A 55,782-nucleotide genomic window follows, 5' to 3' on the forward strand; every position below is an offset into this window, starting at 1 on the left:
GCTCTGAAGGTTTTCTGACACGCTCGTTACACCTGAGCGCCTTGTGTTCTCAGACCACTGCCGGTGTGCCTGGCAGGCTGTGGTATCGGCGGCCGAAATAAACCAGTGCCTCGGTTTCGCTCTGGTGCCGGATATCCACGACTTCGCAAAACAGAATGTCATGCGTGCCGACGCTCACGGACCGGGTCATCTGACAGTCGAGGGCCAGTTTTGCGCCGTCCAGTATGGGCGAGCCGGTGACACCGCTGAGCCACTGGCCTGCAGCAAAACGCTCCTGCTGTGTGGTCTTGCCGCCGAACAGGTTGGACAGGGCCTGTTGACTGTTATCCAGCGTGTTGACGCACAGCGTGCCATTGCCGATGAAGGTGTCGTAAACCGACGCCGAGCGGTTGATGCAGACCAGTAAGGTGGGGGGTTGATCCGTCACGCTGCACACGGCGGTGGCGGTAAACCCGGCGCGTCCGCCGGGGCCATCGGTGGTGATGACGTTGACCGCTGCCGCCAGGCTGGACATCGCATCGCGAAAGGCCAGTTGGCTGACCGCTGCACTGTCGGCGGGCAAAATGGGGCTGTTCGGGTTTAAGGGTTGAGTCTGGGTGCGCATGGCAAGAGTCCTTTCAGGAATAGGCATTCAGGAGCGAGCGTCGAGAAAATCGAGCACCGCGCGCCGAAACGGCGGTGGGTCGCTGATGCTGGAGGCATGGCCGCCGTAGTCCAGCAATTCCAGCCTGGCATTCGGCAACGTTTCGGCCAGATGCAGCGATTGCTGCCAGGGCACCAGCATGTCATCGCGGTTGGCAATCAACAGCGTCGGTGTGTCGATCTGGCTCAGTTGCGCTTCGATGTCGAAGCTTTCCAGCGCATTGATACGCCGCAGGAGGTTGTCGGTGTCCGGGAAATGCGCCAGCGCATGGGCTTCATCATCGGCCAGGCGGGCGCTGTTGGCGGCGATCCAGTCAGCGGGATAAAGAAACAGCGCCTGTGCTTGCACATAAGCCTGCGGCCCGCTGTTCAACAGCAGGTGCTTGCGAATGGAAAAACAGCGCGCGCTGTGCGGGTTCGGGCTGCTCCAGGCGTTAATCAGGATCTGGCGTTGCAGCAAGTCAGGACGCAGCAGCGCCAGCTCCAGGCCGACCAGCCCGCCCAGTGCATGGCCCATGAAATCACAACGCTGGATGCCTAGCGTGTCGAGCAGGGTCAGCAGTTCGACGGCCATGTGGCGGATCGAGTAATCCGGCGGCAGCACTGCAGGGCTGCGCCGGGTCCCTGCGTGATCGTAGACCAGTACGTCATGGTCGCGGGTCAGCACGGCCAGGTCATCGGCCCAGTAACGGCTGGACCCGCCCAACCCGGAACTGAGCACCAGCAGCGGCGCATCGGCATGCTGACAGCGATGGATTTCATGGAACATGCGCGTTCTCCGAAACGGTTTGAGATCAGTGCTCAGCCGATATGGGCGATGCTGGCGATTTCGATCAGGGCTTCGGGTTTCACCAGGCCGCACTGGATGCAATAACGGGCCGGTTTCTCGCCCGCGAAATACTCGGCGTACACCTCGTTGACCTTGGCGTAGTCAGCCCAGTCGCGAATCATGATCATGTTGAACGTCACATCGTCCAACGTACCGCCAGCGGTTTCGACCACGCTTTTGATGGTCTCCAGTACGTGGCGGGTCTGTGCGCTGGCGTCACCGACGTGCACCACGTTGTTGTCCTTGTCGAACGGCAGGGTGCCTGAGACGTAGAGCACGCCGTCGGCCATGGAGCCCGGCACGAACGGGGCGATGGGCTTGGTGGTGCCGGCAGGAATGATCGCTTTCTTGGTCATGCTGATGTCCTCACGAAGTGTGCCCGACAGGGGCGAAAGTGGTGCAGAAGTCATCGACGCTGGAGACCCAGCCGAAGAAGGTTTCGATGTTGAACAACGCGGCTTGCTGCGCGAATTCCGGGCCTGCCTGATGGGTGGCATCGGCCAGCACCACGCCGAAATATTCCAGGTGGAAGCCGTCGCGCAAGGTCGACTCGACGCAGACGTTGGTGGCAATGCCGGTGAACACCAGATTGCGAATGCCGCGGCTGCGCAGCACGCTGTCGAAGCTGGAATTGAAGAAACCGCTGTAGCGTGTTTTCGGTACCACGATGTCGCCGGGCTCGGGCTTCAGTTCGTCGACCAGTTGATAGTCCCAGCCGCCCTTGGCGAGTAACTGGCCTTCGAGTTCCGGGCGCTTGCGCATGGTTTTCAGGGCGTTGGACTTGTGCCAGTTAGGCGAGCCGGGGCCACCGGCTTCGACATAGGCCGGGTCCCAGCCGTTCTGGAAAAAATCACCGGAATACCCGCCGCGCGCGCCGCAGCGCAGGCCTTCTTGATGTTGGCGATGACCGGCCCGGTGCTGCTGACATCGAACCCGGCCAGGTCCAGATAGCCACCCGGCGATGCGTAGGCATTCTGCATGTCGACCACCACCAGCGCCGTTTCGCCGAGCTTCATGCGCAGCGCTTCCGGACGCGCAGGCAACTCGCGTGCAGGTTGCTGATCGAGCGGCAGGTCGACGCCTGCAACGGTTGTCGGAGCATTCATCACACCGCCTCCTTGAGCTGGGTGATGTGCGCGCGGCTGGTCATCAGCGGCTGGATTTTCTGCCCGAAATCTTCGACGCCTTTCACGAAATCATCGAAGGTCAGCATCACGCCTTGCGTGCCCGGCACGCTGGCGACTTCGTCGAGCATCTTCGCCACGTTGGCCCAGGAGCCCACCAGCGTGCCCATGTTGATGTTGACCGCCGAGGTCGGGTCGGCCATCTGTCGCAGGTTCGAGCCTGCGCTCTTGTCGGCTGCGCCTTTTTCGCTCAGCCAGGCGATGGCCTCCTCGTCGGCGCCTGCCTTGATGTGTTCCCAGCGTGCCCGTGCGGCTTCATCGGTGTCGTCGGCAATGATCATGAACAGTACGCAGGAGGTGACGTTGCGCCCGGTCTTTTCGTTGGCTTCGATCAGTTTCTGTGCGGTCGGTGCGAAAGCGATGGGGGTGTTCACGCCCTTGCCGAAGCAGAAGTTGTAATCGGCATATTGCGCTGAAAACGCCATGCCGGCTTCGCTCTGACCGGCGCAGATCAGTTTCATGTCGGCTTGCGGGCGCGGGCTGACGCGGCAGTCCTGCATGCTGAAATGCTCGCCCTTGAAGTCACTGCTGCCAGTGGCCCACAGGTCGCGAAGTACCTGCGCGTATTCGGCCAGGTATTCGTAGCGCGTATGGAAAAACTCGTCGCCGGGCCACAGGCCCATCTGCTCGTATTCGGGCTTCTGCCAGCCGGTCACCAGATTGATCCCGAAGCGTCCGTTGGAGATCGAGTCGATAGTCGAGGCCATGCGCGCTGCGATGGCGGGCGGGATGGTCAGGGTCGCGACAGTGGCGAACAGCTGGATCTTGCTGGTGACTGCCGCGAGGCCCGCCATCAGCGTGAAGGATTCCAGGTTGTGCTCCCAGAATTCGGTTTTGCCGCCGAAGCCGCGCAGTTTGATCATCGATAATGCAAAGTCGAAGCCGTAGCCTTCGGCTTTCTGCACGATCTGCTTGTTCAGCTCGAAAGTCGGCATGTATTGCGGCGCGTTGCTGGAAATCAGCCAGCCGTTATTGCCAATGGGGATGAAGATACCGATGTCCATATAAGGCCTCTTTGCGTGAGTCGATGCGAGCCAATGCCGCGGGCGGCACGTGAATCCTTACCTGCATCGAATGGATTGCATTTAGCGGGCCATATTTTTTTGTTGTTTTTATTCAATGGGTTAAGAGTTTATTCCGTCTGTTCCAGACCAATTGGTCCGAATAAGAGCACTTGGTTTGTGCAGCGCGCACGCTGATAGGGCAGGCCGGGCACGGCGCCTGATCCGTATCGACAAAACAGCTGCGCCCGTTAAGATGCCCTCTCATTTCGGCATCACTGGATGGATGTGCGTGAACAAGAAACTTCCTGCGGCTGAGCCTGCGAGCAAGCGTGTACGCAAGGTCAAACCGGAAACCGTGGCCAAGACCACCCGCGAGCCCAGCGCCGACTCGTTGAAACGACGCATGCGTCTGATGGAAGGCAAGCGCACATTGATTCTCGATGCGGCGCTGGAGATATTTTCCCGCTACGGCGTGCATGGCAGCAGTCTGGATCAGGTGGCGAGCCTGGCGGACGTTTCCAAGACCAACCTGCTGTATTACTTCAGCAGCAAGGACGATCTGTACCTGAATGTGCTGCGTCAACTGCTTGAAGTCTGGCTAAGCCCGCTGGTGCATTTCACTGCCGACAAAGAGCCGGTGCAGGCCATCGGCGCGTACCTCAAGGCCAAGCTGGAAATGTCCCGCGACCATCCGGCCGAGTCGCGCCTGTTCTGTATGGAGGTGATGCAGGGCGCGCCGTTGATTCATGGCGAGTTGCAGCATCCGTTGCGCGATACCGTGGAAGCCAAGGTGGCCGTGATCCAGCACTGGATCGACAGCGGACAGCTGGCGCCGATCAACCCGCACCATCTGATTTTCTCGCTGTGGGCGACCACCCAGCATTACGCGGACTTCCGCACCCAGGTCGAGGCCGTCACCGGCAAGACACTGGACGACCCGGCGTTTTTCGAAGAAGTGCTGGCCAGCCTGCGCAGCATGATTCTGGACGGCATCCTGCCGCGTAATGGCTGAACCCCATGCCTGTTTTTGACTGGCGCACTCAGGAGGCGCAGCGCCGCAGAAGGATGCACAAACCAAGTGCTCTGATTCAGACCATTTGATCTGTTCTCGGCTGTGCTATCGAGTCAGGTCATTGTTCCATAGCGTTTTCCTGCTAGTGGCATGGATGCTGCTAAAGCCGTTGTGTCGGCCAAGCACTGTCCTCATCGGCCATTACCCTCAGGAAAACGTCTATGTACAAGAAACTGTTGCCCGGGACATTGTGTGCGGCCGTCGCGTTCGGGACCGTCGGCCTCGCTCAGGCTGAGGGGTTGACCCTCAAGGGCCCCGCGAAAATCGCCATGGTCTACATCAGCCCGCGCAATGATGGCGGCTGGACTCAGGCGTTCGATGAGGCACGGTTGAAGCTGGAAAAGGATCTGGACACCAAAATCCAGTTCGTCGAAAGCGTTCCCGAAAACGCGGCGGCCATCACGCCAGTGGTCGACCGGCTCATCGCACGCGGCGCCAACGTTATTATCGGCACTGCTTTCGGCTACTCCGACACGTTCCTCACGCTGGCGAAAAAATACCCTGATGTCGCGTTCCTCAACGGTTCCGGCACCACCAATGCGGCCAACCTCGAATCGTTTTACGGCCGCACCTATGAAAGCCAGTACTTGTGCGGCATGGCGGCGGGTGCTGCTTCGAAGACCGGCAAACTGGGCTTCGTCGCGGCCAACCCGTTTGGCCAGGTCAACTGGACCATTAACGCCTACGAACTGGGCGCTCGGCAGATCAACCCGAAAGCCACGGTCAACGTGATCTACACCGGCGCATGGAATGATCCGGTCAAGGAACGCGCCGCAACCATGGCGCTGATCGACAATGGCGTGGATGTGGTCGGTCAGCATGTCGACAGCCCGACGCCGCAAATTGTCGCCCAGGAGCGCGGCATTCACGGCACCGGTCACCACCGCGACCTGAGCGAGTTCGCACCAAAAGCGACCGTCTGTTCTTCGTTGTGGGTCTGGTACCGTTTCCTCGGGCCGGAGCTCAAGAAAATCATGGCCGGCAACTGGACGCCTCCGGCCAACGGCGCGTTGCTGTCAATGCAGCAGGGCGGCACCGATATCAAGCTGACCAGCGACCCGATCATCTCCTCCGAAGATCGCCAGAAAATCGAGGCTGAGCGGGCCGAACTGCTGGCCGGCAAGAAAATTATCTATAGCGGCCCGCTGGCGGACCGCGATGGCAAGGAGCGTATCGCGGCGGGTCAGCAACTGTCTGATCCCGAGCTGTGGAAAATGGACTGGTTCGTCGAAGGCGTGAAGACTCAGCAATGAGTCAGGTCAATGCGCTGCAACTCACGGGCATCAGCAAATCGTTCGATGGCTTCAAAGCGCTGATCGACGCCGACTTCACTGCGTATTGGGGTGAAGTGCATGCGCTGCTGGGCGAAAACGGCGCGGGCAAGTCTTCACTGATGAACATCGCGGCCGGGCTTTATGCGCCGGAAACCGGCACGTTGCTGGTCGATGACAACCCGGTGCAGCTCAGCGGCCCGAAGGACGCCAGCCGCTACCGGATCGGCATGGTTCATCAGCATTTCAAGCTGGTGAAACCGTTCACGTTGGCGCAGAACATTCTGTTGGCGCTGCCTGAGCAGCCCGGCGAAGGCAGCTACCGCAAACGCCTTCGTGCGCTGGAGCAGGAGATCGTCGGCAAGGCCGCTGAACTGGGGTTTGTGCTCGATCCAAGACGGATCGTCGACAGCCTGTCGGTTGCCGAACAGCAGCGTGTCGAAATTCTCAAGGTGCTGCTGGCCGGTGCACGGATTCTGATTCTCGACGAACCGACCGCCGTGCTCACCGATCAGGAAGCCGAGCGTCTGTTGCTCACGGTGCAAGCCTTTGCCCGGCAAGGCGCGGCGGTGATCCTGGTGACGCACAAGATGGCTGACGTCAAACGCTATACCGACCGCGTGACTGTTATGCGCGGCGGGCGCACCGTGCAGACCCTTGACCCGACCAGCGTCAGCGTCGCACAACTGGTGCAGTTGACTGTCGGTGAGTCGGTGTCGGTCAGTGAGCGTCAGCCCGCAACACCCGGTGAGGTGCGTTTGCAGGTGCGGGATTTGCGCAGCGTGGCAGGCAGCGGCGCGCTCAGCGGGGTGAATATGACCCTGCGCGCCGGGCAGATTTACGGCATCGCCGGGGTCGGCGGCAACGGTCAGGCAGAACTGGCCAATGCGCTGATGGGCTTGCCGCAACCGACCGAGGGCGAGATTCATCTGACGCCGTTCGGTGATCTGCGCACTGCGTCGGCCGAGCAGCGTCGCCAGTTGCGCATTGCGTCAATCCCCGCAGACCGCTATGGCGCAGCGCTGGCGGGCTCGCTGTCGGTGGCGGAAAACTTCGCCATCGGCAATATCCACAGCGGCCAGTACGGCTCGTTCTGGCGGCTCGGTTATCAACGTTTGAAGCAGGACGCGCAGCGCGCGGTCGAGGCGTTCGATGTGCAGGGCGTGCGTTCTCTCGATCAGAAAGCCGCGCTGTTGTCGGGCGGCAACGCGCAAAAGCTGGTGATTGCCCGTGAATTCAGCCGCGACCCGCAACTGGTGCTGGTTCACAGCCCGAGCCGCGGCCTGGACGTGCGCGCTACACAAGCGGTGCACGGCCGGCTTCGCGCCGCGCGGGACGCAGGCGCTGCGGTGCTGGTGATCAGCGAAGACCTCGATGAAGTATTGGCCCTGGCTGACCGTATCGGCGTGATGAACGGCGGGCGTATCGTCGCCGAGTTCGATCATCCCGCCGACCGTCAGGCGATCGGCAAAGCGATGGTGAGCCATGACTGAATTACTGCAACACGCTGTTGCTACGCGCCAGCCCTTACTGACGCGGCGCTACACCCTAGAGCTTCGCCAGCAGACTGGCTGGCCTTTGCAGGCGATGATCATTGCGCTGGCGTTGCTGGTCGGTCTGGCCATCTGCACGGCGATTCTGATTGCCGCAGGTGTGCCCGCGGGTGAGCTGCTCAACGAGTTCGTCCTGCAGACGGTCTTCGATGCGCAGAACTTCAAGGCGGTGCTGTTTCAAGCCTCGCCGATGATCATGGTCGGTCTGGCCGGTTGCATGGCGTTTCGTGCGCGTTTCTGGAACCTGGGGCTGGAAGGCCAGATGATCTGGGGCGCGATTGGCGCCACGGCCATTTCGCTGTTCCAGGTGGGGCCGGAGTTTCTGCGCCTGCCGCTGATGATGGCAGCAGCGATGGTCTGCGGGATGTTGTGGAGCCTGGGGCCGGTGCTGTTGAAGCTCAAGTGGCAGGTCAACGAAATCATCTCGACCCTGATGCTCAACTACGTCGCCGCCAACTTCCTGCTGCATCTGGTCTACGGAAGCTGGAAGGACCCGCGAGACAACTTCCCCTATTCGCCGGCGTTTCAGGCCTTTGAGCGTCTGCCAGACCTGTTTGCCGGTTATAACGCGGCGATTCTGCTGGCACTGCTGGTCACGGCGCTGACCTTGTGGTTCATCGGGATTTCCCGCGCGGGCCTGTATTTGCGCTTCGTCGATGCCAACCCTCGGGTAGCCGAAGCCGTGTGCGTGCCGGTGCGCAAGATGATCATCGGCACCGTGCTGCTGTCTGGCGCGCTGGCCGGGCTGGCGGGTTTCGTCGTGACCTCGGGGCAGGAGGGACGGCTGACCCAGTCGTTCTATCAGGGCTACGGGTTCTCCGGAATTCTCATTGCCTTTCTGGCCCGCAATAACCCGGTCGCCGCGACCATCGTTGCATTGTTGATTGCCATGCTCTTCGTGGCAGGGCGCAATTTGCAGGTCTTTTATCAGATTCCGTTTTCGATGGTGCAACTGATCCAGGCGATTCTGGTGATCTGTGTGGCGTCGTCCGACTTTTTCATCCGCCATCGCCTGCGACGCATTCAGGCAGGAGAACGTTGATGGAGCTGATTTCCCACTGGCTGGGCAGTGCGCCGGATTTCGCTGTGCCATTCGCGCTGGCTGCGCTGGGCCTGATCCTGATCGAGCGCAGCGGTGTGCTGGCGCTGGGGGTGGAAGGGCTGATGCTGGTCGGTGCGCTGGCCGGCATCGGCATGCAGTTGAGCGTCGGGTCGCCGGGGTTATCCCTGCTGGCGTCGATGGCAGCGGCTGGCGTGGTGTCGTTGTTGTTCGCGCTGATGGTGCTGGTGTTGCGGATCAATCAGGTGATTGCCGGGCTGGCGCTGGTGTTCTTTTGTCAGGGGCTGACCGGGCTGCTCGGCACGTTGCTGGGCTGGACCAATCGCCCGGTCAGCGGCCTGTCGGCGGTCGAGTTGTGGCCGTTGTCCGAGCTGCCAGTGATCGGCAAGGTGTTCGTGCAGAATCCGATTGTGTACCTGACGGTGGTGATCTTCATCGCGGTGGTCTGGCTGCTGAAGCGCACGCGCACCGGGTTGCGTCTGCGCGCGGTGGGCGAAAATCCGCAGGCCGCAGACGCCGCAGGTATTTCCGTGCCGGGTTATCGGCTGGCAGCAATTGTCGCGGGGTCGGCGTTGATGGGGCTGGCAGGTGGTTTCATCGCCGTGCTGAGCACCAAAATGTGGATTGCGGACATGACCGGCGGACGCGGCTGGATCGCGGTGTCGCTGGTGATCTTTGCGCGCTGGTCACCCTGGCGTGCATTGGCCGGTGCCTTGTTGTTCGGCGGCATCGAAGCGCTGATCCCGCAACTGGCGGCGACCGGTGTGCGTCTGCCTCAGTACTTCGTGCTGATGACACCCTATGCCGTCACGCTGTTGGTGATGGTCTGGGTAGCCAGTGGCAAGCGCCAGTCTACGAGCCAGCCGGGTGCGCTGGGTGAGCCTTATATTCGCGAGGAACGACGCTGAGCGGCTGCACGAATGCTATCGAGAGCGCCGTACTACGGGCGGTTCAGCCGGGGTTAAGGAATTTTTGACACGGGCCATGCTCTAATCGGCTTATTAGCGTTCGTCCAAGCCAGGAGCTCTTGAATGTTTACCTCGCGTCGTTTGATCCTTGTCGCCACTGCCGTAGCCATGCTGTCGGGCTGCGCGACTCCCAACCCTTATGACAATCAAGGCCAGGCGCAGAGCTCCGGTGGCATGAGCAAAACAGCCAAATACGGCGGGCTCGGCGCATTGGCCGGCGCGGTCGCGGGTGCGGCCATCGACCACAATAACCGGGGCAAGGGCGCATTGATCGGTGCCGCAGTGGCGGGTGCTGCGTCGGCGGGCTATGGCTACTATGCGGATAAGCAGGAAGCCGCGCTGCGTGCGAGCATGGCCAACACCGGTGTCGAGGTGCAGCGCCAGGGCGACCAGATCAAACTAATCATGCCGGGCAATATCACCTTCGCCACCGACTCTTCGGCGATTGCCAGCAGCTTCTATTCGCCGCTGAACAACCTGGCGAACTCGCTCAAGCAGTTCAACCAGAACAACATTGAAATCGTCGGCTACACCGACAGCACCGGCAGCCGCCAGCACAACATGGACCTGTCGCAACAACGCGCGCAGAGCGTCGCGACCTACCTGACCTCTCAGGGTGTCGATCAGTCGCACCTGTCAGTCCGTGGCGCAGGCCCTGATCAGCCGATTGCCAGCAACGCCGACGTCAACGGCCGTGCCCAGAACCGCCGCGTAGAGGTCAACCTCAAGCCGATTCCGGGTCAGCAGTACTGATCAACACGTCTGCGTCGGCACGATAGTCGAGATTATCGTGCCTCACGCTCCTGTGGGAATGCAGTGTGCGACGCTCTGCGTCGCACGATAGTTGAAACAGGACCTTTTTTGTGGGAGCGGACTCGTCCGCGAAGACGGTGTTTCAGACTACGCATTTTCGGAGAATGTATCGGCCCTTTCGTGGACAAGCGAGGCGTCGCCCGGTCCGCTCCCGCGGCTTCCGGCCATAATCAAAGCCGGACTTTGCTTCGCACTACAGTTGAGATTATCGTGCCTCACGCTCGCCGCGGCGGATACTGCTCATGCATCCTGTCCAGCAGCTTGTCTTTCTCTTCCCATAGCCCATTGATCCACTGCTGGAATTCCAGACGGTATTCGCCGTCTTGATCGTAGTTCTTGCCGAGGAACTGCTGCGGGATCTTTATTTCTTCGAAGTGGGCGACCACTTCCTTGACGTTGCCGCACAGCAGGTCCCAATAGCCGGGTTGTCCGCCCGGGTAATGGATGGTCACGTTGATGATCGATTCCAGCTGTTCACCCATCGCATCGAGCACGAAGGCAATGCCGCCAGCTTTGGGTTTGAGCAAGTGGCGGAAGGGTGACTGCTGTTGCGCGTGTTTGCCGGCAGTAAAGCGCGTGCCCTCGGCAAAGTTGAAAATCCCCACCGGGTTGTGGCGAAACTTCGCGCAGGTACGACGGGTGGTTTCCAGGTCTTTGCCCTTCTTTTCCGGGTGTTTCGCCAGATACGCCTTGGAATAGCGCTTCATGAACGGAAATCCAAGCGCCCACCACGCCAGCCCAATTACCGGGACCCAGATCAGCTCCTGCTTGAGGAAAAACTTCAGCGGGCGAATGCGCCGGTTGAGCACATACTGCAACACCATGATGTCGACCCAGCTCTGATGATTGCTGGTCACCAGATACGAGTGTTTGTAGTCCAGCCCTTCAAGACCGCTCAGGTGCCAGCGGGTGTTGCAGAGCAGCTTTATCCAGGCATTGTTGTTGCCGATCCAGGTTTCATGGATGTGGCTCATCAGCCAGTCGGTGAAGCGTTGCGCGGCGGAGAAGGGCAGGCAAATCTTGAGGATCGTGACGGCGAACAGCACCGTGCAACAGACAAGGGTATTCAGCGCCAACAGCAGTGAAGCAATGACGCCACGCAAAGGGGCAGGCAGAAAATCCATGAAGGAGATGGCTCCGGAAGTGGTCGGACGCCGCAAGCTGACCTGCGGCACGCTAGGTTTGCGTCAGGGCAAACAGGTATCAGGGCAATGTGTCGGCCTGAATGGCGGTGAGAGCGATTGTGTAGACGATGTCATCGACCTGAGCGCCACGCGGCAGGTCATTTACCGGCTTGCGCAGGCCTTGCAGCATCGGGCCCAGGCTTACACAGTCGGCACTGCGTTGCACCGCCTTGTACGTCGTGTTGCCGGTGTTCAGGTCCGGGAACACGAATACGTTCGCGCGTCCGGCCACCGGGCTGTCCGGGGCCAGTTGCCGGGCTACCTGCTCGTTGGCGGCTGCATCATACTGCAGCGGCCCATCGATCAATAGATCGCGCCGCGCTTCACGCGCCAGTTGCGTGGCTTCGCGGACTTTCTCGACCTCTTCGCCACTCGCCGAATTGCCACTGGAATAGCTGATCATCGCCACCCGAGGCGAAATACCGAACGCTGTTGCCGAATCGGCACTTTGCAGGGCGATTTCGGACAGCTCTCCGGCGCTCGGGTGCGGGTTGATGATGCAGTCGCCGTACATCAACACCTGTTCGGGAAACAGCATGAAAAACACCGATGACACCAGCGTGCAGCCCGGCGCGGTCTTGATCAGTTGCAGGGCCGGGCGGATGGTATTGGCCGTGGAGTGAACAACGCCCGAAACCAGCCCGTCGACCTCGTCCAGTGCCAGCATCATTGTGCCGATCACCACCGGGTCTTCGAGCTGCTGCTCGGCCATCGGCGCATTCAGACTCTTGTTTTTGCGCAGCTCGACCATCGGTGTGACGTAACGCTCGCGAATCACTTCCGGGTCAAGAATCTCGAGCCCCGGCGGCAGCTCGATATCGTGCGCCTTGGCGACCGCCAGCACTTCCTCCGGCCGCGCCAGCAGAACGCAACGGGCGATGCCGCGGGCCTGACAAATCGCCGCGGCCTGAATGGTCAGCGGTTCATTGCCCTCAGGCAGAACGATGCGTTTATTGGCCGCTTGGGCGCGCTGGATCAACTGGTAACGGAATACCGCAGGCGACAGGCGCAGCTCGCGCGGGGTGCCGCAGCGTTGGTGCAGCCAGCTGGCATCCAGATGGCTGGCGACGAAGTCGGTGATGAGCTCCGCGCGTTCGCGGTCATCGATGGGGATTTCCTTGTTGAGTTGATTGAGGCGTTTGGCGGTATCGTAAGAACCGCTGCTGACCGACAGCACCGGCAGACCGGCCTGCAAGGCGCCTCGGCACAGTTCCATGATGCGTGGATCAGGCACGCTGTCGCTGGTCAGCAACAGACCCGCCAGTGGCACGCCGTTTATCGCCGCCAGGCTCACCGCGAGAATGATGTCGTCGCGGTCGCCCGGTGTGACCACCAATACGCCGGGTTTGAGCAACGGCACAGTATTGAGAACGGTGCGTGCACAAATGATGATTCTGGACATGCGTCGCTGGTCGTAGTCGCCCGCATTCAGTACCTGTGCGCCCAGCAATTCGGCCACGTCCCGGGTGCGTGGCGCATTCAGTTCGGCGCGATAGGGAATGCAGCCCAGCAGGCGGAAATCGCCATTGCGCAACAGCGGCGAATGCTCTTTAAGGCGCGCAGCGAAAACTTCCATGCTTTCGTCGGTACGCACCTTGTTGAGGATCACGCCCAGCACTTTCGGGTCTTTTGGCCCGCCAAATAGCTGCGCCTGCAACTCGACCCTGCCCGACAGCTCGGTCAGCACTTCGTTTTCCGGGGCCGAGACCAGAATGACCTCGGCATCCAGGCTTTTGGCCAGATGCAGATTGACCCGCGCGGCATAGCTCGCGCTGCGGGTCGGCACCATGCCTTCGACCACCAGCACATCCTTGCCGACGGCCGCTTGCTGATAGAGGTTGATGATTTCTTCGAGCAGTTCATCCAGCTGACCGTCGCCCAGCATCCGCTCGACATGCGCCAGGCCCAGCGGTTTGGGCGGTCTGAGGCCATGGGTGCGGGCCATCAGCTCGGTCGAACGCTCCGGGCCTAGATCACCGGGATGCGGCTGGGCAATCGGCTTGAAAAAGCCCACTTTCAAGCCCGCGCGCTCCAGAGTGCGCACCAGGCCCAGGCTGATGGAAGTCAACCCCACGCCAAAATCCGTGGGGGCGATAAAAAACGTCTGCATTCGGGCTTCTCGATTGGGCAGTGCAAGGGTCGCAGCGCATATGGAACAGCGTCTGACCAAAAAAGTCTGGAAATCGTCTAGCGCGAATTCTCTTCGGCAAGATTATCGTTATCTGCGCCATTCGCACACCAGCCGCAACAAAAGGGCTGATCTGCCATCTGGCTGCGTTGCAGTGGGTCCAGCACCCAGGGGCGTGACTGTCACGGCGGATCATGGCGCACGTGTTGAGTGTGGCCGCAGGACAGCAGCGCGAACCAGTGTCCGTGCTCATCCTGTCGCAAATCGACAACGGTTGAACCTTTCATTCCGGGCCGTCCGTCAGAGTTGCGTTCGCTTTCGCGCGATGGCTTGGTTAGACTTGCTCGTTCTTCAATCTTAAGCAAAGGTCTTGTCCCCATGCCGATCGCCGCCAATAAGGCTGTCTCCATTGACTATACCCTGACCAACGACGCTGGTGAGGTCATCGACAGTTCTGCCGGTGGTGCGCCGCTGGTTTACCTGCAAGGTGCAGGCAACATCATCCCGGGCCTGGAAAAGGCACTGGAAGGCAAAGACGTCGGTGACGCGCTGAAAGTTGCCGTCGAGCCGGAAGATGCCTACGGTGAATACTCCGCCGAGCTGGTCAGCACCCTGAGCAGTAGCATGTTCGAAGGTGTCGACAAACTCGAAGTCGGCATGCAGTTTCACGCCTCGGGTCCCGACGGCAGTATGCAGATCGTGACGATCCGCGATCTGGACGGCGATGACGTCACTGTTGACGGCAACCACCCGCTTGCGGGTCAGCGCCTGAACTTCGATGTAAAAGTCGTTGCCATCCGCGACGCCAGTGAAGAAGAATTGGCTCATGGCCATATTCACGGCGAAGGCGGTCACCAACACTGATCAGTGCTGACAGGCTCAGGTCACTGACAAAGGCGCCCTGACCGTTTCGCGATGACGATCTCGTTACGCGTTCGGCAAGGGTGCCTTTTCAGGTTATGACTCAGGGCTATTTGCAACAAACTGGGGGTTTCATGAGTGCTTTTCATACCATCACACTGAAAGCGCTGGATGGTCAGGAGCTGCCGCTGGCGGCTTATAAGGACAAAGTCGTTCTGGTGGTCAATGTCGCCTCCAAATGCGGGCTGACGCCGCAATACGCTGCGCTCGAAAATCTTTATCAGCTGTACAAGGACAAAGGGCTGGTTGTGCTGGGTCTGCCTTGCAATCAGTTTGCCGGGCAAGAGCCGGGCAGCGAAAAAGAGATCGCCGAGTTTTGCGAACTCAATTACGGCGTGACCTTCCCTCTGGGCGAAAAGCTCGATGTCAACGGCCCGAACCGGCATTCGCTGTATCGCCTGCTGGCGGGCGAAGGGGCCGAGTATCCGGGGGACATCACTTGGAATTTCGAAAAGTTTCTGGTGGGCAAGAACGGCGGCGTAAGCGCCCGTTTCTCAACGCGCACCGCACCGGACGACCCTGCCGTCATCCTGGCGATTGAAAAGGCGTTGGCGCAAAGCTGACTGCCCTGCCGGGACAGCCATCGCTTGCCCGGCTGACCGCCGCATTCGCGGCTTTTGCCCTTAGATCAGTCAAATCAATAGTACTGGGCCATTGCTGACGCCCGGCGATACTCTGCGCCCTTGATCTGGTGCCTTTGACCACTATTCCCCGGAGTTCCTCGCATGTCGGCAGAAGCCTTGTTCACGCCCTTTCATCTGGGCAGTCTGAAATTGTCGTCGCGAGTGGTCATGGCGCCCATGACCCGGTCTTTCTCTCCGGGGCATGTGCCCGGCGCCCAAGTCGTCGAATACTACCGGCGTCGCGCTGCCGCAGGTGTCGGACTGATCGTGACCGAAGGCACGACGGTCAACCACCAGGCGTCCAACGGCTACCCGAACGTTCCGCAGTTTTTCGGCGAAGCGCCGCTGGCTGGCTGGAAGAACGTGGTCGATGCAGTCCATGCCGAGGGTGGCAAGATCGTGCCGCAACTGTGGCACGTGGGTGCGGTACGACGCCTGGGCACCGAGCCGGACGGCAGCGTGCCGGCCTATGGGCCGATGGAGAAGGTCAAGGACGGTCAAGTGCTGGTGCATGGCATGAGCAAGCAGGACATCGACGACGTCGTACAGGCCTTCGCTCAGGCGGCAGTCGACGCCAAGGCGATTGGCATGGACGGCGTCGAGATCCACGGCGCGCACGGCTACCTGATCGACCAGTTCTTCTGGGAAGGCAGCAATCAGCGTAATGACGAGTATGGCGGCAGTCTCGCCAATCGCTCACGGTTCGCCATCGAACTAATCAGTGCAGTGCGTGCTGCAGTGGGTGCGGACTACCCGATCATCTTCCGTTTCTCACAATGGAAGCAGCAGGATTACAGCGCACGTCTGGTGCTCACACCGGACGCGCTGGGCGAATTCCTGCAGCCGCTGTCTGACGCGGGCGTGGATATTTTTCACTGCTCTACGCGGCGTTTCTGGGAGCCTGAGTTCGAAGGCTCCGACCTGAACCTGGCGGGCTGGACCCGCAAGCTGACTGGCAAGCCAACCATTACCGTCGGCAGCGTCGGGCTGGATGGTGAGTTCTTGCAATTCATGGTCAACACCGACAAGGTCGCGCAGCCCGCAAGCCTGGAGAATCTGCTGGAGCGTCTGGGCAACGACGAGTTCGACCTGGTTGCGGTAGGCCGCGCGTTGCTGGTCGACCCGGACTGGGTGTTGAAAGTGCGCGACGGCCGCGAGCAGGACATACTGCCGTTCAGTCGAGAGGCACTGACGACACTGGTCTGATGTTCTTGTTGCGGGCTGGCCTGATCTCTTGAATATTGCCGCTGGGGCTGGCTTCCCGCAACTGCCGTTCAAACTGATCGATAATCGCCTCCCAGCCCTGGCGGCTGGCGTGCTGTCTGGCGTTCAAACGCACCCGACGCAACGTCTCGCTGTCTTCCAGCAACCAGCGGGCCGCGTCGATAAACGCTTCTTCATCCCCCGGCATCGCCAGCGCACCATTGTGGCCATGGCGGATATGCTGCCCGGCGGCTGCTTCGTCGTAGGCCACCACGCCCAGGCCTGAAGCCAGCGCTTCCAGCACCACATTGCCGAAGGTTTCGGTCAGGCTCGGGAACAGAAACATATCGCCCGAGGCGTAGTGTGTTGCCAGGTCTTCGCCCCTTTGTGTCCCGCAGAAAATCGCATCCGGGATCTGTCGCTCCAGCTCGGCGCGTTGCGGTCCGTCGCCGACCACGATCAGCTTCAGTGTGCGCTGGGGATAATTCTCTTTGAGGGCCTCGAAGCTCGCTTTGAGCAACCCCAGGTTCTTTTCAGGTGCCAGCCTGCCGACATGAATAATGCCAATATCCGCCGCTTGCAGGCCCCAGCTCTCGCGCAGTGAATGTGACCGTCTGGACGGGCTGAACAATTGGCTGTCGACACCGCGCGACAACAGCTCTATCCGCTCGAAGCCGCGCCGCTCCAGCTCTACTTTCTGGCTGATACTCGGCACAAGCGTGAGGCGCGAGCGGTTATGGAACCAGCGCAGATAATGCGTGAGCAGGCGCGTGATGAAACCCATTCCGTACTGCTGGGTGTATTGCGGGAAGTTGGTGTGAAAACCGCTGATCACGGCAATGCCCAGCCGCCTGGCCGCGCGCAACGCCGACAGCCCCAGCGGCCCCTCGGTGGCGATATACAGCACATCTGGCCGACGCCGCTGCCAACGGCGCAACAGCTTGTGCATAGACGATTGCCCCCACTGCAGCCCCGGATAGCCCGGTATCGGCCAGCCCCGGCACAACAGCAGATCGTCGACCGCCCCCGAATGGGTTTCATCACTCTGCCGTGGCCGGACCAGCTCGACCCGATGCCCGCGCAACCGCAACCCGTCACAAAGCCGACCCAAAGTATTGGCCACGCCGTTGATCTCGGGAGTGAATGTTTCAGTGATAAGGGTGACATGCAGGATCTGGCTCATGAGATCAGTGTCGGCCGGATAGATTTCGGTTATGTGGCGGTTGTGTGATGGATTAATGATAGATGTAGAAAATTCATGCGTGGGCAGGTCAACGCTTTCGCGCAATAGTTAATAGCGGAGCATGTTAGTTGTAAAGTTTTCTTGTGAGTTATTTGGTTTTGGTTTTTTTAACGTCCTACAGTTTTCTGGATAGGTTCTTAAGGTTGTGTAGTTCGAGCTAAATGGGTTGAGGTTATTTTGTTTTTTAGTAAGGTCTGGTTATCGAATTTATTGATTCGTTAATTAAGGGCTGGCGAATAGGGGGTGCCTCATGTTCTCGGCTCAAACCTATGCTAAGGAAAGTAATATGAAATTGGACTGCAAAAAGCTGAAGTGGATTTCTTCGGCCCCAGGAATTGCGCTGGTGTTATTGGCTAGTCTGGATGTTGCCATGGCCGGTAGTTATCAGTCATCGGCCGCTTTGCCAGTGATTCATTCAAAAGGCTATCTTCACACGATTGAACTCCCCGTCAGCAGGCATGTGCCTCCTGCAGCGATGATAAAAAATACGAGTTGGAGCTGGAACGTTGCGGGCTGGCCGCAAGGGTTGGAGGTTTATTTATGCCAAGGCACTGGTTTGTGTCTTGACATAACGCGTCAACGAACTGGCTCCACGACATTTTTTGATAATCGGTTTGCAGATCGCAAATTTCATTACGCGATCAGGGTAGGTGCAGCGGGACGGGTGCCGGTAGCGGGTCAACAAGGGCGAGTGACCGTCAACTGGTAATGCGGCCGGCGCCCTCCCTTGACGTGGGGAGGGCGCTTGCATTACCAGTTCGCTATGTCTCGGAATCTTTCAGGAAGAGCGTCATTGAAATTCAGTATTTTTTCAAGAATCTCGGCGGGAGGCGTACCTTTCAAATGTTCTAACTCATACAGTCTTACTCTTTCTATTTTTATGTTGCCCCACGTTTTCTGAAAGTAAGCGCTTGACTCGGATGTTACGATCTCCCCAGTGGCGCAGTAACGTATGATGGGGTAGTCAGACAGGTCTACACCCTCACCGTTTAATGAATTGTAAGCATAGTTTTTTGCCAAAGCGGCTGCTTCTTCTGGGGCATTTTTAGCGTGTTCGATCAGCTTCGGTTTTAGCTCCCCTCCTCGAGGGCTTTTTTTCGCACACTGAGAACTGCCGTATTCGTGGGTAGCGTGTTTCAGCGCCTGAGCGAATGTTTCGGCGTGTGCGGTGGGGGCGGATGGTGCATTTTTTTGCCGAATCCCGAAAGGGGTAACGTTTACGAATGGCGTAGGATCAAAAGATGTCACTTCGCAGCCCTCCTCATGCTTTCCATTGCCGCAGGCCTAGGGAGGCGCTGCAAAAATAGCCAACTGTCCCCACCCTTGGCACACTAAGTTCCTTCAACAGCCTCCCTCTCCGTGAGCGTTACGCGCGTGCAGAAGACCTTCTCCGAACTCGAATATACCGGCAAGAAAAAGCAGACTCGCCGAGATCGCTTCCTGGCTGACCTTGAACAGTTGGTGCCCTGGGCCCTGCTGGAGGCGCAAGTGGCGCCGTTTTATAGCAACACCGCAGGCAAGCGCGGACGCCCTGCGATAGGGGTGTCGCGCATGTTGCGCATGTACGTCGTGCAGCAGTGTTTCGGTTTCTCCGATGAAGGTTGCGAAGATGCCGTCTACGACAGCCAGGCCATCCGCGGTTTTATGGGTATCGACCTGGGTCGCGAGTCTGCACCGGATGCCACCACCTTGCTGCGTTTTCGCCGCTTGCTGGAAGTCCATCAGCTAACCCGGCTGCTGTTTGAAACGATTAACCAGCATCTGGCCAGCCGGGGGCTGCTGCTCAAGGAAGGCACTATCGTCGACGCTACTCTGATCGCCGCGCCGCCCTCGGTCAAGAACCGAGAAGGCAAGCGTGATCCTGAGATGCATCAGGCCAGGAAAGGCAATCAATGGCACTTTGGGATGAAGGCCCACATTGGTGTAGACGCCACGTCGGGGCTGGTGCACAGCGTAGTAGGGACGGCCGCTAACGTGGCGGATGTCACCCAGGTTGGCCAGTTGCTTCACGGTGACGAAACCTATGTTTCGGGTGACGCTGGATACACCGGTGCGGCCAAGCGACCGGAGCATGCTGAACGGGACGTTATCTGGTCGATTGCAGAACGGCCAAGCAGTTACAAGTAGCACGGCGAAGGCAGCGTGCTGTATCGGGTCAAGCGCAAAATTGAATATGCCAAGGCGCAACTGCGTGCCAAGGTCGAGCACCCCTTCCAGGTAATCAAGGTGCGCTTCAATCATCGCAAGGTTCGCTACCGTGGGCTGGAAAAGAATACAGCGCAGTTGTTCAGTTTGTTTGGGTTGGCCAATCTGATGCTGGCCAAGCGGTATTTACAACAGACGGCAGGATAAATCCGTCTGAAAGGCGGGACTGGCCCGCCTTTCAGCAAAATGAGGGCAGAAATCTGCTCGAGAAACGTAAAATAAGGCCGGCAGGTTGAAAAAAACCGGCTTGGAAATGGGGACGGTGCGAACGGGTTAATTGTTCAGCGTCTCCCTAGGGGAGAATTTTTTGTCCTCCACTGCTGATTTGCGCTGTTCAAGGCTCATGTTATCCATGAAAAAGGTCGAGCGTGGCGGGGGTGCGCTGCCCAGCATGGCGGAGTTGACCTGCGCAGGTTCGTCGGTCTTCTGTGTGATGACGTTACTGAGTATCTGGCCGAAACGAGCCGAGCGGGATTCCGGGACTTTTTCGAGTGCGGCGGGCCGGTGGCGGGTGTTTGTTTCGAGAAGTGCGGATTTTTTAATGTTTTCCATTGTTGTGCAGCTCCTGTTGTTTAGTGACAACAGAGCAAGTGCAATGCCAATCTGAAAAATTAGTTGAAGTCCTACATGAATGCACTGACAGGCAGGGCGGTGGTTTTGTAATTCCTACAGACACATCCTACAGAGGTGTTTTTAAGCAGTCGGCAAACTTTGTTCTTGAGCGGCAATAACTTGCCAGTTGCGTTTTTTGGCGTGCCGGGTTTCGTTTGTAAGTTCAAGGATTTTCTATTGTAGGGTTATTCTGTATTTGTTTTTTCAGTGTTGTTATTACGCCAAGTGCCGAATGGATGCTCGTCATCCGTCCGGCACTCTTTCAGCTGAAGCGATTAGCCCAGGTCGCGAACCAGTTGGCCGATCACTTCACCCACCTTGGCCAGATCCGGCGCGCCCAGGCGATGCTTATCCGCGTACGAATACGCTACGGTAAACAGACCTGCGGTGCGGGTGGAGTAGGAGGGGGCGTCTTTTTCGAAAACGCGGGTCGACGCTTCGGCAGTCAGCGATGCGGAACTGATCACCACGCCTTCTGCAGGATCGTTAACGCCGTTGATATAAACATTGTCCGGGTCGATAGACCATTCGGCCAGTTCACTGACCAGGAACGCACGGATTTTTTCCTGAAGTGTTGCGGTATCATTCTGGATGGCAAGTGCAGCCGGGTTTACTGGGGTGTTCATGATTTAACTTCCTTGTTAAGTTCATGCGTCGTCATGTTTGATTGCAGTGGGCTTCACATGAACGGGTTGGTTGAGGCCCTATTAAATGCCTGTCGACAGGGCCAGGTGCGGTACATATATATGGCGTGTAATTTTTCGCGCTTTGGATATGTCGGGCGCATCTTGCGTGCGCCCGGCATTTCAGCATTCAGCCACGCGCATGCGTGACGGGCAGTGCATCTGCGCCGCGTTCGCGAACCCAGAACAAGGTTGCGCCCGCAACGGCGGCAGGCATCATCAGCAGGTTGACCACCGGGATCAACAAGGCCGCGTAGACGATGCCGCCGAAGCTCAGGCTTTGCCAACGTTTGCTTTTCAGCCAGCCGAGCATCTCGTTCCAGCCCAGTTTATGGTTGTCGGCCGGGTAGTCGATGTACTGGATCGCCATCATCCAGACGCCAAACAGCAGCCACAGCGGCGCGGCGATGATATTGGCCACCGGAATGAAAGACAGAACGAACAGCCCGAGCATGCGCGGCAGCATATAGCCCAGCTTGCGTGCCTCGCGGGCCAGTGTGCGCGGCACCATGGCGATCAGTTCGGCCCAGCTGAAAGCCGGTGAATCGTCTACGCCACGAATCACCGCTTCGACTTTCTCGGAAAGAAACCCGTTGAACGGCGCCGCGATGATGTTGGCAACCACGGTGAAAGTAAAAAACACCATCAGCAGCACCAGCGCTACAAACAGCGGCCACAGGATATAGCTGAGGAAGCTCAGCCAGTGGGGAAGCGTGGGCATGAACGTATCGACCCACAGTTCGAATTGGTGGATCGCCAGGTAGATGAGGCCGCAGAAGAGGATCAGGTTGATGCTCAGGGGCAGCAGAACAAACAGGCGCAGGCCGGGGCTGAGGATCAGTTTGAGGCCTTCGCCGAGGTATTGCGGGCCGGTCAGGGCAGGAGCGGGCATGGCAGCCTCCGAGTGCTTGAAAGGCGTGACATTACCGGCTTTGCGATAGCCATGAAAGAGCGGGGCGAAGACGACTTTGTGAGCGGGCGGACTTTCGGCGTATTCTTGAGCGCGGACGAAATCTCCAGGTCGCTTGTAACGAATGATGCTGCTTTCAGGCGTCTGCTCTATAGAAGTGACCTATAGGGTGGATTGTGAAACGATATTTCCTTAACCTCTGCCATCCCGATAGGCTTGTCCGCAATTTGAAGACCTGTCCTTTGGGTCAGAATTTTCAGGATCTGCCGAACCAAACGACGCTTCCCCAAGCGTTTCGGTGGTCCTTTTTATCCAGCCGTCCCGACCGCGGCGTAAAAAACGGTTGGTCGATAGGAGTGTGTCATGTCAGACGTACGTCATTCCCGAGTGATCATTCTCGGTTCCGGCCCTGCCGGTTACAGCGCTGCGGTCTACGCCGCACGCGCTAACCTCAAGCCTCTGCTGATTACCGGCATGCAGGCTGGCGGGCAATTGACCACGACTACAGAAGTTGATAACTGGCCAGGCGACCCGCACGGTCTGACCGGCCCGGCACTGATGGAGCGCATGCGTGAGCACGCCGAGCGCTTCGAGACTGAAATCGTTTTCGATCACATCAATTCTGTCGATCTGGCTGGTAAGCCGTTCAGCCTGCAGGGCGACAGTGCGACCTACACCTGTGATGCACTGATCATCGCCACTGGCGCCAGTGCCCGCTATCTGGGTCTGCCTTCGGAAGAAGCGTTCATGGGCAAGGGCGTTTCAGCCTGCGCGACCTGCGACGGTTTCTTCTATCGCAGCCGCGAAGTCGCCGTCGTGGGCGGTGGCAACACGGCTGTGGAGGAGGCGCTTTATCTGGCCAATATCGCCAGCAAGGTGACGCTGGTTCACCGCCGTGAGACCTTCCGTGCCGAGAAGATTCTGATCGACAAACTGCATGCCCGCGTTGCTGAAGGCAAGATCGAGCTCAAGCTCAATGCCACGCTGGACGAGGTGCTGGGTGACAACATGGGCGTGACCGGTGCACGTTTGAAGAACAACGACGGCAGCAGCAGTGAGCTGAAAGTCGACGGTGTGTTCATCGCGATTGGCCACACCCCGAACACTTCTTTGTTCGAAGGTCAGTTGGCGCTGAAAGACGGCTACATGGTTGTACAAGGTGGCCGCGAAGGCAACGCGACAGCGACCAGTGTTGAAGGCGTATTCGCGGCCGGCGACGTGGCTGACCACGTTTACCGTCAGGCCATTACGTCGGCAGGCGCAGGCTGCATGGCGGCGCTGGACGTCGAACGCTACCTGGACGGGCTGGCGAACGTTTCGTTCTGATTGGCGTTTAGGGGAGTGGAGCGCGTGACGCTTCACTTGTCCGCGAACTGCGTTAATGTGGGAGCGGACTTGTCCGCGAACTGCCGGGTACCGGCAGCAAAGCCTGCACATGCGGTTCAACAGGTACAGCCGAATAACCTGTTGCTCAGGGCCGCTTCGCAGCCCATCGCAGCCGTCGTAGCTTCCTGAAGCTTCCACGGCCTTCGGCCAGAATCAAAAACAGACTTATGCGGGCTGAGCGTGAAGAACGATTCTGATCAGGCCTTGCGCTTGAGCGGCTCGCCTTCGAACTTGACGCTTGCCAGGCCATTTGCGATCAGCGCACGGATATTGCCGTGGTCGTTGCCTTCGGGCTGGCCTGCACGGAGCGGTAATGTTCGCCGAATGCCAGTAGTGCATCTTCGTCGCTCAAGCCTTCGAGCAGCGCGAGACCGAGTGTCTTGCATGAACCTTCGTTCTGTCCGGCGGCATTATCGACATCGCCGTTCCTGAAGGCCTGAGGCTGGTAGTCGTAACCTTCGGCAATGAAACTCAGCGTGTCAGCGAACACATGTTCACCGCTGCGCAGGCTGGTGCGCAGGGAATTCAGGTCAGTCATGCTTGGATTCCTTGACGAACGCGGCTTGTTGCCCGGCGCTGGCTTCTTTCTGGTACTGGGCTTTCCACTCGCTGTACGGCATGCCGTAGACCACTTCACGGGCATCATCGAGGCTGATGTCGATGTGCTTTTCGTCGGCCGCGGCTTTGTACCATTTGGACAGGCAGTTGCGGCAAAAGCCGGACAGGTTCATCAGGTCGATGTTCTGGACATCCTTGCGGCTGTCCAGGTGCGCAACCAGTCGGCGAAAGGCTGCGGCTTCAAGTTCGAGGCGTTCTTGCTCGGTCATGACGGGCTCTATTCAGTCAGAAAGTTGCGTCATGATAAGAGTTTCAACGCTGACCGGCGAGTGTGATCGACACCGATTCAGCGAAGCGCAGCGCATGTGGCTTGTCGACTTCCACCTCGGCATAACTGACAGCCTGATGAGTCATCACCAGGTCCAGCACTTCCTGCGTCAGTCTTTCCAGCAGCGCAAAGCGGTTGCCTTCGACGTGCTGAATGATCGCCTTGGTAATCGTGCGGTAGTTGAGCGCGTGCTCGATATCGTTGTCACGCACCGCTTCCTGAGCAGCGTAGAGGATCGTCACGTTGATCAATACATCCTGCTTGTTGACGATTTCATCCTCGTTGATGCCGATATAAGTACGCAGGCGCAAGTCCTTGATACGGATGCGCGCCGTGCCCGGTTCGAGTCTGGCCATTACTGGGTGCTCCGTCCGATCAGTTGCAGAAACTCCATGCGTGTGGTGCTCGATTCACGGAAGGCCCCCAGCATCACCGAGGTGTTCATGGTCGAGTTCTGCTTTTCGACGCCGCGCATCATCATGCACATGTGTTTCGCTTCGATGACCACTGCCACGCCAGCAGCGCCGGTCACTTCCTGAATCGCATCGGCAATCTGTCTGGTGAGGTTTTCCTGAATCTGCAGACGGCGGGCAAACATGTCCACGATGCGCGCGATCTTTGACAGGCCCAGTACTTTGCCGGTCGGAATGTAGGCCACATGGGCCTTGCCAATGAACGGCAGCAGGTGGTGTTCGCAGAGCGAGTACAGCTCGATGTTCTGCACGATGACCATTTCATCGTTGTCAGAGGCGAACAGGGCGCCGTTGACGATCTCTTCGACACTCTGGGCGTAGCCGTGACACAAATACTGCATCGCCTTGGCAGCGCGTTTTGGAGTGTCGAGAAGGCCTTCGCGGTCCGGATTCTCACCAAGTCCGAGCAGAATGTCCCGGTAGTGCTGTGGCAGGGATGAACTCATCAGAAGGGTCCTCGGGGCGGCTTACTTGACGTGCCGTCCGCCGTTTACGGTCAGTGTTGTGCCAGTGACATAGGTGTTGTCCAGAAGGTAGCGCAGGCTCTGGTAAATCACCTCTGCACCAGGCTCTATGCCGATGGCCGACTTGGCCAGGGCTTTGGCGCGGTAGGCCGCATCGTCCTTGGGTTGAAACATCAACAGCGCCGGAGCAATGCCGTTGACTTTGATATGGGGCGCGAAGCGGGCGGCGAAGGACAGCGTCAGGCTTTCCAGGCCCGCCTTGGTAGCGCAATAGGCTATGTGCTTGCTGCTGCCCTTGCGGGTCACGTCATCGCTGATGTGCACGATGTCGGCGACTTCACTGGCGTGCAGCAGCGGCTCGCAATGCAGGTTGATCAGGTACGGCGCCAACATGTGCACGCCGAACATCCGGGTGAAATTCACGGCTTCGTCGCCCGGCGTTTCGGCCAGCCATTCGGACGCGTTATGAACAATGGCGCGCAGGCTGTCGGTCTGCTTTCTCAGGCCCTCGATAAACGTCAGGATGCCGACTTCGCTGGAAAAATCACCATGGATCGTCACGGCACCTGCATCGCGTAATTGCATCACGCTGGCATGCTCGGTTCGATAACTGATGATGACCCGATGCCCGTGTTCCAGCAGACGCAAGGCGCAATGCAGGCCCACGCGCTGACTGGCGCCGGTGATCAGAATGGGTGCAGAAGATAGAGTCATCGACAGCTCGCGAGTCAGTGTCCGGAATTCAGAGAAATCTTACGATCAATTGTCTCAACCGGTTTACAAGCGAACTTATACCAGCGGATTTTTTTGTACAACCCTGGAGATCATGAAACTCGTCTTTTCAGCTGTGAAAAGAGGCTGTCACGCCATTTTTCAGCGTGGCACAGGGTGAGCAGAAGGATGGTGGAGGATAAAGACCTGTACCGGCTTATCAAGCGTGTACAGGTCTTTGGAAAATTATCGTGGGGAAGGCGTGTGTGTAGCGTGCGCAGTTGTTGTCTTCGGAGTGTTCAGCCAAGAGGCGAGCAGGCGTGTGGACAGCGGAATGAACAGGTAAACCATCAGGGGAGTCAGTATCGCCGTGCTGATCAGAATGCGCGGCAGCAGATCCAGATGATTGAGCAGGGGGCCGAGCAAAAAGTTGAAGATCAATGACACGGGAAAAAACGCCAGCCAGATGGCGACGGCCTGCTTCCAGCGCGGCGGACGCTGATCGATTGCACCGAACCACCCATCAATGCCACTGACGCGGTGTTCGGAGGGTTGGGCGAACAGACCGCTGCCGCGCACCAACCAGGAGCGTCGCGAGGCGGAATGCTCCCAGGCGTGCATGGTGTGCTCATCGGTAAAGCGGAAAATGATCTGAAATTCATCGCCACCAGGCGGGGGAGCCAATACACCGGAGCCCAGATAACCCGTGAAATCCGTAGCCAATTGTTCGCCTTCATGCAGCCAGGTCATCATTTCCTGATAGCGGCCGTGTGCAACGCGGCGGGCAACCATCAAGGTGACAGGTGAGGTAGACATTGTGTATCTCCGGTAGAGGCGTGAGATTCCCGGGTAGGGAGGTCACATGACGCGAGCCGGGGTGATGGGCGCGTCAGCTTCGATCAGAAGCAAGCAAGGATTATTCCTGAATCCGAGTTGAACCGGTAAAGATTTATACGCAATGTTCCGATACTTCTCCGCGCCGCCTATTTATTTATGCAACGCCGGATGGACGCGCCGGTGCTCTTCCAGGATGAACTGGCGCAGGTGCTCAGCGTCTTCCTTGCTGTGCTGATTGAGACGATACGCACCGAATGCCGGTTTGGTCTGTCGCTCCAGCTTGCCTTTCATGGCGATCGGTGCCTGGCCGGACGGGGTGAACCAGGCCGAGAAACTTCTGGGCAACTTGCCTTCTTTGCGGGACTCGAGCAAAACGCCCTTGAAGGACAGTTCGTGAATCCACAGCGCGCTCGGGTTGCCTTTCTCGGTTTCCAGAGGGATCGGCTCTTGCAGCGCAAGCCGCCAGGGGCGGATCTGCGGGCCTTCTTCGAAAATGCTCGGCGCGCCCAGTTCCAGATGCAACGCGTGGAATTCGTCTTCGACCAGGTGCAGCGGGAAATTCATCTGCTGGTTTTCGAATTGCGCGTGAATGGTGACTTGTTGATGCGCCGCCAACCGGGTCAGCAAATCCTGGATCTGAACCCCGCCATTGACCAGCAGGCTGCGCGTGCTGTCACGCACGTTCAGCTGTGGATTGCGCTGCATGCTCTGGATAAAGTCCAGTTCAGCCTGTGTGAGGAGAGAATCAGGTTGCATGATGGGACTCGGGCCGACCGGTTATTGAGAACAAAGACCATAAATTCCGCAGCGTGTTCATGCCATTTATCGGTTTTCTGTTCCAGAACTTCAGCCATCACGCATGAGCGCGAACGGGTGAAGGTAAAAGTCAGACGGCATTCTAAGGCATAATGTTTCACTTTTTTAGCTGCTGCAGGAATAGTCATGAAAGTCGCCATCATGTGCGGGACGGTCTATGAGGGTGTAGACAAAATCATGTAGTGAGTCGGCGCGCGAGTATTCGAGCCTCGGCCAACCAAACCCATGCCTCGCTTACCGCAAAAAGGCGATCATGATGCATGATCAGTCGCCGAGCTCTCTCATTCCAGGCATGAGTTCGCTCCACTACCCATCGCTTGGGCATGACCACAAATCCAGTCTGAACAGGCTCCACGGAAAATAGATCGCCTTGTTCAGAGTGCCATTGCCCTGTTCTTCTGTTATTCGGGCCACGGATCACTTGAACATCGATAGCGTGCAGTTGATGGGTGCGCTGTGCCCATTTTCCTGCGTACGCACTATCAACAAAAAGCGTGCTCAGTGACGGATATTTTTCCTTCGAGTACGCCACCGCATCATCCGCCGCGTCACGATCCTGCACGCTTGCAGCACTGATACTGACAGCCAGCAGCAGGCCCAATGTATCGACAATCAGACTTCGTTTACGCCCCTTCACTTTTTTGCCTGCGTCGTAGCCGCTGTCACCGCCTTGAGGAGAACTGCGGGTCGACTGTGAATCCAGGATCGCTGCTGACGGGCTGTCAGCGCGTTCTTCCCGCTCACGCCATTGAGCTCGCAAGCGATCATGCATTTGCTCGAACTTGCCTTGAGCGCTCCACCGGCGGAACGTTTTGTAGACATTGTCCCAATGAGGAAAATCGCGGGGTAGCATTCGCCATGAGCACCCCGTGCGTACGACATAGCAACAGGCTTCCAGCAACGTGCGCCGAGAGTGAAGCGGTGGCACTCCTCGTCCGCCCTGGCTTTCAAACAGGTCGGCGACCAGTGCCCACTCGGTATCTGTCAAGCAACTCGGATATAGCTGCTCCGGCAGTTGGCGGCGGTGGGTTTCATTGTAGCCATAGGCTTTATTAGGTTCAGGTGACTGAAAACTTCCCTTGGCCCGCTGCTTTACACGCGTAATCCCTGCCATTTTCAACGCTTTTGCAAAGGTGTCGGGATGCGCAGTGATACCGGTTTCGGCGAAGAATACGAGCGCCAATTCGGCCTGGCTGGAATAGGGCTGTGCATGAGCGAGTTTCACCAGCACGGGATAGTGCTCGGCGGCAATCGAGCGAGGACGTCCGGTTTTAGGCATGGCTTGAGGGCTATTCAGACAAGGGAGTGAAAGTTTAATTTATTTTGTCTACACCCTCTATGGATCGGCCGAAGAAGTCGCCAGGCACGTAGCCACGCTGCTGCGCGCGGCGGGTCATGAACCGCTGGTCAATTCCAGGCTGACGCTGGCTGAACTGCTGGCCTTCGAGCCCCAGGCATTGCTTGCTGTGACGTCGACCACGGGCATGGGGGAGTTGCCGGACAACCTGGTGCCTCTTTATTCGCAGCTACGCGATACCTTGCCTGCGGCGCTGCGTGGATTACCGGGCGGCGTGATTGCCCTTGGCGACGCCAGCTATGGCGACACCTTCTGTGGTGGCGGCGAGCTGATGCGTGAGCTGTTCGCCGAGCTGGGCGTTGCTGAAACCCAGGACATGCTGCGTCTGGACAGCAGCGAGAGTGTCACCCCGGAAACCGATGCCGAGCCGTGGATTGCTGCGTTCATTGTGCAATTGGGCTGAGGTCATCCTGATCGGTTATCGAACATGATTCAGCGCACCTGCTGTTGATTGTCGACGACCTGCACCTGCACGACACTCACGGTCCTGTGTTCCTTGTGTATGGAGTCAGCAATGAACGAGCCAGTACATTTCGAAGATAAGGTGGTCATCGTTACAGGTGCAGGCGGAGGGCTTGGACGCGCTCACGCGCTGCTGTTTGCGAAGCACGGCGCGCGAGTGGTGGTCAACGATCTCGGCGGTTCGGCCCATGGCGAAGGGGCCAGCGCATCTGCCGCCGATCGTGTCGTGGCCGAGATTCGCGAAGCCGGTGGCACGGCGGTTGCCAACCATGACTCTGTCACGGACGGCGGGCACATCGTGCAGCACGCTCTGGACGCCTTTGGCCGCATTGATGTGGTGGTCAACAACGCCGGTATTCTGCGCGACAAGACCTTCGCCAGGATGGAGGACGCCGATTGGAACCTCGTCTATCGGGTTCATGTCGAGGGGGCTTTCAAAGTCACTCGCGCCGCATGGCCCCACATGCGCGAGCAAAACCATGGCCGGGTGATCTTCACCTCATCGACATCCGGCATCTATGGCAACTTCGGGCAATCCAACTACGCGACCGCCAAACTTGGCCTTTACGGGCTGACCCGAACCCTCGCGCTTGAAGGACGCAAGAACAACATCCTCGTTAACGCCATCGCGCCCACCGGCGGCACGCGCATGACCGAGGGCCTGATCCCGGCCGAGTTCTTCGACCTGCTCAAACCTGAACTGGTCAGCCCGCTGGTGGTGTACCTGGGCAGCGAGCAATGCCAGGACAGCGGCGGCCTGTTTGAAGTGGGCGGGGGCTGGATCGGCAAGGTGCGTTGGGAGCGCAGTCTGGGCGCAAGCTTCAATCCGCAGGCCGGCTTCAGTCCCGAAGACGTCGCAGCGCATTGGCAGACGATCGGTGATTTTGAAGGCGCTGTGCATCCTGCCGACAATATGGAGGCGCTGAAGGAGATGATGGTTAATTTGCAGGGCTATACGCCGTAATGGGGCGATGACGAGTCGACAGGCTGAGCCAGTTTGTATCGCTTAGTTAATCACCGTCCTCGCCAGCGTCGTAGATCATCCAGCGTCTATTAAAGCTGAATTTGCCAGACTGTTTACCAAGAGTTGTAAGAGTTTTCCGAGCAACTTGTAAGTTAAGTATGGATTTTTTCAGCACTATAAAATAAGCACTTTTGGTTCCGATATGACTGTTGCATACATTCATATAAGGAATATCACATGACACGATCAATCTGGGGTGACCTTCCACAGGTAACAATCGCTTTGCCACCGGCGCGCGTCGGAGTCAAGAAGGCTGAGGCCCAGGTGGGGCAGGTGTTGCAGGAGATTGGCGAGAACGCGCTTGCGCTCAATTCTCTGGCGATGGAGAAACGCAAGATGAAGCCGCTGTTCAAGGATTTCAATCCCGAACAGATTACCCCCAAGGACCTGAACAGGGCGGGAGCGATTCTCTTCAAGTCCGGCATGATTGATAACCATACTGCTGAACTCATGAGCCGAACAGGCGATGAGTTTGACAAGAAAGGTAACCTTGTCGATCCCAATAAACAAATCAATGCACTGGAGTTCTTTGCCAACCGGATTATCGATATGAAGGAGAAAGCGTTGAGTGGCGATCCGTACGCCAAGCTTCTGTTGCCGGATTACATCAAGACGATTCATGTCATGCAGAACTTGCAGGCGTTTGCCGAATCGGGCGACAGTCCCGAGATGCGCAAGATCATGGATATGGAGAACAAGGGGCTGGTCAAGCGAACAGCAAATGCCAAGGGCTGAGCAATAAAAAAGGCCGCTGCATCTCCGGGGACACGCAGCGGCCAAACAAAACGCGGGATCAAGGGAGCTTGCAAATCCACGTCATACTTCAACGCGCGCAGGTTACCTGCCCTCGCTGTGCTGAAAAATCCCCGGGCAGGAGATGCAGCATTACGCAACGGGTAACAATGCCAGGCTCGTTCAGTGGACGCTGCGATGTGACGGCAACTGGCTGAGGCGTTCGACCAGCCTGATGCGTTGTATCGGATCTTCACTGAGCAACAGGGCGTGTTCCAGATCGAAGCGTTCGGCCTGCGGGCATTCAAGAATCTGATACAGAGTGGCGCGAGCCAGGTAATCGCTGCTGATGGCCTGGCCCAGTTCGACGATGCGGTCGGCGTCCTTGAGCGCAGCCAGAAAGTTGTCGTTGATCTGATGCAGGTGCCTCAGGTTGCGTGACAACCGTTGCAACATGCTCGCGGGGGAGGCCGTCAGCAGGTGTCCGGCCTGCAAGTGCATGCTGGGTCCGAATTGCCGGATCAACAACTCACGACAGTCCTTGGGGTACAGCCTGCGACCGCCGCACGGGTCGAGCAGGTGATCGGCGCCTGGCACGCGCAGCAGAAAGTGGCCCGGAAAGTTGACGCCCTCCAGCGCGATGTTCAGGCGTCTGGCGATTTCCAGTGCAATCAACGCCAGCCCCAGCGGTTGGCCCCTGCGGCGTTTGATGATCGTGTGCAGTAGCGCGGCGTCCGGCTTGGGCGGGTTCCAGTCATCCTGCTGAAAACCCAGCGCGCTGAGTTGCCGCAACATCGGTTGGGCCAGCTCGGGGGCAGGCAAGACGGGCAGGGCGGCGTCGATCTGGCGTTGCAACTGATCCATTTCGGCCATCATGTCTTGCCGTGCAAACTGCGCGTCATGCTCGGTCGAAACCCACAGCGCGGCGTCGAACACCGCGGGCGGCGTCTGTTGTAGGCAAGCCAGGCAATGCTGACGGGGCGTCATCGACAAGCTCCGTGAACCGTCGGGTTCAAGTCGTGCGAAGGCTCTTTGTAGCCCTGCGCGGAGCTTTCGTCCAGCGCAGCCTGTTGCTAGTTGTTTAGTGCCTCAATCAGTTCTGGCGTTACGTAGTGCGGGCCGTCGAACAGGTAGAGCGGATAACCGTCGTAGGCGTCGATCTGGGGTTGCAGTTCGGCGGCGGTTGCCGAGCGGAAACCGCCGCCGACCTGGGGGCGAAATGCTTCGACGATGATTCTTACGCGGTTTTTGCCCAGTCGTTTGCGCAGCGCGTCAGCGTAGGTCCGGGCAACCGGCGCGGTGCGGGCGTAAACACCGACCCCGTCCTGAAAGAACACGCCGATGTCATCCGGCAGCCAGGTTTTCAGCCAGTCGGCGGTGGCGGCGGGCCCGATATTGGCGCCGTCATAGACACTGATCCACAACGGCCTTGGCAGTTTCGCCAGCAGTGCGGGCAGCTCTGTGGCGCGGCTCCAGCTAGGGTCGACTTCGGCGGGAAAATACCAGCCGGTCACGTTCAGTGGCGTTTTCACGTTGGCCGGTTGTGCAGACAGCGTCGCCAGTTGCTCGATGTTGTCCCGCGACTGGTTTTCGCTGAAATGCCCGGCCAGGCCGAGAATCACTTCCTCGGCCCAGGGCGCCTTGCCGATGCGCGTCCAGTCCGGCAGCTGCGGTACGTTCGGCAGGTTGGTGCCGGGGATGAAAGACTGTCCGTCGACCGCCGTCCACTGCACCAGCAGCTGCCGCGCGCCGAGCCTGTCCCAGTCACCTTTAATGCCGACCGTCGCGTTGTCCGGCTGCCAGACGATGCCGACGATGCCCGGCCCTTTGGGCAGCAGAATTCGATACAACTCGCTGGAGCCGACGCCCAGCACCCCGACCAAAAGTGCGGCCAGGGAGGTCTTGATCAACGTCGCGCGTCGCAACAGGGCGAGCAAAGCCTTCAAGCAGTCCTCCCGAAGGGATGATTCACGATGATTACCACGAGAACGTCATGCGTGCGAATACGCCTTCGGCCCGGTCATCGCCAAACGCTTTCTCCCGGTACTGCACAGAGAAATCGACATACGACTGCGGTGCCTTGTACTTGTCCTCGCGGAACCAGTAGCGTACTCCCGTGCCGACGCCCAGGCCGCCTGCGTTGCCGGAAGATGTGCTGCTGCGGCCGAGGCTGTCGACCTCGCTGCGCATCTTCGAATCAAAGTCCACTGCGGCGACGACATGCGGAAACACCACCAGCCGCGGGCTGATGCTGTCCACCCGGAAACTGCGACCGACCTGCCATTCGCTGTTGAAATAGTTACGCTTGTCCTGCAAATACCGCCCGCCTTCAGCGTACAGCTGCGAGGTCCACCAGCTGGGCACGTCGACCCGCAGGTCAGTGCCGATGCTCGATCCATAGCCCAGGCGCACCAGCCAGTCGCCATCGGCGTTGGAATTGCCCAGCGGGAAGGTACGTTCGAAAGCCCCGATGATGTTGACTTCGCTGAACGGCTTGGCCCGAATGCCGACAGCGCCTTGCAGCGCGTCAGCACCGGTGTCGGATTCGCCTTCCTTGCTCCACAGCGTGTCAGTCACCCGCCCGTACAGCTCGACAAAGCGCGCATTGCGGTAGCCGAACGGCCGCCAGAACACTTCGGTGCTGTTTTGTACGCTGTCATTGCTGCCGCCGGGTGCGCCGCTTAGACCGCTGCTGGTACTGGCACCGCGATAAGTCGTGGTGTTGGTCAGGCCCCAGACGCGGGACAGATCGGAGACGGCGCGGCGGGTGTCGAACACCTGCTGAGCCGGCATTTGCAGATCGCCGGTCTGCTGGTAATCGAGCACGCGCTTGAAGTACGCAATGGCCTGCGCGTCATCCGGCGTGCGCATGGCGCTGTAAGCGGCATCCTGCACTTCGCGGGGCTTGAGGCCGGACTGGCGATCGACACGCTTGAACGTGTCCAGCGCGCCTTTGTCATCGCCCGCCTGGCTCAGGAAGTAGGCAATTTGCACCTCGTCACCCGGTTGCAGCTCGCCGGCGTCGCGGGCTTGCTGCAAGCGTTGCAGCGCTTCACTCGGCTGGCCCATCGCGGCGTATAAAGAGGCCTGCTCACGCAGCGGCAGATTGCCGACTGCCATGGCTTGGGCAAAGTCCTGACGCTCGCCGCTCTGGTCGCCCAGGCGTTGACGCATTTGTCCGCGCTGGACGAGCAGAGTGGCGTCGTTACCATTCAGCGCAAGCGCTTCGGTGGCCGCAGAACGTGCTTCGGCATATTGCCCCTGGGCGATCAAAGCGCTGACCAGCAGCTTTCGGTAAGCCATTTGTTTCGGGAAACTGCGCACCGCGTCACGCGCCTCGCTGACGGCGGTTTCATGGTCTCCGCGCGCCAGTGCCTTGTAGCCAGTGGCGGCCTTGTCGACCGCCACCTGCTCCTGAATCGCCTGCCGACGGCGCGTCAGGACTGGCTGTGGGCCGAGTGCCTGCTCTGCATCGTTGATGGCCGTCTGCGCTTCGTCCAGACGCTGCTGGCGTTGCAGGGCCTCGATCAGCATCATGCGGTAATCGAGATTCTTCGGCGCCTGCGCGATTGCCTTGCGGGCGTGGCTGGCCGAGCCGCTGTAGTCCTGTCGGGCGTATGCCCGCAACGCTTGATTGCCTTCCAGATAACCCGGTTTCGGGCGAGCCTTGGTGACACGCTGCGGGTGATCACGACGGTATTTGTCGCGTTCGGCCAGGGCAATCAGGTCGCGCAGCTGATCTGCATCGCCGCGCTGGCGCAACGCCTCGTTGGCCTTGGCGATGGCGAGGTCGTAGTCCTTGCGGTTGTAGGCCATGTAGGCCTCGTTGGCGATGGCGTATGCCGGACCGGTCAGCGGCAAAGGCAAGGTTTCTGCCTGGCTGAACGGCGCAGAAAAACTCAGGCCGGTCACCAGCAGCGACAGGATGAAGGGGCGCTTCATAGTGGCTGCTCCGTTTGATCGGCGGTTCGGTAGTGGTTGTGCTGACGTGCCACAGCCTCTTCGATGGTTTCTCGTGGCAGCACGCCGATATCGACCAGGTAATCGCCGATCCGGCCATGCACATGCGGGCGATAACCCAGCATGGCTTTGCGAAACACTTCGCGGTCCAGCAGGCCCTGTTCGACCAGCAGATCGCCCAGCAGCGGAGCAGCGGCTGGCAATGGCTGGCCGCCGACCGCTTGAAGCTGGCGCAACTGCGCGACGATCTCGCTTTCACGCGCGACCAGTTGCACCGGTTCTGCGCCGAGCTGTTCGGTAATCTGCTGCACACCTTCTTCCGGAAGCGGACTGGCGACGGCGATCTCTGTGCGCCCCTGAACATTGATGTTCAGCGGCACCACACGCCAGCGCAGGCAGAACTCGTCGGCCAGCACGCTGTTGTCGACACGTTTGCTGGCGATGTCGAACACGCGCGGCAGGTCATTCTGGAAGGCAATGGCCTCAGCGAGGGTTTCATCGTCGAGCCAGCCGTGGCTCAGCAAGATCCTGCCCAGCGGCACCTGACGGGTTTGCTGTTCGGTCAGAGCGGTCTGAAGTTTTTCATCGTTGATCGCCTGCCAGGACAACAGCACGCTGCCCAGACGACGAGGCGCCGCCGCGACCAGATCGGTGGACGGGAAGTCGTGCATGGTCTTGTCCCAGACCAGCTTGCGATTGAGCAACTTGCCGACCAGAAACATCCGCCAGGCCCGCGCGGCTGCCATGAAGTTGACGAAGTTGCCGACCACCATGCGCGGTATCGACAGCAGGCCGTGCTGCCAGCCGTACAACACGGTGGTGAAGTAACACCGGTGGGCAATTCGCCACAGCAGTGCGATGCCGTTGGCCACCAACAGGTACTGAATCAGCCCGGTGGTTTCGAACGGTGTCGGGAAACTGGTATTCCACAGCCCGCTGGAGCGTAGAACGATCAACGCCAGCAACTGGATGAGGATCAGGTAAGCGATGATGCTGACAAACGAGGTCACCACGCCCTTGCGGTCGCGAAACAGCAGGTAACGGTTTGCCAGCGAACCGGTCCAGCCCATCTGCTCCCAGCCTTGCAGGCCGATGCCGAGGGTCCAGCGTGCCTTCTGGCGAAACGCGGTGCGGAAGGTGTCCGGGAAAAACTCACGGACACACAGCGGCATTTCCAGGGTGGATTCGTACTGCTTGCGGAACCAGGATTTGCGCAGCACGCGAAATTGCACCGGGAAGCGCACGAAGATCGCATTCATACCGTACTTGGCCAGCCGTGCGCCGACGTCGTAGTCCTCGGTCAGGCTTTCGGTGTTGAACGGCTGGTTCTGGTTTTCTTCTGCCAGCACCATCAGGGCGCGGCGCGAGAAACAGGTGCCGACGCCGGCCGAGGGCACGGTGTCGGTCATGCTTTCACGCACCACCAGGTCCTTGCCGTGCCATTCCGCGAATTCATCCATATAAGTGCCGGCCACCCATTCGTACCAGTTGCGCTCCAGCGACACGACCGGTAGCTGGATCATGTCCTTGCGTGGCAACAGGTAGTTGAACAGGCGCAGCTCAAGCGGATGCAGCACGTCTTCGCTGTCGTGCAGGATGGTCCCGGCGAACTGTACGGCATGAGTCTTCTCATACAGAAAGATCGCCTGAATCACCCAGTTCAGGCAGTCGGCCTTGCAGGTCGGGCCGTTGTGCGGCACCTCCACACGGTGCAACTGCTTGTAACGACGGCGCATGCGCTCCACTTCATCGATGGTGCGCTGGTCGTTGATGTAGGTGCCGACGAAGACCACGTAGTTCTGGTAATCGAGGGTCGACACCATGTTTTCGATCATCGGCGCGATGACGTCGTATTCCAGCCAGGCCGGGACCATGATCGCCAGCGGCTGCTCATCACGCGCCAGCAACTGCTCGGCAGTCAACGGCCGGTAGCGGCGTTCGGCGGTGAACTTGCGGTACAGCCGCCTGGACCAGTACCAGATGTCGATGAACAGGTCATCGAGGCTCGACACGAGAATGATCAGCCCGACAACGATCGTCGCGACTTCCAGCACGCTGTAGTAATGGGCCAGCCAATAAGGCCAATAGAGCGACGTCATTGCGGCGCTCCGTTACGAGCGATTGCGACGGGCGTTACGGCCAGCCAGCAACAGGATGAGAAAGAGCACGATACCGGCCGGAATCAGCCACAGCAGCGACGGTTTGCGCCAGGCTTCGATGCCGGTGGTTTCTTCTTCTTCGATCATCTTGCTGCCGGTTGGATCGTTGGCGTCAAAGGTCGCTACCGGGCCGCTGTTGGCGAGCAGGGTCGCGTTGCCGCGTTCCAGCAGGAGCGGGCGCTCGAACACCGGAGCCTGACCGCCCAGCGTGCGATAGACCATGCCGTGCTGACTGCCGGCTTCGATCACTTGCAGGGACGCCAGGTGATTGAGGGTCTTGAGATCGAGCAGGGTCTGCTCTTTGTGGTTGATCAGCAGATGGCCTTGGTTATCGGCCTTGACCGACTCGGCCGCGTCCTTGATCGGCAGTTCAAAGGCCAGGAACGATTTGGCCGGAGTGACCGCAACACTGGCGTCGTCACTGACGCTGAGTTGCGCGCGCAACGGCGAGACACCGGCGGCGCTGGCCACCCGAACGAGCTGCGGCAGGCTGCTGGCCGGACGCTCCAGATAGCCTTTCGGCACCATGACCTGAGTGTCGGTCGCAAAGCGTGCAGCCATCCCGGAGAAGTTGCTGTCCGGGGTGATTTTGTCCAGCACTACGTGGCTGGTCGGCAGGACCGAGATCGGGAACGCCTGCGGCGTTTCCAGGCACTGATTGCTGACCGGCTGACGCTGGAACGAAACGCGCAGGGTGTTCTGCGCCGCCAGGGCGTACTGCGGAATGCGTGCTTCGATGCGTTCTTTTTTTCCGTCGGCGGTCAACTGCAACGCACCGATCAGGTAATCGTTGAGAAACACCGTGGCAACCGGAGGGGTGCCCGATGCGCCGGGTGCAGCGGCCACATCGATCATGGCCGTTACCGGTACGCGACAATCATAGGCAACGCTGCCCAGCGGGAACGAGGCGGTCCAGTCGGTTTTTGCCAGCACATCGACCGTACCGGGCTTGCCGCCCAGACGCGTCAGTGCCACACGGCCGTCTTCGCCGAGTGGCAGGGCAGTGTCTTCGCCGATGGTCAACTGGCGGCTGCGCGCCAGTTTGTTCCACGCCGAACTGAACAGCCCAATGGCCTTGCTCGCTGATTCGGGCTTGATCATCAGCAAGGCACGATTGCCGAGCAACGCCAGGCTGACGTCGTCGCCGGCACTGTTGGCCAGCGGCTTTTTGATGTGGCGCTCACGCCACTGGCTGAGCGCGACGGCTGCCGATGCATCGAGCCCCTGGACTTGCGCCTGCAGCGCGTCGAGCGAGTCATCGATGGCTTTGAGCAACTGCGGGTCGCTGATCGCCAGGTCCGCTTGCAGCGCCGGTGTCTGGCCGAGCATCAGCAATGCACCGATTTCAGCCTGATCGGTCAGGGTATAAACGCCTTTGCCATTGAGGCTGGCGAAGGCCGGGATTTGCATGAGCTCGGCCGGAATGCGCAGATTGCTCAGGTCAAGGCTGTCCTGGACGGCGGGAAACGGCAGGATGCGTGCCTGTTTGCCGATGCGTTCCAGAGCGACGCCCATGCGCCAGGCAGCATCGTAACTGGCTGCGGACAAGGTGCCGGGGGCGACCAGCAGGCCGGGTTTGCCGGGCAGTGCGGCCCATGCCGCGCCGACGTCCTGCAACTGACTGGCGTCATAGCTGTACGTCAACCGGGTGTGTGGGTCGATGCGCAGCACGTTGCCGATGGCGCGCTCGTCTTCACACAATACTTTGGAAATGACCGATGACCAGGCAACGCCCAGACGCACCGAGCCGCTTTCGCGTGCGGCCTTGTCGACGCCCAGCACGGTGCTGGCATTGCCCTGTTCTTCGTTGAGGCCCAGCGCACGTACCGGATAACCGTCCAGCGACAGCAGCAGCGTATTGCGGCCTGCCTCGCCGTTCAGGTAACTGGCGTCAAAATTCAGCGTGGCGTCAGTCAATGGCACGTTGGCCGGCACAGGCAGATACAGTTCGCGGCGCGCATCGCTGGCGCTGAGAATGATCGGACGATCAATACCCAGTTCCCGCAGCTCGACCACTCGCTCCTGACGATTGTCGGCAGTGATCCGGTTGATCGCCTGGGTCAAGGGACTGTCGGCGGCCAGAGCGAAGGTGGGCATCAGAGCCAGCAGGCTCATCCCGCAGGCAAAGACGCTCAGCGCGCCCATGTTTACGGTAACGGAAGATTTCATCGGGTGTGTCTCGTTAAGGGCTCAAGGCCGTTGGGTCTTGAAGCAGGGAGCAGGTCCGCGAGAAAGGCCTGACGGGCACAGGGCGTGAGCCGTGTGCCCGTAACGTCTACGGACTGTCCGCTGCGGATTCGATTATGGGTTATGGGTGCCAGCCTCTCGCTGCGTTAACTGGCCATTGAACGCAGTTGAACCGGTTGGTGCAGGTGCTCCGGCAGCATGTCCAGCGGATCCGGGCGACGGCGCGGCATTTCAGCGACGACCTCGTTCACCGGACGGCCCATCAGGGCATCGACGATGCGCGCGCTGGCCTTGCCGTCGCCGTATGGATTGGCGGCGTGGGCAGCGTTCTGCCACAGCTCGTCGTTGTCGAACAGCGCGTTCACGCCGCGAATGATCGCGTCCGGCTCTGTGCCGACGAGTCGCACGGTGCCCGCCGCCACGGCTTCAGGCCGCTCGGTGACATCGCGCATGACCAGCACGGGTTTGCCCAGCGACGGTGCCTCTTCCTGCACGCCGCCCGAATCGGTGAGGATCACGTGGGAGCGCTGCATCAGGCGCACGAAGGACAGGTAATCCAGCGGCTTGATCAGGTGCACGTTGGGCAGGTCGCCCAGGTGCTCGGTCACCGGCCCCAGCACGTTGGGGTTCAGGTGCACCGGGTAGACGATCTGAATGTCGTCACGCTGCGCAAGCTCACGCAGCGCCTTGCAGATATTCAGGAAGCCGTCGCCAAAATTCTCGCGGCGGTGACCGGTCACGACCAGCACCCTTCGATCCGGCACCAAGAACGAAAACTGACGATCGAGTGCGTGGCACAACTGCCGGTTGGAATCGATCCGCTGCGCGGTCAATTGCAGAGCGTCAATGACCGTGTTGCCGGTCACGAAGGAAATACCTTGCAGGCGCTCGCCCAGCACGTTGCGACGCGATTCTGCGGTTGGCGCGAACAGGTGATCGGAAATCAGATCAATGCAGCGACGGTTCATCTCTTCGGGCCAAGACTGACGGATGTCACCGGTACGCAGGCCGGCCTCGACATGGCCGATGGGGATGCGGCGATGGAACGCCGACATCGCTGCCACCATGGCAGACGTGGTGTCACCGTGCACCAGAACCTTGTCCGGCTGCATCTCGTCGAGGATCGGATCGATGGCGGCGTACAGCGCTGCGGTCAGCGAATTGAGCGTCTGCCCTGGACGCATGACGTCAAGGCTGTAATCCGCCTTGAGCTCGAACATGTCCAGCACCTGTTGCAGCATGCTCTGATGCTGACCGGTGATGCAGATTCTTGAATCGATACCCGGCTCTGCGGCCAGTGCTCTGACCAGAGGAGCCATTTTGATGGCCTCCGGACGAGTGCCGAAAATTGAAAGGATCTTCATTCTGGGTTGCTGACCAGCCATTTATTTCCTCCCGCGCTATCTGGCGCGCCGCACAGTAGCCAAGCCGGGCTGAAGTCAGCCCGGTTGGCTTGCGAGTTAATGAGTTTCTCGGGCGGAAAAAATCGGAGTGGATACTCGATGTTCACTTCAGTGTGATGTAGCAAAATGCCTTGATACCCGGAATTGTCGGGATTATTAGGAGGGTGTAGACAAAATCATGTAGTGAGTCGGCGCGCGAGTATTCGAGCCTCGGCCAACCAAACCCATGCCTCGCTTACCGCAAAAAGGCGATCATGATGCATGATCAGTCGCCGAGCTCTCTCATTCCAGGCATGAGTTCGCTCCACTACCCATCGCTTGGGCATGACCACAAATCCAGTCTGAACAGGCTCCACGGAAAATAGATCGCCTTGTTCAGAGTGCCATTGCCCTGTTCTTCTGTTATTCGGGCCACGGATCACTTGAACATCGATAGCGTGCAGTTGATGGGTGCGCTGTGCCCATTTTCCTGCGTACGCACTATCAACAAAAAGCGTGCTCAGTGACGGATATTTTTCCTTCGAGTACGCCACCGCATCATCCGCCGCGTCACGATCCTGCACGCTTGCAGCACTGATACTGACAGCCAGCAGCAGGCCCAATGTATCGACAATCAGACTTCGTTTACGCCCCTTCACTTTTTTGCCTGCGTCGTAGCCGCTGTCACCGCCTTGAGGAGAACTGCGGGTCGACTGTGAATCCAGGATCGCTGCTGACGGGCTGTCAGCGCGTTCTTCCCGCTCACGCCATTGAGCTCGCAAGCGATCATGCATTTGCTCGAACTTGCCTTGAGCGCTCCACCGGCGGAACGTTTTGTAGACATTGTCCCAATGAGGAAAATCGCGGGGTAGCATTCGCCATGAGCACCCCGTGCGTACGACATAGCAACAGGCTTCCAGCAACGTGCGCCGAGAGTGAAGCGGTGGCACTCCTCGTCCGCCCTGGCTTTCAAACAGGTCGGCGACCAGTGCCCACTCGGTATCTGTCAAGCAACTCGGATATAGCTGCTCCGGCAGTTGGCGGCGGTGGGTTTCATTGTAGCCATAGGCTTTATTAGGTTCAGGTGACTGAAAACTTCCCTTGGCCCGCTGCTTTACACGCGTAATCCCTGCCATTTTCAACGCTTTTGCAAAGGTGTCGGGATGCGCAGTGATACCGGTTTCGGCGAAGAATACGAGCGCCAATTCGGCCTGGCTGGAATAGGGCTGTGCATGAGCGAGTTTCACCAGCACGGGATAGTGCTCGGCGGCAATCGAGCGAGGACGTCCGGTTTTAGGCATGGCTTGAGGGCTATTCAGACAAGGGAGTGAAAGTTTAATTTATTTTGTCTACACTCTCTAGGGAGGGTCTGAAAAAGCCTTTTCTTCAAAAGTCGAAGCCAGTAAATACAGGCGCTCCAGCCCGGTTCCTCTCCAAAAAAATGGGCTTTTTCAGAGGATGCTTAGGAAGGCGCTGCAAAAATAGCCAACTGTCCCCACCCTTGGCACACTAAGTTCCTTCAACAGCCTCCCTCTCCGTGAGCGTTACGCGCGTGCAGAAGACCTTCTCCGAACTCGAATATACCGGCAAGAAAAAGCAGACTCGCCGAGATCGCTTCCTGGCTGACCTTGAACAGTTGGTGCCCTGGGCCCTGCTGGAGGCGCAAGTGGCGCCGTTTTATAGCAACACCGCAGGCAAGCGCGGACGCCCTGCGATAGGGGTGTCGCGCATGTTGCGCATGTACGTCGTGCAGCAGTGTTTCGGTTTCTCCGATGAAGGTTGCGAAGATGCCGTCTACGACAGCCAGGCCATCCGCGGTTTTATGGGTATCGACCTGGGTCGCGAGTCTGCACCGGATGCCACCACCTTGCTGCGTTTTCGCCGCTTGCTGGAAGTCCATCAGCTAACCCGGCTGCTGTTTGAAACGATTAACCAGCATCTGGCCAGCCGGGGGCTGCTGCTCAAGGAAGGCACTATCGTCGACGCTACTCTGATCGCCGCGCCGCCCTCGGTCAAGAACCGAGAAGGCAAGCGTGATCCTGAGATGCATCAGGCCAGGAAAGGCAATCAATGGCACTTTGGGATGAAGGCCCACATTGGTGTAGACGCCACGTCGGGGCTGGTGCACAGCGTAGTAGGGACGGCCGCTAACGTGGCGGATGTCACCCAGGTTGGCCAGTTGCTTCACGGTGACGAAACCTATGTTTCGGGTGACGCTGGATACACCGGTGCGGCCAAGCGACCGGAGCATGCTGAACGGGACGTTATCTGGTCGATTGCAGAACGGCCAAGCAGTTACAAGCAGCACGGCGAAGGCAGCGTGCTGTATCGGGTCAAGCGCAAAATTGAATATGCCAAGGCGCAACTGCGTGCCAAGGTCGAGCACCCCTTCCAGGTAATCAAGGTGCGCTTCAATCATCGCAAGGTTCGCTACCGTGGGCTGGAAAAGAATACAGCGCAGTTGTTCAGTTTGTTTGGGTTGGCCAATCTGATGCTGGCCAAGCGGTATTTACAACAGACGGCAGGATAAATCCGTCTGAAAGGCGGGACTGGCCCGCCTTTCAGCAAAATGAGGGCAGAAATCTGCTCGAGAAACGTAAAATAAGGCCGGCAGGTTGAAAAAAACCGGCTTGGAAATGGGGACGGTGCGAACGGGTTAATTGTTCAGCGTCTCCTTAGCAGAAGAGATTACCAAAGCCAAACTTTTTATTAAGTATTTTTCAATGTAAGTGTTGGCTGGAACTTTCAATTTTTAATAGGGTCATGAAGCATTTGTATTGTCCCGCATGTGCCTTTCGGCCAATGAATGCGGGGTTTTTGCGCGGAATGATGGCAGTCGGGTTACTGTTTTCGGAGTAGTGACGCGTCCTGTAGCGACGCCATGGTGGCAAAAAGCTTCAACATGAATCGACGAAGTGAGGTGAGACTCACTACAGCAAAATACTGACGCCTGATTAATGACATTAAGAGAGAAGCTGTTCACAAAAATGACGCTGATATTATGGCGGTGTGGAACTTTACTATGTATCGATTTTGATGCGGGGGGAAAGCGAGGGAACTTTCTGGCGTCGTGTTACATGTTTTTGAACTGGAACTATGCGTTTGAATGCCAACACCCAGAGTTGTAACAGGACAGCACTGATATGGGCAAGCCATAAATGAGAATGGTTAACGACCCTCGATGAAGAGGGTCGGTATTCATTCGAGTGGCAGTCAGTCTTCTGTGGCGGCTGGCGCAGACAGCTCATTGAGTGCTGTTGCATTGTTTTTTAACGCTGCTGCAAAAACGGCCCGGTTTTTCGCCATGTAAATGCTCGCGTCTTCCGCGTGCTTCTCGGAAATGCCCGGCACATTCTTGACCAGGACGTCAGTGAGAAGCTCGGCCAGCTCGAGCATTTGATCGTGCGCATCGGCGAGTTTACGGTCCACGAAAGTAGTCTCCAGATCGCGGGTACTGCGGTAAAGGGTTTCAACAGCCATTTTGGCCTCGTCGTCTTATCCAGTGTTGAAAGGGCTAGACCCGAACGTTCAGCGCTTCACGCTCTGACCAGCGGGTGATGCAAAAGCAGTGATCGTGCATGACCAGCGTGCCGGTCAGGTAGAGCGGTGCGCTACAGTGAAGGCCGTCACCCACGCATCTGCGTCTGAAGGTGATTTCCCGATTACTGTGTTTTTATACAGTAAAAATGACGCAGTAATCAAGCCCTGTATAGATAGTGGCGTATGCGCATCTTTTTTTGTCCGGCAAATGTGCCTTGCGACATCCCGTCGCGCTCTCAACCATAGCCTATGGCCCTGTTCCTGCTTTATATACGGGCCATAAACAGATTTCACCCGCATCCGGCGGCGTCCGGTCGGCATCAACGAAGGTTCAGAGGTAAGCGTCATGGGAAACAAATGGGCAGTAAAGATCAGGCATCGGGTGCACGCGCAGGCCGAGTCACTGGGCAACCTCTGCGTCGAGAGCTTTCACTTTCTGGCGCTGTTCGCCATTGGTGCAATCACTGCCTGGGCGTCAGTGGTCGCGTTTCTGGGGATGGTCGAAAAAGGCAACGTCACGGTCGATGACATCCTGTTGCTGTTCATCTATCTCGAGCTGGGGGCGATGACCGGGATTTATTTCAAGACCAACCACATGCCCGTACGCTTCCTGATCTATGTCGCGATCACCGCACTGACCCGCCTGCTGATTTCCGACGTGTCCCACCACAATCCGCCTGACATCGGCATCATCTACCTGTGCGGCGGCATTCTGCTGCTGGCGTTTGCGATTCTGGTCGTGCGTTATGCCTCGTACAAATACCCGTCGGCGAAGATTCCCGATTCATCGAGTGCAGTCAAAGGCGCGGTGACGGAAGAGAAGGGCGAGGTCTGAACAAGGCATTTGATTAATATTGGGACGCTGGCGGCATCTCGAAAGATGACGCCAGGCGCTGGCTATATAGAAAGGATTGTCGAGCGACACCCGGCGGTCAGTGCCGTCAAACGCTGGCGTTAACCGCCGTCTGATCCCGCGACCAGGGGCCATTCGCGGGCGCGGGCGCTTTCTGCAGTGTCACGCCATCGGTCATCGCCGCCAGAATCTTGATTGCGCTCTCGCCACGCTCGATGGCGATGCCGAACTGCACGCTCTCGATAAGCTTGCGCAGGCGTTGAGGGTCGTTGCGTTGGGCCGCGCTGATCAGGCGCTTGGCAACGACTCCGCGTTCATTGGAGAGGGTCAGCATGATGCTGCCGTCCAGCCCTTGAATGCTCAGATTCACCCGATAGTCGGGGTGGAATGTGTCCGTGATCATCTGAAAAGGATTGTCCATATCATTCACCTGCTCAATGGTTCTGCATAAGTTGACCCGGTATTAGTCCTTTTGGTTCTCGATGACTGATCAGCTGTTGCGATGCTCCGACGCTTGCTGCTGAGAGGTTTTGCTGTCATCTTTTGCGTTAATGATAATTTTTCTTGTTTGAGATGCATTGACGTATGCGCGACTTTTCCGCCGTTGATGACGACGCCCGCCGTAGCCAGCAAATGACCGAGCTCTACAGCGACCACCATTCGTGGTTGCAGAACTGGCTGCGGAAAAAGACCGGCTGCTCGCAACGTGCCGCCGATCTTGCGCATGACGCTTTCGTTCGAATCCTGACCCTGACCGAACCGCTCAACCTCAAGGAACCGCGCGCCTTTCTGGCGACCACGGCCACTCGCTTGCTGATTGATGGCGCGCGGCGGCGCAAGGTTGAGCGTGCGTACCTTGATGCGCTGGCGCTGCATGCCGACGAGGTCGGCATTCCCGGCCCCGAAGCGGTACACGCTGCCTTGCAGATCCTCGAGCGAATCGCCCGATTGCTTGAAGGCCTGCCCGAAAAACCGCGCCAGGCTTTCCTGCTTCATCGCCTTGATGGGCTGACGTACAGCGAAATCGCCATTCACTTGGGGGTGTCCTCCAGCATGGTCAAACAGTACATGGCAAGCGTCATGGTGCATTGCTACAAGACACTGCATGGTTCGGGCCATTTTGCATGAGCGACAGGCACGAACCCTCCGAACGGATGATTGGCGAAGCCGCTGAATGGCTGGCGGTGCTGCACGACGATTCAATCAGTGCGGCTGACAGAGAGGCCTTCGAACACTGGCGGCAGGCCGATCCCCGGCATGAAGTTGCACTGTCACGCATGCAGTCGTTGTGGGGCAGTTTCGATGAAGTGTCCGACACGTCTGCGAGAGTCGCGCTTCGGCAAACATTCGCACCTGCGGGGGCAAAACCAGGCTCGCGTGCAGTGCAGGCGCTGGCTTTGGTCGGAGTTTTAGTGTGCGGCTGGATGAGCGTCGAGCGTCTGCCCGTCTGGATGGCCGATCAACAGACAGCGGTTGGCGAGCGGCGTGAGTTTTCCCTCGCCGACGGCAGCCAGATGCAATTGAACAGTGGCTCGGCGCTGAATGTTAAATTCGATGGACGGCAGCGGGTCGTCGAATTGCTGGCCGGTGAACTGTGGGTTGAGGTGGCCAAAGATGTGCAGCGACCGTTTGTGGTGCGCACTGATCAGGGCACGATCACGGCTTTGGGCACGCGCTTTGTGGTGCGGCGTGGCGAAGAGAGCACCACGGTCAGCGTGCTGGAATCCGCCATCGCCGCCCAGGCCAACACGGCGGACGTCGTCAACGTGGCTACCGGTCAGCAGGCGCTGCTCAAGGATGGTCGGGTGCAGACGCCGCACGCACTGGGCAACGAGGATCCGGCGGACTGGACGCGGGGCTTGCTTCGGGTCGATGACCGGCCGCTGAGTGAAGTGCTGCAAACCCTCGCGAATTATCGCCATGGCTTGCTGCGCTTCGATGCACAGGCGCTGCAAGGGATGCGGGTGTCTGGCGTGTTCCGGCTGGATGACACCGATGCGGCGCTGGCCACGCTGTCCGATAACCTGCCGATCAAGGTCAAGCGGTTTACCGATCTGTTGGTGCGCGTCACACCGGCTGACCGATAGCCGCGCCAAGAGCAAAAAGGGCGAGCCGTCTCCGGTTCGCCCTCTGTTTACAAACCGTATCGGTTAACAAAATGTGTCAAACATTAACTCAGATAATCAGCTCAGACGAGCGGCTTCTTTCTCCTGCTCTTTTTCCAGAAATTCTTCTTCCAGCAACGCATCCGGGCTGATCGGATCGTCGTCCTGCTCGGCCAGGGCCGGGGTGGCGCCGCGTTTGCTGCCTCGCAACTTGCCGAACAGATGTTCAAGGGCGTGATCGAGTTTCACGGCTGCGCCATCCACTGCCTGATCTACCGTATCGGCCTTGTGGGAAACGGAAATGGGCTGGTGTCCTTTTGGCCGGGCTTCCATCTGGCATTTGATGTCATGCGGGCCGGGCTTGTCGCCGTTTTCATCGCGGATATGGACTTCCACGCGAGTCAGGTTTTCGTCGTAGTGTTCGAGCGTGCTTTCAACGGTGCTACGGACCCACTCCTCCAGTCGGATACTGCTTTCGATGTGATTATCGCTATTGACCTGGATTTGCATAGTTAATCCTTATTAGGGCTTGCTCGTGCGAGGCTGGACTGTGCGATTCCCTGCGGAATCGATTTCGTTTGCACTCAGTCACAGTGTTGGCGGCAATGGCCTGACAATTCAACCCCAATATGTAAGAAATATTTCGCAGTAAAAAACCTGGACAGTCATTTGAATGAAAATCTGTCTCATTCGCTGTCTGTTTTGCGCAGGTGTGCGTCAAGGCTAAGGAAACCCAATCGATACCAAGGATCTGTCATGCCCCGTCCCGCCAGTTCGCTGCACCCCTTGGCACTTGCCGTTCTGATGGCCTGTGCAGCGCTGCCGTCGCACGCCGCCGAATCTTCCCTGCCAGAGGCCGGCGTCAGCTCGGCGCGCAGCTTTTCGATACCGGCGGGTGATCTGAGCCAGGTGCTCAACACCTTTTCGGAGCAGGCAGGCCTGGCGTTGGCGTTCGATCCGGCGCTGACCCAAGGCAAGCGCAGCAACGGTGTGCAGGGGCGGTACAGCCCGGACGAGGCGATTGCCCGTCTGTTAAGCGGCAGCGGGTTGCGGGCCATGGCGTTGTCGACCAGTCGTTATCGCATCGAGGCCGCGCCCGAGGCGATCGAAGGTTCGATGGAATTGCAGGCCACCACGATCAGCGGCGCGTCGCAATTCGAGACCGCCACCGGGCCGGTAAGCGGTTATGTGGCCACGCGCGGGCTGTCGGCGACCAAGACCGACACGGCGCTGATTGAAACGCCGCAGTCGATCTCGGTAGTGACAAAGGATCAGATGAAAGCCCAGGGGGCGGAGAATCTTAGCCAGATGTTGCGTTACAGCGCGGCAGTGGTGCCCGAAACGCGCGGCTCGACGGCGTCGCGTCTGGACATGCTGAGCATCCGCGGCTTCTCGCCCGCACTGTATCTGGACGCGCTGCGCATGCCGGACAACCGCGACGCCGCGCCGCAGAAGGATGCGTTCGATCTGGAGCGGGTGGAAGTGCTGCGCGGCCCTGCGTCGGTGTTATACGGGCAGGCCAGCCCCAGCGGCGTGGTGAACATGGTCAGCAAATTGCCGACCGAAACGCCGTTTCACGAGATCGGTCTGACGTATGGCACCTTCAACAAGAAACGCACCACGTTCGATTTCGGCGGCCCTGTCGATGATCAGGGCGTGTATTCCTATCGCCTGTCCGGGCTCTACGATGACGCCGACGGCCAGATCGAACACACCGAGACCCGTCGCCAGTCAATTGCGTCGGCCTTCACCTGGCGGCCCAGTGACGATACGTCGCTGACCCTGCTGGCCAATTATCAGAGCGACCCCAAAGGCGCGTCTTATGGCTCGATGCCTGCTTACGGCTCGGTCGTGGACAGCCCGACCGGACGGCACATCGATTTCGATTTTTATGATGGCGAGAAGGATTTCGAAAAGAGCGACCGTGAATACCATGCGGTGGGTTATCTGTTCGAGCACCACCTGAACGACGTCTGGACCTTCCGCCAGAACGCCCGCTATATGCGCAGTGAAGGGGTTTATCGCAGCATCTACAACGGCTGGGGCACATTGCGACCTGACTATCGCACCTCCGAACGCGCCACCATTGCCACCGACGTGAATCTCGATTCGTACACGATCGATAATCAGATGCAGGCCAATTTCGACACCGGGCCGTTGCAGCACACGTTGTTGCTGGGCGCGGATTACCAGAACACCAGCACCGACACCCAGGCGGGCTATGACCTGGGGCCGACGCTGGATATTTTCAAGCCGGTCTACGGCTCGCCCATTGCGGTCCCGGCCTATACCGAGTCGAGCACGCAGCGTGATCAGCAAAAAGGCCTGTACCTGCAAGAGCAGTTGAAATGGGAGAAGTGGGTGTTGTTGCTGGGCGGCCGTTACGATTGGGCCGAGAGCAGCAATAGTTCCACCAACCTGACTTCCCGGAACAAGACCCGGTCTTCTGCCAACAGCGAAGCATTCACCGGGCGCCTTGGGCTGGTTTACCTGTTCGATAACGGGCTGGCGCCTTACATCAGCTATTCCGAATCCTTCGAGCCGCAAACCGGTACGGGCCAGGGCGGTTCACTGTTCGAGCCGACCGAGGGCACGCAATACGAACTCGGTATCAAGTATCAGCCCCCCGGCAGTAACAGTTTCATCACCGCCGCGATTTTCGACCTGCGCCGCGCCAACGTGCTGACTCAGGACCCGGAAGGCAATATGTGTAACGGCTCGGTTTGTCAGGTTCAGACCGGTGAAGTGCAGTCGCGTGGTTTCGAGCTGGAAGGCAAAGCCAGCCTGAACGACAACCTGGACATCACTGCGGCGTATGCCTATCTGGATAACCGGGTGACCAAGTCCAACAACGTGGTCAACGTGACCTCCGGCATCATCGGAGACGCCCCGGGTGCCGAGGTCGCTGTAAAAGGTACAACGGCACCCGCCATTCCACGTCATACCGCGTCGGCATGGGTGGATTACACGTTTCATGACGGGCAGTTGAAAGGCGCTGGTGTGGGCGGCGGTGCGCGTTATGTGGGGTCGAGCTGGGGTGATGAAGCCAACACCCTGAAAGTGCCGGGCTACACATTGATCGACGCCGCAGTGCACTACGACATCCCGAACATCAGCAACACCATGGACAACCTGCGACTGGCGCTGAACGTCACCAACCTGGCCAACAAGGAATACGTCGCGTCGTGCTACACCTATTCATGGTGCTGGTACGGCTCGCAACGCACCGTGCAGGCGAGTGCTACTTATCGGTGGTGAGGGGGGGCTCCCTTCACGCTACTACGCTCCAGCGCTCATCGTGATATATAAGTCCGTTTCTGATTCTGCCCGTAGGGCGTGGGAGCGGACCGGGCGACGCTCCCACGCCCTGCGGGCAGAAGCTTTAAAGCAAGTCCCTCGGGCTCCTCAAGGCTTGCGTATAACGATGAATGCTCCCGAGTACAAATACGTTATGTGACGCTCCGAGTCACATAACGGGGGGACGTAAATCCTGTGTTCTTTTGAAAACTAGAACGCAACCGACGTCTGTACGTACACCGTGCGCGGTTCGCCGACGTATTTGCCGCGGTTGTTGTCGTCGAACGAGCGGGTGTAGTACTGGCGGTTGAAGATGTTCTTCATCCCGACGGCGACATTGAGGTCGGACAGTTGCGGGCCGAAGTCGTAGTTGGCGCGTGTGCTGAACAGCATGTAGCCAGGGATCTTGCCGGTACTGCCATCGGCGCTTTGGGCTGCCGTGTTGGCGTTGTCGGCAAACTGATCGCTCTGGAATGAACTGTCCAGGTTCAACTTCCACGGTCCTTCGGTGTAGCTGACGCCCATGGTGCCTTTATGCTTCGATGAGAACGGCACGCGGTTGCCCTTGTTCGGGCCGTCTTCACGAATCGTCGCGTCAACGAACGCATAGGTCGCGTAGACGTCGTAGCCGGCCAATGCCGGGTTCAGCCCTTCCAGCGCGTAATTGACGCTGGTCTCGATACCTTGATGGCGCGTCTCGCCGCGTGCGATCACGGTGTCGTTGGTCTGATTGCTGTCGTATTGATTGTCGAAGTTGATCAGGAACGCGCCGATCTCGGCACGCAGGTTGCCGTTGTCATAACGCGTGCCCAGCTCCCAGGTACGTGCCTTTTCCGGTTTGACTTCATCCCCGGTCACGCGATTGGGCATCTGGCTGTATTGCACGCTGCCGAACGAACCTTCGGTGTTGGCGTACAGGTTCCAGGTGTCGGTCAGGTGATAGAGCACGTTCAACGCAGGCAGTGCGGTGCTGTAGTCGCCCTGATACCGGGCGTTGGTCAGGTTGTTGTTCTGCGCGGTGTCGATCATCTCGTAGCGAACGCCGGGCGTGATGGTCCACTTGCCGATATCGATACGGTCATCGATATAGAACGCATGCGCTTCGGTCGCGCCGCGCGTATCGCGGTCGTTGCGGCTGCCGGTGGTTGGCAGCTTGCCGGTCACCGGTTCGCGATAGCGCAGTTCATGACCGGCTTCGTTGACATAGCGATAGCCGACGCCGACTTCATGCCAGGTTTCGCCCAGGGCAAAGCCTTGCGAGAAACGTGTTTCCAGGCCGCGCACCCAGTATTCGCGGGGCGACAGGGAAACGAAGCTGCCTTGGTCGAGGTAGCCGCTGCGCAGGGTTTTGGTGAAGAACGTGTTGGCGGTGAAAACGCGCGCATCCTGTTCGTAGCGATAACCGAAGTTGAACATCGTGCGGCGGCCCCAGAACTTGTCTTTCAGGCGCGTCGACTGGTACGGATCGGCATCGTAGTCGGCGACGTTGAGACCGCCGGGCATCTGCGCTTCGCCTTCGTAGTATTGGGCCATGGCGTTGAGGCTGTTGGCCTCGTCGATCTGGTATTTACCCTTGAGAATCAGGTCGTCGATTTCGGTGTCGCTGTGCTCGCGCCAGTCACCGCCACGCACGCCGGAATACAGAATCGCGCCGCCCAGGCCGTTGTCTGCGGTGCCGCCGGCCAGCAGGTTGCCAGTGGTCTTGAAGCCATCATGGCTGGACGACGGGCTGGTTTCGGTCTGGATGCCGCCTTTGAGGGTGGGTGCGTCAGGAATCGCACGGGTCACGAAGTTGACGATGCCGCCCACGTTCTGCGGGCCGTAACGAACGGCGCCGCCGCCACGTACCACGTCGACAGCGTCCATGTTGCCCATGCTGATCGGCGCGAAAGACAGTTGCGGCTGGCCATAAGGCGCAAACGGCACCGGGATGCCGTCCATCAGCACCGTGGAGCGCGATGCCAGACGCGGGTTGAGGCCGCGAATGCCGAAGTTCAGCGCCATGTCATGGCTGCCGGTGCCGTTGTTGTCCGGTGCATTGACGCCGGGAATACGGTTGAGCACTTCGCGCGCCGACGTCGCCCCGACGCGCTCGAATTCTTCGCGGCGGATCACGTCGCGCGCGCCCGGGTGTTCGAAAACGTTGGTCTGTTGTGCTTCGCCCAGCCAGTCGCCCACCACGGTAGAGGCGCCCAGCTCGATCGGAGCGCCAGCCGCATTGGCCGATTGCAGGGTAAAGCCGTTGTTGCCGTCCGCCATGGCCTGCAAACCGGTGCCTTCGAGCAAGGCATTCAGGCCTTGCTCAGGTGTGTACTGACCTTCCAGCCCGCGGCTTTTCAAACCGCTGGTGATCTGCGAGCCGTAAGAAATCAGCACGCCCGATTCACGACCGAATTGGCTCAACGCGGCCTCAAGCTCACTCGGTGCAATGTGATACACCTTGGGAGCTACGTCCGCCGCGTATGCCAGCGACAGGCTGCCGACCGAGAGGCTGGCGCCGAAAATGACGTGACGCAACGTGCGCACCAACGGAGAAAGCTGGGTAGGGCGGGCTGACATGCAGGAGTCCTTTGACCGGAAGGTTGAGAAGTGCTTTCCTTTTCTGTCACACGAGCAACCGAAAACAGCTCACGTTTTTTGAAATTATTTGCAGAGGGCTCATCTGCGGTTGCGAGCACTTATAAAAGCGCTTTTTTATCACGATGGCACCGGCGACGCAGATTGCGACGTAAGTGACGGCTGAGTCCTGTCGCTGATCCGGGGGATGCGAGGCAGGACGCCGAGCAAGCCGCACCGGGCCATGGATGGCCCGTTGCGGCGGCCCCCGGATCAGTGACAGGGCGAAGGAACCCGACGAAGTCGGGCCGGAAACGGAGCCGGGACTTTGCCTACTTTGGTCCCTCAAAGTAGGGCGCCGTAAGGGCGCAAAGGTGACCTGAGTCAGAAACAAACATCACTGACATCGCAAAACCTCTGTGTGACGCAGAGCGTCACGAAATGCACTACCACGCAGAGCGTGGGAACGATAATCAGCATAGTTTCAGCACCGTATTCCGGGCTTTTCAGAACGTTGATAACGCTACGTGCTTTAGCCTAGGGACAATCAAACCCGCGCCTGCACGTTCACCCAATAACGGGTAAAGCGCTGCACGCGCACGGGGAGGGCGAGTTCGAGCATGTCGAGGATGCGTTCGCTGTCGGCCAATGGGTAACTGCCGGAGATCAACAGGCTGGCCACTTTTGCGTCGCAGTGCAGACGCCCGCGCCGATAGCGCCCCAGCTCGGAGAGAAAGTCGGACAGCTTCATGCGCGACGCCACCAGCATGCCATCGGCCCACGCGCCACTGCCCGCATCGACCGCCCGCACGTTGTCCCACGCATCGCGACTGAACGTCACCTGCTGGCTCGCTCGTAATAGCAAGCCCGGCCCGCTTTTGCTGGCCGGGGCGACTTCGATGGCACCGGCGAACACCGCCAGTTGCGTGCGCCCCTCCAGCTGGCGCAGGTTGAAGCGGCTGGTGCCGGTCGACGCTTTCACTGTGCCTTCGGCGCTCAGCAGGTTCAACGGCCGCTGATCCGCCGAAGCGGTCATGAGCAGTTCGCCTTGCAACAAGCGGATCAGCCGCTGCTGCGAATCGAAGCGCACATCCACGGCGCTGGCGGTATTCAGCTGAACCTGACTGCCATCGCTCAACGCCACCTTGCGCTGTTCGCCCACGCCGCTGTTGTAATCGGCCAGCAACGGTTGCAGAGCGATCTGCTCGCGCAGGCTCCAGCCCGCCGCCGAGCCCGCGCCCAGCAACAACAAAAGCTTCAGCGCATGCCGACGGCTGGTGGATTTCGGCGCATTGAGGGTCGCGTGGGCCAGCGGTGAGGACAGTCCACTCAGGCGCTGATTGACCCGTTGCATGTGCGCCCAGGCCCGCTGATGTTCGGAATTGCCGTTGAGCCACAGCTGCCAGGCCTGCTGTCGGCGGGCGTCGAGCGTGCCTTCCTGCATTTCCAGTAGCCAGTCGACCGCTTGCTGCGCCACCGCAGGCGAGATATCGGATCGGTTCAGAGAATCGCTGGTCAGGTTCATAACGCGAAGTAGCAGCGCAAAGCGGCCTTGCTCAGATGGCGCTTGACCGTCGCGATGGAGATGCCCAGCTCGGCGGCGATCTGCCCGTGGCTCAGGCCATCGACCTGCGACATCAGAAACGCGCGCTTGACCGGCGCGGGCAGGCCGTCCAGCAGCTGATCCAGCTCCACCAGGGTTTCGAGAATGATCGCCCGTTCTTCTTCCGAAGGCGCCACGCTTTCCGGCAGTTCGGACAGCGCCTGATAGTAGGCGCGCTCCAGATCCTGACGCCGGAAGTGATTGCACAACACGCGCTTGGCGATGGTGGTCAGGAACGCACGCGGTTCGATGATCTGCGCGGTGTCACGTGCGCTCAGCACTTTGATGAAAGTGTCCTGCGCCAGATCTGCCGCGTTGTGAGGGCAGCCGAGCCTGCGCCGCAACCAGTTCGTCAGCCAGGCGTTGTGTGCCTGATACAGGCCTTCGACAATGTGATTGGTGGCGGAGTGGGCGATGTGCATCACGGAGGACAATCCACAGCATTCAATGATGGCGTGGATTCTGGCAGACTCTTTTGCGTATGAGAATATTTATCATTAATATTGCGCTTTATTCGTCTGAACAGAGACGAATGGCTTACAGCGCTGGTGTTTATTGCGACATCTGTCCCGGCGCACCTGCCCCGTTTTCCTCAATCGGTTGAACATTCCTCGATGGACGCCACCCCCTCAAGCCGCTGTGTGCCGGAAAAACGTGCGCCGAAAACCGCCAGCAAAGGGCGTGCGATAGCTTATCGGCTAGCCGTTACCTCGCGTGCGCTGGCGGCGATTTTTGCCGGTTACCTGCTGGCGTCGCTGGTCAGCGTCTGCATCGCGCAGTGGCTGCCGGTTCCGCGCGCCGAAGCGGTGGTGATCGGCATGATGTTTTCGTTTCTGGCTTATCTGGGCGCAGTGCTCTGGTGTTTCGCATGCCGCAGCGCAGTG

51 protein-coding genes and 4 pseudogenes (1 of these 55 cut by a window edge) are annotated in these 55,782 nt (G+C 59.0%); 21 read left to right on the forward strand and 34 right to left on the reverse strand.

The genetic code is table 11. The annotated features are described in order from the left end of the window. Positions 1-49: 49 nt before the first annotated feature. The 5 genes and pseudogenes from rutF to rutA form a co-directional block, all read right to left on the reverse strand. Positions 50-604 (reverse strand): NADH-dependent FMN reductase RutF, encoded by a 555-nt coding sequence (gene rutF, locus BLT55_RS00550; protein WP_055000608.1) that lies wholly within the window; start codon positions 602-604, stop codon positions 50-52. A gap of 27 nt (positions 605-631) precedes the next feature. Beyond that, complete coding sequence (rutD, locus tag BLT55_RS00555) at positions 632-1,411, reverse strand: pyrimidine utilization protein D (RefSeq protein WP_055000607.1); 780 nt, start codon at positions 1,409-1,411, stop codon at positions 632-634. A gap of 32 nt (positions 1,412-1,443) precedes the next feature. Next, a complete protein-coding gene (gene rutC, locus BLT55_RS00560; protein ID WP_007252617.1) occupies positions 1,444-1,827 on the reverse strand; it encodes a pyrimidine utilization protein C in 384 nt (127 codons plus the stop codon). Between the two features lie 10 nt (positions 1,828-1,837). Further along, a pseudogene (gene rutB, locus BLT55_RS00565) lies at positions 1,838-2,577 on the reverse strand (pyrimidine utilization protein B). Further along, positions 2,577-3,659, reverse strand: a complete 1,083-nt coding sequence (gene rutA, locus BLT55_RS00570) for a pyrimidine utilization protein A (protein WP_055000606.1) — start codon at positions 3,657-3,659, stop codon at positions 2,577-2,579. Before rutA ends, rutB begins: the two are co-directional and overlap by 1 nt. 283 nt (positions 3,660-3,942) lie before the next feature. Here rutA and rutR point away from each other — a divergent pair, with 283 nt between their 5' ends. From rutR to BLT55_RS00600, 6 genes are all read left to right on the forward strand, one after another. Next, positions 3,943-4,671 carry a pyrimidine utilization regulatory protein R gene (rutR, locus tag BLT55_RS00575; protein ID WP_055000605.1) on the forward strand — a complete coding sequence of 243 codons (729 nt, stop codon included), beginning with the start codon at positions 3,943-3,945 and terminating at the stop codon, positions 4,669-4,671. A 221-nt stretch (positions 4,672-4,892) separates the two neighbouring features. Beyond that, positions 4,893-5,984, forward strand: coding sequence for a BMP family ABC transporter substrate-binding protein (locus BLT55_RS00580; protein ID WP_055000604.1), 1,092 nt, complete (start codon positions 4,893-4,895; stop codon positions 5,982-5,984). Next, positions 5,981-7,495, forward strand: coding sequence for an ABC transporter ATP-binding protein (locus tag BLT55_RS00585; RefSeq protein WP_055000603.1), 1,515 nt, complete (start codon positions 5,981-5,983; stop codon positions 7,493-7,495). The genes BLT55_RS00580 and BLT55_RS00585 overlap by 4 nt, the downstream gene beginning before the upstream one ends. Beyond that, complete coding sequence (locus tag BLT55_RS00590; protein ID WP_055000602.1) at positions 7,488-8,597, forward strand: ABC transporter permease; 1,110 nt, start codon at positions 7,488-7,490, stop codon at positions 8,595-8,597. Before BLT55_RS00585 ends, BLT55_RS00590 begins: the two co-directional genes overlap by 8 nt. Continuing rightward, positions 8,597-9,523 (forward strand): ABC transporter permease, encoded by a 927-nt coding sequence (locus BLT55_RS00595; RefSeq protein ID WP_074799835.1) that lies wholly within the window; start codon positions 8,597-8,599, stop codon positions 9,521-9,523. Before BLT55_RS00590 ends, BLT55_RS00595 begins: the two co-directional genes overlap by 1 nt. 123 nt (positions 9,524-9,646) lie before the next feature. Beyond that, positions 9,647-10,336, forward strand: a complete 690-nt coding sequence (locus BLT55_RS00600; RefSeq protein WP_007252625.1) for a YiaD family glycine zipper/OmpA-like lipoprotein — start codon at positions 9,647-9,649, stop codon at positions 10,334-10,336. 275 nt (positions 10,337-10,611) lie between these two features. Here the strand turns inward: BLT55_RS00600 and BLT55_RS00605 are convergent, their stop codons facing one another. The 3 genes and pseudogenes from BLT55_RS00605 to BLT55_RS00615 all read right to left on the reverse strand — a co-directional run bounded on the left by BLT55_RS00605 (position 10,612) and on the right by BLT55_RS00615 (position 14,073). Continuing rightward, positions 10,612-11,520: an acyltransferase gene (locus BLT55_RS00605; protein ID WP_055001262.1), complete on the reverse strand. Its 909-nt coding sequence runs from the start codon at positions 11,518-11,520 to the stop codon at positions 10,612-10,614. A 79-nt stretch (positions 11,521-11,599) separates the two neighbouring features. Then, positions 11,600-13,690 (reverse strand): phosphate acetyltransferase, encoded by a 2,091-nt coding sequence (gene pta, locus BLT55_RS00610; RefSeq protein ID WP_055001263.1) that lies wholly within the window; start codon positions 13,688-13,690, stop codon positions 11,600-11,602. Positions 13,691-13,767: 77 nt separating this feature from the next. Continuing rightward, positions 13,768-14,073: pseudogene (locus BLT55_RS00615) on the reverse strand (DUF3565 domain-containing protein). A gap of 13 nt (positions 14,074-14,086) precedes the next feature. Between BLT55_RS00615 and BLT55_RS00620 the strand changes: the two are divergent. The 3 genes from BLT55_RS00620 (at position 14,087) to BLT55_RS00630 (ending at position 16,458) form a co-directional block, all read left to right on the forward strand. Then, positions 14,087-14,572 carry an FKBP-type peptidyl-prolyl cis-trans isomerase gene (locus BLT55_RS00620; RefSeq protein ID WP_007252629.1) on the forward strand — a complete coding sequence of 162 codons (486 nt, stop codon included), beginning with the start codon at positions 14,087-14,089 and terminating at the stop codon, positions 14,570-14,572. A gap of 131 nt (positions 14,573-14,703) precedes the next feature. Continuing rightward, on the forward strand, positions 14,704-15,192 hold the full coding sequence (locus tag BLT55_RS00625; protein ID WP_055001264.1) for a glutathione peroxidase: 489 nt from the start codon (positions 14,704-14,706) through the stop codon (positions 15,190-15,192). Positions 15,193-15,354: 162 nt separating this feature from the next. Next, positions 15,355-16,458, forward strand: a complete 1,104-nt coding sequence (locus BLT55_RS00630) for an NADH:flavin oxidoreductase (protein ID WP_055001265.1) — start codon at positions 15,355-15,357, stop codon at positions 16,456-16,458. On the opposite strand, the gene BLT55_RS00635 is transcribed toward BLT55_RS00630, so the two are convergent. Next, positions 16,427-17,638, reverse strand: coding sequence for a glycosyltransferase family 4 protein (locus tag BLT55_RS00635; RefSeq protein WP_042914214.1), 1,212 nt, complete (start codon positions 17,636-17,638; stop codon positions 16,427-16,429). The two genes, BLT55_RS00630 and BLT55_RS00635, sit on opposite strands and share 32 nt — an antisense overlap. A 310-nt stretch (positions 17,639-17,948) precedes the next feature. Between BLT55_RS00635 and BLT55_RS00640 the strand changes: the two genes are divergently transcribed. After that, positions 17,949-18,407, forward strand: coding sequence for a flagellar protein FlhE (locus tag BLT55_RS00640; protein WP_223862753.1), 459 nt, complete (start codon positions 17,949-17,951; stop codon positions 18,405-18,407). Between the two features lie 41 nt (positions 18,408-18,448). On the opposite strand, the gene BLT55_RS33340 is transcribed toward BLT55_RS00640, so the two are convergent. Next, positions 18,449-18,946 (reverse strand): hypothetical protein, encoded by a 498-nt coding sequence (locus BLT55_RS33340; protein WP_055001266.1) that lies wholly within the window; start codon positions 18,944-18,946, stop codon positions 18,449-18,451. Positions 18,947-19,072: 126 nt separating this feature from the next. Between BLT55_RS33340 and BLT55_RS00650 the strand changes: the two are divergent. Further along, a pseudogene (locus BLT55_RS00650) lies at positions 19,073-20,050 on the forward strand (IS5 family transposase). A 126-nt stretch (positions 20,051-20,176) separates the two neighbouring features. Here BLT55_RS00650 and BLT55_RS00655 read toward each other — a convergent pair. The 3 genes from BLT55_RS00655 to cysZ form a co-directional block, all read right to left on the reverse strand. Continuing rightward, the gene (locus BLT55_RS00655) at positions 20,177-20,455 is read right to left on the reverse strand and encodes a hypothetical protein (RefSeq protein WP_074799841.1); all 279 of its coding nucleotides are present in this window, start codon (positions 20,453-20,455) and stop codon (positions 20,177-20,179) included. Positions 20,456-20,790: 335 nt separating this feature from the next. Further along, positions 20,791-21,141 (reverse strand): hypothetical protein, encoded by a 351-nt coding sequence (locus BLT55_RS00660; protein ID WP_055000205.1) that lies wholly within the window; start codon positions 21,139-21,141, stop codon positions 20,791-20,793. A 187-nt stretch (positions 21,142-21,328) separates the two neighbouring features. Continuing rightward, positions 21,329-22,090: a sulfate transporter CysZ gene (gene cysZ / locus BLT55_RS00665; RefSeq protein WP_007252638.1), complete on the reverse strand. Its 762-nt coding sequence runs from the start codon at positions 22,088-22,090 to the stop codon at positions 21,329-21,331. A 381-nt stretch (positions 22,091-22,471) separates the two neighbouring features. Here cysZ and trxB point away from each other — a divergent pair, with 381 nt between their 5' ends. Continuing rightward, on the forward strand, positions 22,472-23,434 hold the full coding sequence (gene trxB / locus BLT55_RS00670) for a thioredoxin-disulfide reductase (RefSeq protein WP_055000204.1): 963 nt from the start codon (positions 22,472-22,474) through the stop codon (positions 23,432-23,434). A gap of 257 nt (positions 23,435-23,691) precedes the next feature. Here the strand turns inward: trxB and BLT55_RS00680 are convergent. The 8 genes and pseudogenes from BLT55_RS00680 to BLT55_RS00715 form a co-directional block, all read right to left on the reverse strand. After that, positions 23,692-24,032: pseudogene (locus tag BLT55_RS00680) on the reverse strand (HopJ type III effector protein). After that, a complete protein-coding gene (locus BLT55_RS00685) occupies positions 24,025-24,321 on the reverse strand; it encodes a DUF1244 domain-containing protein (protein ID WP_055000937.1) in 297 nt (98 codons plus the stop codon). The pseudogene BLT55_RS00680 and the gene BLT55_RS00685 overlap by 8 nt, the downstream one beginning before the upstream one ends. Before the next feature lie 43 nt (positions 24,322-24,364). Then, positions 24,365-24,736: a dihydroneopterin triphosphate 2'-epimerase gene (gene folX, locus BLT55_RS00690; protein ID WP_007252643.1), complete on the reverse strand. Its 372-nt coding sequence runs from the start codon at positions 24,734-24,736 to the stop codon at positions 24,365-24,367. After that, positions 24,736-25,299, reverse strand: coding sequence for a GTP cyclohydrolase I FolE (folE, locus tag BLT55_RS00695; RefSeq protein WP_007252644.1), 564 nt, complete (start codon positions 25,297-25,299; stop codon positions 24,736-24,738). The genes folX and folE overlap by 1 nt, the downstream gene beginning before the upstream one ends. Before the next feature lie 21 nt (positions 25,300-25,320). Then, positions 25,321-26,031: a dihydromonapterin reductase gene (gene folM / locus BLT55_RS00700; RefSeq protein WP_055001395.1), complete on the reverse strand. Its 711-nt coding sequence runs from the start codon at positions 26,029-26,031 to the stop codon at positions 25,321-25,323. Between the two features lie 243 nt (positions 26,032-26,274). After that, the gene (locus BLT55_RS00705; RefSeq protein ID WP_007252646.1) at positions 26,275-26,844 is read right to left on the reverse strand and encodes a putative antibiotic biosynthesis monooxygenase; all 570 of its coding nucleotides are present in this window, start codon (positions 26,842-26,844) and stop codon (positions 26,275-26,277) included. 171 nt (positions 26,845-27,015) lie between these two features. Then, positions 27,016-27,621 (reverse strand): hypothetical protein, encoded by a 606-nt coding sequence (locus tag BLT55_RS00710; RefSeq protein WP_054998906.1) that lies wholly within the window; start codon positions 27,619-27,621, stop codon positions 27,016-27,018. Between the two features lie 235 nt (positions 27,622-27,856). Then, positions 27,857-28,960, reverse strand: coding sequence for an IS5-like element ISPsy19 family transposase (locus BLT55_RS00715; RefSeq protein WP_004663854.1), 1,104 nt, complete (start codon positions 28,958-28,960; stop codon positions 27,857-27,859). A 37-nt stretch (positions 28,961-28,997) separates the two neighbouring features. Here BLT55_RS00715 and BLT55_RS00720 point away from each other — a divergent pair, with 37 nt between their 5' ends. From BLT55_RS00720 to BLT55_RS00730, 3 genes are all read left to right on the forward strand, one after another. After that, entirely contained in the window at positions 28,998-29,441 is a 444-nt protein-coding gene (locus BLT55_RS00720) for a flavodoxin (RefSeq protein ID WP_074799843.1), read from the forward strand. Positions 29,442-29,552: 111 nt separating this feature from the next. Further along, entirely contained in the window at positions 29,553-30,464 is a 912-nt protein-coding gene (locus BLT55_RS00725) for an SDR family oxidoreductase (RefSeq protein ID WP_054999934.1), read from the forward strand. Between the two features lie 237 nt (positions 30,465-30,701). Beyond that, positions 30,702-31,259, forward strand: a complete 558-nt coding sequence (locus tag BLT55_RS00730) for a hypothetical protein (protein WP_054999935.1) — start codon at positions 30,702-30,704, stop codon at positions 31,257-31,259. A 180-nt stretch (positions 31,260-31,439) separates the two neighbouring features. Here the strand turns inward: BLT55_RS00730 and BLT55_RS00735 are convergent, their stop codons facing one another. From BLT55_RS00735 to BLT55_RS00765, 7 genes are all read right to left on the reverse strand, one after another. Beyond that, positions 31,440-32,243 (reverse strand): SirB1 family protein, encoded by an 804-nt coding sequence (locus tag BLT55_RS00735; protein WP_007252651.1) that lies wholly within the window; start codon positions 32,241-32,243, stop codon positions 31,440-31,442. Between the two features lie 86 nt (positions 32,244-32,329). Then, on the reverse strand, positions 32,330-33,202 hold the full coding sequence (locus BLT55_RS00740) for an alpha-amylase family protein (RefSeq protein ID WP_054999936.1): 873 nt from the start codon (positions 33,200-33,202) through the stop codon (positions 32,330-32,332). A gap of 31 nt (positions 33,203-33,233) precedes the next feature. Then, complete coding sequence (locus BLT55_RS00745) at positions 33,234-35,198, reverse strand: bacteriophage N4 adsorption protein A (RefSeq protein WP_054999937.1); 1,965 nt, start codon at positions 35,196-35,198, stop codon at positions 33,234-33,236. Further along, entirely contained in the window at positions 35,195-37,315 is a 2,121-nt protein-coding gene (locus tag BLT55_RS00750) for a glycosyl transferase family protein (RefSeq protein ID WP_054999938.1), read from the reverse strand. The genes BLT55_RS00745 and BLT55_RS00750 overlap by 4 nt, the downstream gene beginning before the upstream one ends. Positions 37,316-37,327: 12 nt before the next feature. Beyond that, positions 37,328-39,544, reverse strand: a complete 2,217-nt coding sequence (locus BLT55_RS00755) for a cellulose biosynthesis cyclic di-GMP-binding regulatory protein BcsB (protein WP_054999939.1) — start codon at positions 39,542-39,544, stop codon at positions 37,328-37,330. Between the two features lie 164 nt (positions 39,545-39,708). After that, complete coding sequence (wecB, locus tag BLT55_RS00760) at positions 39,709-40,947, reverse strand: non-hydrolyzing UDP-N-acetylglucosamine 2-epimerase (RefSeq protein WP_054999940.1); 1,239 nt, start codon at positions 40,945-40,947, stop codon at positions 39,709-39,711. Positions 40,948-41,141: 194 nt separating this feature from the next. Then, on the reverse strand, positions 41,142-42,245 hold the full coding sequence (locus tag BLT55_RS00765) for an IS5-like element ISPsy19 family transposase (protein WP_004663854.1): 1,104 nt from the start codon (positions 42,243-42,245) through the stop codon (positions 41,142-41,144). A 251-nt stretch (positions 42,246-42,496) separates the two neighbouring features. Here BLT55_RS00765 and BLT55_RS00770 point away from each other — a divergent pair, with 251 nt between their 5' ends. Then, complete coding sequence (locus BLT55_RS00770; protein WP_007247761.1) at positions 42,497-43,474, forward strand: IS5 family transposase; 978 nt, start codon at positions 42,497-42,499, stop codon at positions 43,472-43,474. Positions 43,475-44,157: 683 nt separating this feature from the next. Here the strand turns inward: BLT55_RS00770 and BLT55_RS00775 are convergent. Then, positions 44,158-44,424: a YebG family protein gene (locus BLT55_RS00775; protein ID WP_054998639.1), complete on the reverse strand. Its 267-nt coding sequence runs from the start codon at positions 44,422-44,424 to the stop codon at positions 44,158-44,160. Positions 44,425-44,830: 406 nt separating this feature from the next. Here BLT55_RS00775 and BLT55_RS00785 point away from each other — a divergent pair, with 406 nt between their 5' ends. After that, the gene (locus BLT55_RS00785; RefSeq protein ID WP_007244071.1) at positions 44,831-45,319 is read left to right on the forward strand and encodes a phosphate-starvation-inducible protein PsiE; all 489 of its coding nucleotides are present in this window, start codon (positions 44,831-44,833) and stop codon (positions 45,317-45,319) included. A gap of 106 nt (positions 45,320-45,425) precedes the next feature. Here the strand turns inward: BLT55_RS00785 and BLT55_RS00790 are convergent, their stop codons facing one another. Further along, complete coding sequence (locus BLT55_RS00790) at positions 45,426-45,758, reverse strand: DUF3509 domain-containing protein (protein WP_054998640.1); 333 nt, start codon at positions 45,756-45,758, stop codon at positions 45,426-45,428. A gap of 164 nt (positions 45,759-45,922) precedes the next feature. Between BLT55_RS00790 and BLT55_RS00795 the strand changes: the two genes are divergently transcribed. Both BLT55_RS00795 and BLT55_RS00800 read left to right on the forward strand, forming a co-directional pair. After that, positions 45,923-46,465, forward strand: a complete 543-nt coding sequence (locus BLT55_RS00795; RefSeq protein WP_054998641.1) for a sigma-70 family RNA polymerase sigma factor — start codon at positions 45,923-45,925, stop codon at positions 46,463-46,465. Continuing rightward, entirely contained in the window at positions 46,462-47,424 is a 963-nt protein-coding gene (locus BLT55_RS00800; RefSeq protein ID WP_054998642.1) for a FecR family protein, read from the forward strand. The genes BLT55_RS00795 and BLT55_RS00800 overlap by 4 nt, the downstream gene beginning before the upstream one ends. 96 nt (positions 47,425-47,520) lie before the next feature. On the opposite strand, the gene BLT55_RS00805 is transcribed toward BLT55_RS00800, so the two are convergent. Continuing rightward, complete coding sequence (locus BLT55_RS00805; protein WP_007252661.1) at positions 47,521-47,952, reverse strand: HPF/RaiA family ribosome-associated protein; 432 nt, start codon at positions 47,950-47,952, stop codon at positions 47,521-47,523. A gap of 246 nt (positions 47,953-48,198) precedes the next feature. Between BLT55_RS00805 and BLT55_RS00810 the strand changes: the two genes are divergently transcribed. After that, positions 48,199-50,700, forward strand: a complete 2,502-nt coding sequence (locus BLT55_RS00810; RefSeq protein ID WP_054998643.1) for a TonB-dependent siderophore receptor — start codon at positions 48,199-48,201, stop codon at positions 50,698-50,700. Between the two features lie 249 nt (positions 50,701-50,949). On the opposite strand, the gene fecA is transcribed toward BLT55_RS00810, so the two are convergent. The 3 genes from fecA to BLT55_RS00830 form a co-directional block, all read right to left on the reverse strand. Beyond that, positions 50,950-53,298, reverse strand: a complete 2,349-nt coding sequence (fecA, locus tag BLT55_RS00815; protein WP_054998644.1) for a TonB-dependent Fe(3+) dicitrate receptor FecA — start codon at positions 53,296-53,298, stop codon at positions 50,950-50,952. Between the two features lie 544 nt (positions 53,299-53,842). After that, a complete protein-coding gene (locus BLT55_RS00825) occupies positions 53,843-54,820 on the reverse strand; it encodes a FecR domain-containing protein (protein ID WP_055001776.1) in 978 nt (325 codons plus the stop codon). After that, positions 54,817-55,320: a sigma-70 family RNA polymerase sigma factor gene (locus tag BLT55_RS00830; RefSeq protein WP_055001777.1), complete on the reverse strand. Its 504-nt coding sequence runs from the start codon at positions 55,318-55,320 to the stop codon at positions 54,817-54,819. Before BLT55_RS00830 ends, BLT55_RS00825 begins: the two co-directional genes overlap by 4 nt. Positions 55,321-55,512: 192 nt before the next feature. Here BLT55_RS00830 and BLT55_RS00835 point away from each other — a divergent pair, with 192 nt between their 5' ends. Beyond that, positions 55,513-55,782: the 5' portion of a DUF3649 domain-containing protein gene (locus BLT55_RS00835; protein ID WP_055001778.1), read on the forward strand. It continues 75 nt past the right edge of the window; the window shows 270 of its 345 coding nt (coding positions 1-270); the start codon lies at positions 55,513-55,515; its stop codon lies beyond the right edge, outside the window.

The organism is Pseudomonas cannabina (assembly GCF_900100365.1).
GTDB classification, from domain to species: Bacteria; Pseudomonadota; Gammaproteobacteria; order Pseudomonadales; family Pseudomonadaceae; genus Aquipseudomonas; species Aquipseudomonas cannabina.

What these genes read in the sequence shown, in the direction of transcription:
- rutF (WP_055000608.1), bottom strand. Translation starts at nt 604, where the DNA reads ATGCGCACCCAGACTCAACCCTTAAACCCGAACAGCCCCATTTTGCCC.
- rutD (WP_055000607.1), bottom strand. Translation starts at nt 1,411, where the DNA reads ATGTTCCATGAAATCCATCGCTGTCAGCATGCCGATGCGCCGCTGCTG.
- rutC (WP_007252617.1), bottom strand. Translation starts at nt 1,827, where the DNA reads ATGACCAAGAAAGCGATCATTCCTGCCGGCACCACCAAGCCCATCGCC.
- rutA (WP_055000606.1), bottom strand. Translation starts at nt 3,659, where the DNA reads ATGGACATCGGTATCTTCATCCCCATTGGCAATAACGGCTGGCTGATT.
- rutR (WP_055000605.1), top strand. Translation starts at nt 3,943, where the DNA reads ATGTGCGTGAACAAGAAACTTCCTGCGGCTGAGCCTGCGAGCAAGCGT.
- BLT55_RS00580 (WP_055000604.1), top strand. Translation starts at nt 4,893, where the DNA reads ATGTACAAGAAACTGTTGCCCGGGACATTGTGTGCGGCCGTCGCGTTC.
- BLT55_RS00585 (WP_055000603.1), top strand. Translation starts at nt 5,981, where the DNA reads ATGAGTCAGGTCAATGCGCTGCAACTCACGGGCATCAGCAAATCGTTC.
- BLT55_RS00590 (WP_055000602.1), top strand. Translation starts at nt 7,488, where the DNA reads ATGACTGAATTACTGCAACACGCTGTTGCTACGCGCCAGCCCTTACTG.
- BLT55_RS00595 (WP_074799835.1), top strand. Translation starts at nt 8,597, where the DNA reads ATGGAGCTGATTTCCCACTGGCTGGGCAGTGCGCCGGATTTCGCTGTG.
- BLT55_RS00600 (WP_007252625.1), top strand. Translation starts at nt 9,647, where the DNA reads ATGTTTACCTCGCGTCGTTTGATCCTTGTCGCCACTGCCGTAGCCATG.
- BLT55_RS00605 (WP_055001262.1), bottom strand. Translation starts at nt 11,520, where the DNA reads ATGGATTTTCTGCCTGCCCCTTTGCGTGGCGTCATTGCTTCACTGCTG.
- pta (WP_055001263.1), bottom strand. Translation starts at nt 13,690, where the DNA reads ATGCAGACGTTTTTTATCGCCCCCACGGATTTTGGCGTGGGGTTGACT.
- BLT55_RS00620 (WP_007252629.1), top strand. Translation starts at nt 14,087, where the DNA reads ATGCCGATCGCCGCCAATAAGGCTGTCTCCATTGACTATACCCTGACC.
- BLT55_RS00625 (WP_055001264.1), top strand. Translation starts at nt 14,704, where the DNA reads ATGAGTGCTTTTCATACCATCACACTGAAAGCGCTGGATGGTCAGGAG.
- BLT55_RS00630 (WP_055001265.1), top strand. Translation starts at nt 15,355, where the DNA reads ATGTCGGCAGAAGCCTTGTTCACGCCCTTTCATCTGGGCAGTCTGAAA.
- BLT55_RS00635 (WP_042914214.1), bottom strand. Translation starts at nt 17,638, where the DNA reads ATGAGCCAGATCCTGCATGTCACCCTTATCACTGAAACATTCACTCCC.
- BLT55_RS00640 (WP_223862753.1), top strand. Translation starts at nt 17,949, where the DNA reads ATGTTCTCGGCTCAAACCTATGCTAAGGAAAGTAATATGAAATTGGAC.
- BLT55_RS00655 (WP_074799841.1), bottom strand. Translation starts at nt 20,455, where the DNA reads ATGGAAAACATTAAAAAATCCGCACTTCTCGAAACAAACACCCGCCAC.
- BLT55_RS00660 (WP_055000205.1), bottom strand. Translation starts at nt 21,141, where the DNA reads ATGAACACCCCAGTAAACCCGGCTGCACTTGCCATCCAGAATGATACC.
- cysZ (WP_007252638.1), bottom strand. Translation starts at nt 22,090, where the DNA reads ATGCCCGCTCCTGCCCTGACCGGCCCGCAATACCTCGGCGAAGGCCTC.
- trxB (WP_055000204.1), top strand. Translation starts at nt 22,472, where the DNA reads ATGTCAGACGTACGTCATTCCCGAGTGATCATTCTCGGTTCCGGCCCT.
- BLT55_RS00685 (WP_055000937.1), bottom strand. Translation starts at nt 24,321, where the DNA reads ATGACCGAGCAAGAACGCCTCGAACTTGAAGCCGCAGCCTTTCGCCGA.
- folX (WP_007252643.1), bottom strand. Translation starts at nt 24,736, where the DNA reads ATGGCCAGACTCGAACCGGGCACGGCGCGCATCCGTATCAAGGACTTG.
- folE (WP_007252644.1), bottom strand. Translation starts at nt 25,299, where the DNA reads ATGAGTTCATCCCTGCCACAGCACTACCGGGACATTCTGCTCGGACTT.
- folM (WP_055001395.1), bottom strand. Translation starts at nt 26,031, where the DNA reads ATGACTCTATCTTCTGCACCCATTCTGATCACCGGCGCCAGTCAGCGC.
- BLT55_RS00705 (WP_007252646.1), bottom strand. Translation starts at nt 26,844, where the DNA reads ATGTCTACCTCACCTGTCACCTTGATGGTTGCCCGCCGCGTTGCACAC.
- BLT55_RS00710 (WP_054998906.1), bottom strand. Translation starts at nt 27,621, where the DNA reads ATGCAACCTGATTCTCTCCTCACACAGGCTGAACTGGACTTTATCCAG.
- BLT55_RS00715 (WP_004663854.1), bottom strand. Translation starts at nt 28,960, where the DNA reads ATGCCTAAAACCGGACGTCCTCGCTCGATTGCCGCCGAGCACTATCCC.
- BLT55_RS00725 (WP_054999934.1), top strand. Translation starts at nt 29,553, where the DNA reads ATGAACGAGCCAGTACATTTCGAAGATAAGGTGGTCATCGTTACAGGT.
- BLT55_RS00730 (WP_054999935.1), top strand. Translation starts at nt 30,702, where the DNA reads ATGACACGATCAATCTGGGGTGACCTTCCACAGGTAACAATCGCTTTG.
- BLT55_RS00735 (WP_007252651.1), bottom strand. Translation starts at nt 32,243, where the DNA reads ATGACGCCCCGTCAGCATTGCCTGGCTTGCCTACAACAGACGCCGCCC.
- BLT55_RS00745 (WP_054999937.1), bottom strand. Translation starts at nt 35,198, where the DNA reads ATGAAGCGCCCCTTCATCCTGTCGCTGCTGGTGACCGGCCTGAGTTTT.
- BLT55_RS00750 (WP_054999938.1), bottom strand. Translation starts at nt 37,315, where the DNA reads ATGACGTCGCTCTATTGGCCTTATTGGCTGGCCCATTACTACAGCGTG.
- BLT55_RS00755 (WP_054999939.1), bottom strand. Translation starts at nt 39,544, where the DNA reads ATGAAATCTTCCGTTACCGTAAACATGGGCGCGCTGAGCGTCTTTGCC.
- wecB (WP_054999940.1), bottom strand. Translation starts at nt 40,947, where the DNA reads ATGGCTGGTCAGCAACCCAGAATGAAGATCCTTTCAATTTTCGGCACT.
- BLT55_RS00765 (WP_004663854.1), bottom strand. Translation starts at nt 42,245, where the DNA reads ATGCCTAAAACCGGACGTCCTCGCTCGATTGCCGCCGAGCACTATCCC.
- BLT55_RS00775 (WP_054998639.1), bottom strand. Translation starts at nt 44,424, where the DNA reads ATGGCTGTTGAAACCCTTTACCGCAGTACCCGCGATCTGGAGACTACT.
- BLT55_RS00785 (WP_007244071.1), top strand. Translation starts at nt 44,831, where the DNA reads ATGGGAAACAAATGGGCAGTAAAGATCAGGCATCGGGTGCACGCGCAG.
- BLT55_RS00790 (WP_054998640.1), bottom strand. Translation starts at nt 45,758, where the DNA reads ATGGACAATCCTTTTCAGATGATCACGGACACATTCCACCCCGACTAT.
- BLT55_RS00795 (WP_054998641.1), top strand. Translation starts at nt 45,923, where the DNA reads ATGCGCGACTTTTCCGCCGTTGATGACGACGCCCGCCGTAGCCAGCAA.
- BLT55_RS00800 (WP_054998642.1), top strand. Translation starts at nt 46,462, where the DNA reads ATGAGCGACAGGCACGAACCCTCCGAACGGATGATTGGCGAAGCCGCT.
- BLT55_RS00805 (WP_007252661.1), bottom strand. Translation starts at nt 47,952, where the DNA reads ATGCAAATCCAGGTCAATAGCGATAATCACATCGAAAGCAGTATCCGA.
- BLT55_RS00810 (WP_054998643.1), top strand. Translation starts at nt 48,199, where the DNA reads ATGCCCCGTCCCGCCAGTTCGCTGCACCCCTTGGCACTTGCCGTTCTG.
- fecA (WP_054998644.1), bottom strand. Translation starts at nt 53,298, where the DNA reads ATGTCAGCCCGCCCTACCCAGCTTTCTCCGTTGGTGCGCACGTTGCGT.
- BLT55_RS00825 (WP_055001776.1), bottom strand. Translation starts at nt 54,820, where the DNA reads ATGAACCTGACCAGCGATTCTCTGAACCGATCCGATATCTCGCCTGCG.
- BLT55_RS00830 (WP_055001777.1), bottom strand. Translation starts at nt 55,320, where the DNA reads ATGCACATCGCCCACTCCGCCACCAATCACATTGTCGAAGGCCTGTAT.